This is a genomic window from Rhodococcoides fascians A25f (genome assembly GCF_000760935.2).
Taxonomy (GTDB): domain Bacteria; phylum Actinomycetota; class Actinomycetes; order Mycobacteriales; family Mycobacteriaceae; genus Rhodococcoides.
In genome coordinates this window covers 115,343-169,221 of record NZ_CP049745.1, presented here as the reverse complement: position 1 = coordinate 169,221, position 53,879 = coordinate 115,343, and the positions used below count along the sequence as shown (strand labels likewise).

Below are 53,879 nucleotides of genomic sequence, written 5' to 3'. Positions count from 1 at the left end.
GGTGAGAACAACGATCTCGTCGAAGGTTTCCGCATGTTGGCTGGCTTCGATGCAGATCTTGCCGCTGATGAGAATCGGCTGATCAACCGTCTGCGCTCGGTCCTGTTGTCGGTGCACCCGGCTCTTGAACGCGCTATCGGCGCGCAGCTGCATCGCCCGATCGGACCTGGACTGCTCGCTAAGTTCGGCGGACCGGTGGGGTTCTCGGCTGCATCGCGGCGCGACATCGAAGCGCAAGCAGAAGTTCTCGCGCCCCGGCTGTGGAGCAAGGTCGTCGACAGCATCATCGGTGCACTCGCCGAACAGACCGTAAGTGTGCCCGGCGCCGCACAAGCCGATGTCGTCATCAAACACCTCGCAGGGCAGCTTCTCGACGTCCGCGTTGCGCGCCAAGACCTGGCCGCGCACTTCGAGCAGGCCCTGACCGAACATCCGGCAGGCCCGATCCTGTCCTCGCTACCCGGTGTGGGCGTGCGGACCGGGGTGACGATGCTTGTCGAGATCACCGACATCGGCCGATTCCGGGACGCAGGTGCGCTCGCGGTCTACGCCGGTGTCGCGCCGCGGACGCATCGTTCAGGAACGTCCATCAAAGGCGAGCATCGGCAACACAGTGGTAACTCCAGACTCAAACGCGCCATGTATCTTTCGGCGTTCGCTGCACTGAAAGACCCCGTCTCCCGGACCTACTACGACCGCAAACGAGCCGAAGGCAAGAACCACCGCGCCGCACTCATCTGCCTCGCCCGCCGACGAAGCAATGTTCTCTACGCCATGCTCAAGACGAACGAGTGCTACAGAGCGGTGCCACGGCAAAGCGACGGCGGCACCGTCATCGATCGAGCTGTTGCCTAGTCTCGAGCTGGTGCCCCAGCTTCCCTGGCTCAGGTGGTACGGCTTGGCGGATGCAGGCTATGTCGCCGGCCAGTTCACCCCATAGTGAGTGGAAACCGCTTCGTGGTCGCGGTAGAGCTGCTTGCGTTTACGTGTCGAAAGCCTGTCGCCGAACACTGTGCCATTGATGTGGTCGGTCTCGTGCTGAAAGCAGCGTCCGAGGGTGCCGCCGGCAGTCAGTTCGAACGGATCACCGTACTGGTCCTGGCCGCGGCAAGTGGAGAATTCGGGCCTGGCGAGATCGCTATAAGCACCGGGTAGTGACAGACATCCTTCCCCGAATTCGATGAGCCGTCTGCTATTTCGTTCTGGTAGCTCGACGATCGGGTTGCAGACCACGCCTGTCTGCCGTCGCCCCGCCTCGTCACTGCAGTCGTAGATGAACACCGCCAGATCGACGCCGATCTGCTGTGCAGCCAGACCGGCTCCATCAGCGGCAGTGTTGGTCGCGAACATATCGGCCAGTAGTTCCTGAAGTCCGGAACCGAAATCGGTTACCGGTCGGGCTGGGGTGTGAAGAACTGAAGTGCCCCAACGGATTATTGGTCGTGCAGTGCCGAGACGAATTAGCTCAGAGACAGGCATGACACCGATTGTCCCACGTCGGCGTCTGAGTGAGGGCGATGTGGGGCCTCGTATGTGCTCGCCAACGCGCCTGTCTCGCGAACGTTTTCGCTGTTACGTGTTGCGAAGTTGATAGAAGCACTCGTCATGTCGATCGGGGACGTCTCATCCGAACCTTTGGAAGGTGTCCCTGCCATGAACAACAACCTGCTCAACGATCACCAGATCATCACCGAGCTCATCGGCAATGCCGCTCAGCTCCCCACCGAAGATCCGCGCGCGGCCCGGTGGGCCACCGAAGCGCTCGCGCTCGCCAGCGCAGCAGAGCTGCCCCTCCTCATCGAGGAGGCCGAGGGAGTGCTCGGCCGGATCGAGCACGACACCACCTGCCGGTGGTGCGCCGGGCAGCCGGGAGCAGCCATCCCGGTCGGGTCCTTCTGGTGCACCCACTAAAGCCAGGCCCTCCGGGGTCCCGGTCCCACCACGGGGCCGGGACCCCCCTTTTTTTGTCTCCCGCACGGGATGGAATACCACCGACGGCACTGTCGTTGTAAGACTTGACGGCGTTCGATCCCAATGCCCCGGGTACCAACCATCAGCCGCTACGAGCGGCCATCTGCCGAGAGGCGCACTGGCGAACACCGTCACCCAACATCGAACAGGGCTGCGCATCACAGATGCGCGGCCCTGTTTCGTTCGAAGCGGCCCGTCGACGCGGCCACCGCCGCGCCTCCGAACCTTCTCGTCCAGTCATTCGAGTAAATGACTGTTGCCGGAACCGCCGCACCACCCCGTGCGTCCAATGAAACATGGACGACGACGAGCGCGCAGCAATCCGATCGGAAGGCCACGACCCCGACCACCCGGCCGTCTCTCACGCCCTCGACCAGGTCAAACACGCTCTACGCCGGTACCGGCACCTCGCCTGGACCTTCACCAAGGACGACCTCGACGGCGTCTCCGTTCCCCGCCGAACAAGCTGACCAGCACGTTCGACAGTCGAACATTCGTTCGACTATTCTGGCGGTAGTTCCTACCGGCACGGCGAAAGGTCGATCCCCATGGCCACCGCCGACGCCATCCCCGACCTCACCGGCCTCGACAAAGCCACCCAACTCGACGTCCTACGCCGCCGCATGGCCACCGTCCCCGGCGGCCGCCGCGACCACGCACCCACCGACCTCCCCACCATCACCGCACCCGAACCAGCGGCACCCACCACGGGTGGTACGGACCTCGCGGGCGAGGCCGACGACCCGGAGCCGCTCAGCGGCGCTGTACGCGGCAAAACCCTCCGCACCATGCCCGTACCCCCACCGCTCGCCGCGCTGCTCCCGCGCCGAGCCCTGGCCCGCGGAACCGCCGTCACCGTCACCGGCGCCGGGTCCATGCTCATCGCCCTCGTCGCCGAAGCCTCCGCCGCCGGCCACCACGTCGCCCTCATCGGCCAACCCCGACTGAGCCTGCTCGCCGTCCACGAACACGGCGGCGACCTCGCGAAAGTCCACCTCGTCGATCCCGGGGCAGGTGACCCGCTCGACGCCGCCTCGATCTGTCTCGACGGGCTGGATTTGGTCGTCACCACCGTGCACGGCCGAGACGTACCCCCAACGCGCGCAAGGGCTTTGCTCGCCAGGAATCGTCGACATGCCAGCATCCTGGTCCTGACGGATGGACACATGCCCGGTACCGATCTCACGATCGCCTCCACCGTCGCCGGTTACGGCGGAATCGAACAGGGCCGAGGGCGCATCAAATCCATCACCCTCGAAACCACCGTCCACGGCCGCGGAACACCACACCGCACCGGCCGCTACACCCTCACCGCCCCCACCTTCGGCGAAACAGGCCTGCGCTGGACACCCGCACCTGCCGACGACCTCACCGTCCACCGGCCCGTCGCCGTCGCGCAATGACCACCGACAACGAGGCCGGCATCTTCGATGCCTGGCCCACCACCTTCGAACCACCCACCCGCCGCATCGTCGACCCACCCAAATCGGTGAACGTCAACATCGCGCTCGCCATCGGACGATCCGGAAGCGGAGGATTCCGCGACACCACACCTTTGAAAGTCCGCGCCGAGGGCTTGGCCATGGACAGCATCGTCGAAGGAACCTTGTACGCCTGGGCACGGACCGGTACCGGCGATTGGCTTGCGCAAGTGTCGTTTTCGATCCCCACCGGCAACAAGAAAGGCCGACTCGACCTCGACCGGCAATGGTGCCCCGCCGCCGCCATCACACCCATCACATGACCGACACCACCACCGCAGTAGCCATCCGGGAGCGCTATCCGTCCGCCGAACCGGCCTCACGCCTGGGGGCCCGCTTCGCGGACGCCACACCACGCGCCCGCAGAAACGCACTCAACGTCACACCCTCCGCCGCAGCCGCAGCCGACACCTCGCCATGCTCGGCCTCCGTAAACCGAACCGGCACAACCCGATCCCGAATCGGCTCCACAGACTTCGGCCTACCACGCTGACCCATGAAACACATATTAACCGACTACACAAAACGGTTGCGGAGCAATCATTAACCGACTACGTTAAATGGGTGTACCGGCCAACGACGCCGGCGGAAGCCACTGAAAATGTCGGAACCATCTGACAACATCGGGCCACCACACACCAGCGATCGGGGAAGAGAGCACCATGAACACACGCAAGCAATACGCAACCGTCGCAGTCACCGGAATCATCGGCCTCGGCGTCATGGCCGTCGTCCTCTGGCTCGCCTACTCAGGCAACGACGACCCCAACAGCAGCGGAATCCAACCGACCATGCCCATCGGCCTCGGCACACTCCTGATCAGCCTCGTAGGACTGGTCATCATCGCATTCGCAGCCGCCGTGATCTGGATAGAAATCATCAACCCCAGACGAGTAGAACGCGCGCACCGCAACAACCCCCGCATCGACCCAGCCGCCATCCACGACGACAGCAACGACCGATGAACCCCCGCAACACCCCGAACGCGAAGGTCGACAAAGCCGAAATGGACCGACTCCACCACGTCCTGATCACCAACTACACCCGGGAACACGCGGACGAATACCTGGACGCAGCAACGCGATACCGTGCCCAACGCGCCGCACGGCTGCTACGAAACCTCCTCTTCAGCATTTTCCTGGTGGGAGCAATCAGCGCCATCAACACCGTCTACGTCCTCACCGATCACCAACCACCGGCACTGCTCTGGGCAGCCGCCTGCGTCAGCGTCGCAGGACTCCTCGTCGGCGGCTACACCCTCTGGACACACAGCACCACCACCAGCACAGACGCCATCGCCGTACGAGAAACCATCGCCGACGCCGCGCAGCTCCACCACCACCGCACACGCAACACTTGACCCACCCACGTCAACCACCACCGGGGGACAACACCACATGATCCTGTTTGCAACCGGACTGATCGTCGCCGTCATCGCAGCAATCGCCCTGTACGCCTTCCACACCGAACGACTAACCACACCAACCCGATGGTCCCTACTGCTCCTGCTCGCCGGGATCACCCTCACCGCCACCGCGTTCTGGACCCAACGGCACAACCCGAGCAACACCTCCGTCATGACCTGGACGCTCCTCATCACCGGATCCGTACTCCCACTCGCCGCGGGCTGTGGAGAACTGGTCTCCCTCATTGTCCGATCGGACAATGACGATGAGGCAGATACAGACATCGTCGACAGCATCAACAACACGTCCCAGGCTCCGAGCGGTGATCGAGCATGAACCACACAGCGACGAAGACGACCACGATCGACTGGTACAAACTGGACTGCCTCATCAGCGGAGACCTCCGCAAACTCGAAAACCACTTCGAACGGGGTCTGGACAGCAGATTCCCCATCTCACCTGATGCACAACACCGCGTAGCCACAGGCAAAATGCAAATTCAGAAATGGCTGGCCGCTCTACAACACCTACGCAACGACGCAGCGCGAAACACCACACCCGAGCTCGTCCAAGAATGGGTGCAATTGCGACAGCAGATGGTCATGAAAGGTCCCTTCGGCATCCGCTTTTCGCTGGTCCCACACCGCACCCGACACTACGAACTCGACCACTGACAACCGACACCCAGCTAGGGGCCGACATGCCGCCAGCAATGCGCTACACCGTCATCAAAAGCAAAGACGCCGTCGCACGAAAAGCCGCCCGCCACTACAACATCAAGACCGCCGCCGCACTGACTGTCGTCCTCGCCCTCGGAATCGGACCCCTCGGCCCAACCATCGGCCACTGGCTCCTGCGAACCTTCGAACACGCCGACCCCGCCAACCCAGTCGCCGCAGTCCTGACATTTGCCCTCGGCATCCTCAGCTTCCTCTTCACCGTCGCCCTACTCCTCGCGCGACTCGCAACCATCTTCATCATCACGCCCGCCCTCGCGGCAGCACTCGCCATATACGCATACGACCGATTCGCCAAAGCAACCGGGCGCTGGCCCTACGACGTCCCACCCCTCGGAGTCGAAACACTCCGCACCAAACACGGCAACGACACCCCCATCGAATACGACCCCCACACCGGCACCAGCACCGCCTACCAACCCAACGGCCAAGTACTGCAACAAATCCAACACGACACCGACAAAAACCACCCATACCGACACTGACACCCACCGACAACCCACCCAGACAACACCGACGAGCTACCGCGACACCGAGCGTCGTCACCCTCCGTCGCTCCCGCACAATCACCTCGCAGCCGTACCCCACTATCGCGCCGCCGTAGAGCACCAGCTCCGGCGGCGCTTTGCGTCCCACCACCCGGGGCCGGCCACGTTCACAAGCAGGCCCTTGGCGGGCCACACGCACCCCTACGGGCTGCACCGAAACGAACTCCGCTGCGCTCCGCACTCAAAAGAGCGAAAAGAATCAATTTCTTTGTGACGTAGGTGGCTTCTCCGAGCATTCATCACCCGTGACCTCCGCATCAACCGCCGGCGTCCGCTGCGCTCCCGGCCCAAGGGCTCCGAAAACTTTTCAAAACGCCTCCGGCTGAAAACTTTTCGTCCCGACCCTTGACACTCCGGCCCCGTGCGCTGACTTCTCTCCCCAGCCACCACGGCACAAAGAAATTGGCAGGGCAGCAGGTCCGGCCACCAGTCGAGAGGGAAGAGACCCGTCATGCACGAAGACCACGACGTACTAGGCGACAACAACACCCGGCTCTACGCAGGCGCGCTCTGCGACTGCCGCGACTACGACTGCCCCGCAGGTGCCATTCCCGACCTCCCGTGCATCAACGAAGACACACGCGGCGCTCCCGACAGCTCGCCATGCGAAGACGAGGACTGCCCCACCTGCTACGAGCACACCATCGACTGGTTCGACGTAACCGTTCCCTGCCCGCCGTCCGTCACCGAAAGAATCCGCCGCTTCCTGCGCAACCTCACCCGAACACGGTGAGACCCCGCAGCAACTAACCACAGGGAAGGACCGTCATGCGAGCACAACACCCCACCATCGCCGATGAAATCGACATCATCGTCCACCGCCACGGCAGCCGGAAAGTTCGCCGCACCGTCAAACGCGCCAGCGCGCGCCGCGACCGCCGTACCGCACGCCGCGAACTGCGCCACTGAAAACCGCAGCACCCCAACTCAACCCGCACACACACTGAAAGGCATCACCATGACTCAACGTCGTATGTCCCTCGCCACCGCCGCCGATACCCTCGCCGCCATCCCCGCCCTGCTCGGCTTCACCCCCGACAACTCCGTCGTCGCCATCACCCTGGCCGACAACGGCAACGGCTCGCACGAGGTCGTCACCGCCGCCCGTATCGCCGCCGTCCAGGCCGAGGCCGGAGCCGACAACGTCGCGACCCCACTGTCCCGGCACACCGTCCACGGACGACCGGTCACCGCCGTGATCCTCGCCGCGATCGCAGACACCGCCCATGCAGGCGCTGCCCTGATCGGGCTCGACGCGATTCGCGACGCGTTCACTGCACGCGGAATCAGCACGATCCGCGCCCTGCACACCTACAGTCTCACCGCAGGAACGACGTTCACCGACCTCGACCGCTTCACCGACGGCGTCATTCCCGACCCCGCCACCACGGCGCTCGCGGCAGCTCTCACCGCACGCGGAGCGGTCATCGCCGCATCACGCGCCGACCTCGAGGCCCGATACGCCCCCACCGCCGAGATTCCCGAATCCCTCGCACTCGCCGCCGCCGCGACGATGGGTGCCGATTTTCTGCCCGTCACGTTCGACGAGCTCGCAGCCGTCATCCATGCCCGCGAAATCCCCAGCGTCGACCTCACCGCCCGCGTCGGCCTCGCACTGGCCACCGGGCACACCGAAGTCCGAGACGCCTTCATGGCTCTACACGTCCACGGTGACCACGACGCAGCCGACGCGTTCACCCGCATCGCCGCCCCGCTACGCGGCACCGCCCGCGCGAACGCCCTCACCATCGCCGCCTACTTCCTGTACTGCACCGGCGACGGCGCAGCAGCGCACGCAGCCCTCGAGGCCGCCGAACGCACCGCCCACCGCGCCGACCTCACCCTGCCGAAACTGGCGGTCCTGCTCTCGGCAGCTCTCGCTGCCGGAATGGAGCCGACCGAGGTCCGAGGGCTCGGCGAAGTCATCACCCCCGACTACGTCGCGGCCCACATCGGCAGAGTGCAGAGCTACACCTGACGCCGCGGCTGAGCGTGGCCGCCGGTTCGAGGTGGCCACGCTCAGCAATTCAGGTCGCGGGCGCGGGGCCGGTGTGTCGGGCATCGAGCCCTCACACCGACAGACGCGCCCAGCAGCGTCCTGGCTGCGCGGAGCGGGCGGCCGTCGGGTAAGGGGGAGGCCGAGAGCGGAACTGCGCTCAGAGGGACGTCGGATCGGCCGGCCACACCATGTCGACGTCGGCGGCGGTGGGTCTGGTGTCCTCGACCGGCACACCGGCCACGATCGCATCGAGCGCCAGATCCGACGGCGGCGGGGACACGTTCACCACTGCTTTGGACAATGCATGTTCGATTCGCGAGCGCTCCATACCCCAGCACCCTACCGACCAGCACGAGCACAACTGCGGCCGCGAGCTCGGCGCTGACGACGACAAGGGAGGGTTCTTTTCGGTCCGTCTGGCTGCGCAACGAGAATGCATCACCCGTCGTCTCCCGGATCAACCCCTGACTCCGCTCCCGCTCCAGCCCACAGGGCCCAGCACGACTGTTCGCCCGACCCGTAGTCGCTGCGCTCCCCGGCGAACACTCGCACCGGTCAGGCATTGACCGTCGACGCCGTGCGCCGCCGTCTCTTTTTCGCGCCAGCCGGAAGCGAAAAGAACGCAGTAACAGAAGAGGCGGGAAGGTGTCCTATAACTGTATTTCAATTCCCCTGACGAGTATGCAGCACTGTCAGATTTAGAAATGAAACGTCAAGTGCAGCAACATGAATGGATGATATCGAAGACTATTAACCCTGGTGTATGCGCCGCTATTGACGTAGAATAGAAGTCAACGCCAGCAATTCCGATCAGGAGAAAAGCTATGTCGATCACTGTGTACACGAAACCCAATTGCGGGCAATGCGACGCAACGAAACGACGACTCGACAAACACGGTCTCGATTACCGGACCGTCGATATCACGCAAGACGACACCGCTCGCCACTTCGTGAGTTGCGAACTCGGCTACCTTCAGGCCCCCGTCGTGTACGTCGACGAGGACACCCACTGGAGCGGATTCCGGATCGACGCCCTCGACGAGCTCGCCGCCGCCTGAAACCCACAAACCCACAAACTCACAAGCACAGAAGAGGCTCACCATGCGACTAGTACCCGCCTACACCCCCGACCCCGACTACATCGACCGCCAGATCGACGCCGAACTCACCGCAGAACACCCCACAACACGCCACGCCGACCGGGCCGACAGCGAGCACCACGACATCGACAAAGCCGCATCCTGAGCATCAACGCGATGCACCACAGCCGGTAGCACCTCCCGCCGGTACGACGTCCGACACCGACAAACACGAGGCCCACGATGAACGCACTACGCGCAGTCCCCACACCCGGCGACGACCCGGCAGCGCAGGCACGCGCGGACCTCGCACCCGTCCAAGACCTCGATACGTCGGTCGAACCCGGCTACGACCCGGCCACCGACCCCGAAGCGATGCTCCTGTGCGCCCTGATGGACGTGCGTAACCAGAGCATGGACGGTGGGGACGTCGAGCGGATCATCAGCACGCTCACTGCGGCGGACTTCGAGGATCCCGCGCACGCGCGCATGTACGGCCACATCGTCGACCTCATCGCCGCCGGCCAACCCCACGACTTCGCCTCCATCACCGGCGCACTCATCCGATCCGGAGCCGACGGAGCCAAAGACGCCCCGCTACGCAAACGCCTCATGGGCATCGTCACCGCCGGCGCGCACTCCGTCGCCGCCGTGCACTACGCCGACAACGTCTTGTCCCAGTCCTACCGCCGCAGCTTCCATGTCGCCGGCCAGCGACTGACCCAGGCCGCTGAAGAAGCACCCGAAGCCGACCTGTTCGACTACATGGTCGAACTCGGCACCCGGCAACGGGCAGCATTCAACCGGCTCAACAGCTTTCGGCAACCACCGACCTCCTGAACAAACCCACAGGGACACCGGTGAGCGCGTCGACGACGCCGAGGGCACTACGGTGCACTGCGGGCCACAATCGAAAGACGAGGACAGTGACAGAGACAGGTGAGCACGCCGAACGGCCGCCACACGACGCGCCGGACCGCACGAACGCACCGACGACCGGTGCCGCTGTCGATGCGGGTCTGCCCGTCCACGTCCGCGAGCAGATCGCTGCTGTCGTCGACGCGTCCGGCGACCTCGAGCGCGTCCCGACCGGTAGCGGCGCACTGACTGTGCAGGTGTGCTCGGCATCGGAAACCTCGTACGACGCCGCAACGTGGAGCACCCTGGGCACCTACCGCGCCGCTGACGCCGCAACCCTGGCCGAGCGACTGCTCGACGCTCTCGGGGACAGTGCGAACATCGGCACCGACCTCGGTGTCCTCATCGTCACCCACACCCATACCGACACCCTGGAGGCACCGGCCATGACCGCACCCACCGCCGACGGAACCCGCGCGCCGGCCGCCCCGCTACTCACCCTCGACCTCGCGAAAGCCGACGTGCTCGACGACGACTTCGAGTGGCCCGAACCCGGTACCCCGCAAGCACTGTGGACACCGCACTGGCTGCTGCAGGCCGCGATCAACTCCGGGGCCGTCACCTACGACCGGCGACTGTGGGGCGAGCTCGCACTGTCGGCCGAGTTCACCGCCCCGGACCGGCACGAGCTCCAATTCGTGATCACCTACGAAATCGACGGCGCACCGAACATCGTCGACGGCGACACCACCGACTACCCCGCCGACTTCAACGAGCTCTCCGACGAGGAACAGAACGCCGTCCCCTCCACGCTGGTCCCGAACCCGGAGACCGCCACCTCGTGGCTGACGTACCTCGTCGACGCCTTCAACGCCGTACACGCGAGCACCGACAAGCTCGTCCGCGGCTGGCCCCAGCACTAGTTTCCCGCCGAACAGCAGAAAGCCCCGACCATCATGCGTGGTCGGGGCTTTCTGATGTTTCGCGGACCGATTCAGGTGGCGTAAGTCAGTCCTGGCGGATGGTGCGCAACAGCTGAGCGAGCGCGAGCGCGGTGATCGGATCGTCGAGCGTGGGCGCGGCCGCGACGACCAACGCGAGGTCGCCCGAGTCCTGCACCGCGTCGAGCAGATTCAACGATGCGTCGACAGCGAAGTTCGGGCCCGAGATGTCGTTGATGATCGCCAGCAGCTCGGCGAACCGCGATCCGGTCTCCACCGGAACGGTGCCGTGCAGCATCTCGAACGCGGCCACCGCTTCCGGTGAGCGCAGTTCGGCGAGGACCGCGAGTTCGATGCTGTCGAGGTCGGACAGGGCGGGGGAGTCGGGTGTGCTCATGGTGTGGGTCCTTCGGTCGGTGCGTCGCCGGTGGGCGGCGAGGTGGGAGGGACGAGAGACAGTCGGGCCACTGCGGCTTCGGCGATCCCGAGATGTCCGGCGACGGTGTCTCTGGGGTGGGTGGCCACCAACCCGGTGATCAGATCGCGATGGATCAGGGCAGCGAGGCGGTGCTGATGGGACAGGAAGGCGAGCAGTTCGGCGGTGAGCAGTGCCGCACCGGTAGGTCCGCCGTAATCGTGCGCCCAGTCCTCGCCGTCGCGTTCGGGGGCGTACAGCAGCGAGTCCGGGGCGCTGAGAACCTTGTCGAGGATCTCCGAGGTGATCCCGCACGCCTGCAGGCGCTCGATCACACCGGGGATCTCGGCGGCGGTGCGGTGCCCGACCAGGCTGAGGTGCCACTGGATATCGATCACGCCACTGCGCCCGATTCGTCGTCGAACGACCGGCGGGTATGGCTGTCCAGTACATGCAGCTCGGCAGTGAGGCCGACTGCGCATTCGGCGTCGGCCACCGGATCGAGGGCCGCGATGTTCGCCCGCAGTTGCGTGATCCGGGTGTAGCGGGCGACAGCTGCGGCATCTGCGTCGTAGACCTCCACAGGGTGTTCGACGACGAGCCTGCGTTGCCCGGGCACTGTCTTCACGGCCGCCTCGCTGTGGCCACCGCTGCGCATCGTGATCTCGCGGGCGAGAGCGCCGGCGAAGATGTGCGCCGAGTGAGCGGGGAAGTCGCCGGCCACCGTGGTCGAGTCCGGCAACGGATCGGGACGAGTCGAGCGCACAATGACGTCGATCAGGTCGGCCGGGTCGACGCCGGGAAGCGGCTCGATCGGTGTGGCGGTCCAAACCCCGATTGCGGTGGTGACGTAGCCCGGTGGCGGCAGCTCCGCAGAGCGGACACCCGCTGCGTAGACCGACATCGACGCCAGAGCACACGCAATCTCGCCGGGTGTGCCGATGAGGCAGAGGGAGTCGTCGACGGTCTGGGTGAATGTCGCGGCGACGGTATCGACCTGGCGGTGGTCCGCGACGGTTTCTGCTTGGCTCACCGCGAACCGTGCCGCCGTGGAGGGGGAGTGGAAGTGCCCGCGGGTGTGTACGAACCCGGGGTCGCCGTGTTGGTCGAGGGTCGAGATCTCGACTTCGATCAGCGTACGAGTCGAGGGCGCGGCCGAGTAGGACTCTGCGGCCGGCGGTAGTGAGCGGGGATCGGTGGTGTCCATGAAGGTCTGCCTTCGATAGGTCCGGGCAAGGAAGCGGTTACGCGAGGGCGACGAGCGCGGGTGCAGCGAGGCCGCACACCGCGGCGGCCGCAGACAGGGCGGTGGTGGTTCGATCCATCGGCTCGCAGCTATCGGCGATAGCCAGGCGTAGCCCGGATGCACCTGCCGCGACGACACCGACGAACACCAGAACCCAGGTCGAGCCGACCAGATACGTCATCGGTCAGCTCGCGTTCGCGTAGCTCTCATCCGGCGACTTCTGCTCAACCTCACCGCCGGTCGACTCGGGAGCGTTGTCCTCGGTCTTGGCCGGAGTCGACGACGGTTGCAGGCGCGGGGGCCGAGGTGCCGTCTTGGTGGCCGCGGTGGTCGCGGTTTTCTTGCCGGAGACGGCAGAGGTGGGGACTTTCAGTCCGGCCTTGCGGAGCTCGGGGGCGGACCAGCCGCCGTCGAGTGCGGCTTTGATCGCGGCCAGCTCGGCGGCGGCAGCGGCGCGTTCGGCGGCTTGAGCTTCGGCGACTTTCGCGGCGGCGATGGTTCGCTCGTTCTGCGCGGCGACTATGGCGTCGATCAGACCGAGACGGGTCTCGAGGGCGGCCTGTGCGGCGGCGCGAACGGTGGTGGGGTCGAGAGGGGTGAGCGACATGTGTGGAACCTTCCGGAGACGGCGTGCAGCGCGCGCACCATCAAGTGCGCAGCGCTGATTGACAACGCGGTCTCGGGCGGCTCATACCCCGTCCGATATCCGAGGACAACGGTATCGAATCGGCCCAGAAGATGCATCTCACCGACCCTTGATATGCCTTGCGTGATATATGCCGTGCGCGGTATACTCGGGTGGTGGATGTTGATGCACCGGAAGAGTTCTTCGACTGGCTCGATCGCGTGGAGGCGAAGGCCGACGCGGGCGATGCTGCGTCGGTGCGGGTGCTTGCTCGGGTGACCGATGCGTTGGTGCAGTTGCGTGAGCTCGACGGTGTTCCGTTGGAGGATCGGCCGGACCTCAAGAGGGTGCGGCAGTCGAAGAAGTTTCCGGTGTGGCGCACAGCGCATCCGTTCGATGCGCAGATCGCGCTGCGGTTGATCTGTTGGTTCCCGCCCGGCAGTAGTTCGGTGGTGGTGGCGTTGTTCGCGGCCGACAAGGCGCGGATGGGTGATGTGTTCTACGACGGTGTCGGCGCACGGGCTGATGTCGCGATCGAGCGTTGGTTGCGGGAGACCGCGGAAGGGGAGCAGTGATGAGCGAGAAGAAGTCGTTCCGGCGTGCGAACGACCGGATCGAGCAGTTGCGTACCAAGCCGGCGATTGCGGAGACGGTGCGCGAGTTCGCGGCCGAGCGGGAGACGATGAACCGGGTGTACGCCGAAGGGTTGGCGGACATTCGGAAGGCCGGCAACCTCACTCAGGTTCAGATGGCGGCATTGCTCGGGACGAATCAGGGTGCGGTGTCGCGGATCGAGGGCCGGGACGATCTGTTGCTGTCGACTTTGCGGCAGTACCTCGCTGCGACCGGTGCTGTGCACCCGAAGATCGTCGTCGAAAAGGACGGCGTCGAAATCGCACTCGACCTCGACGCCTTCGCGTGACCTTAGCGCTCAGACGCGTCGTTGCGTGAATGCGGTTGTACAGCCGCACGGCTAGGTGAGTAGCCGGCTGGCCACCTGGTTGTCTTGTCGTAGATGGCGTTGGTAAATGTCGCATGTTCGAGGCCTGTGGCTTCAGAAAAATCGGCCCCGGTCAGGTCGGCTCCCGTGAAGTCCGCATGACCGACGTAAGCGCCTCTAAAGGACGCGGCGACAAGTGTCGCTTTTACGAATCTGGCTGCGGGAGCGGGATTGTCCCCGCTTCGGTAGTCGGCCAAGTGAGCGCCGTCGAACGCCGCTCCCGTGAGGATTGCGGCGGTGAAGTCCGACGTCGCGAGTTGTGCCTGTGTGAGGTCGGCACTGCGCATGTTGGCTCGGTTGAATGTCACCCACAGCGGCTTTGTTGCGCTCAAATCTGCGCCGTGAAGGTTAGCCATTTCAAAGGATGTCCACACCATGGTTGCGTGGGTGACGTGATCTCGCGGACGTAGCCGGCGAGGCGGAATCTTACGGTTCGCGAACGATGCTTGGAGATCGGCTGTGAATTGGTCTGGTTCGACCAAGTCGTAAGAGAACGACGAGTACGAGAGGTTGGAGGCTGTCAGGTTGGAGGTTGTGAAATCTGCGTGGGCGAGTAGGGATTGGGAGAGGTCGGCACCCCCAAGGTCGGCCCCGCGTAGGTTCAACCTTCTCGTATGCCAGTCTGGTTTTCTCCTCCATCTGGCCGCACCGATCAGAGTGGTGACCCGTCGGCGAATCGTGTCCAAAATCGCGCCGCGGACGTCTTTCTCGGTACCGGTACCGGTACCGGTACCGGCGTCGGGTGCGGGTGACCTCAGATAGGCGCACAACAGGTCGATGCAGACCTGTCGTTCGCGAGTGCCGGCGCGGTGTGCATGCCAGTCATCGGCGAGTGAGGCCAATGCGTAGACGCCGGCCAGCCGAATTGCGGCGGAATTGTGCCCCAGCTGCTCGGCTCCCGCGCCGTATCGTTCGTGCAGCGCTTTGGTTCGTTCGTCGACGAGTGCTGTTTCGGTTGCTGTTTGTCGGCGGTATGCAATCAGCGCTGCTCCACCCAGACCGGCGACACCGAGAAGGGTGGCCGCCGTTCTCGCAGCATTGAAGAGTTGGTCAGGTTCGGCGGAGCTGAGAAACTTCCACAGATGAAATGGCTGGCCGGTTTGTAGCCAGAGAAGAAACAGGAACACCACGGCCACTAGTAGTGCCCACAGTGCTGTGCCCCATCCGACGAGCTTCCCCAACTTCATGGGCTGATTGTCCTCGGCGGACTGGCCGAGTTTCGTTACGCCGCGCCGCGAGAGCTGTTGGCTATGAGTTCTTGTTGCCTGTTCAGCTGAAGCGGTCTTGGGACCGAACTTTGTTGAAGTCGTCGGAGTACGCGGCTATCGCTGCGGATGCGCGATCGATGTTGCCGCCGAAAAGTCCGGCGAGGAGTGGTGGCCAATCACCGCCGGCGGTGGCAAGTTCTCGTGCACAGTCGTCGACGGGGGAGTGTCCGGATTGCTCGCTGCGCCATGTCGATCTACCGAACCACGACGAGTGATTTGCCCATTGATAGCCGTTCGCTGCGGCCGACTGGGCTTCGACATCCTGGGAGAAGAGACCGAGCATCACCTCGGCTCGATCGAATGCTTGTGCATATGCGGTGTCGTCGATGAACTGGTCTACGAATACTGGGCGGAGCACCTCGAACATCCAGTCTGCAGCGGGCTTACGGAGATTGCCGATCGTGTTTTCGAGGCGGGCGGCAGTGGCCGTTGTCAGATCGTAGGTATCGCGGGCAGCGAGTGCGACGATGCTCGCCACGGTGGTACCAGCTTCCGTGAACGGCGTGTAGAACGAGACAGCGTTTCCGAGTGGGATTGGATCTGTGGTGCCGTAGCTCTGAGGTTGAACAACGACATCTACAAGGAGTGCTCGGAAGTTGGCCAGCCGGCCGACTCCAGCAGTGGCTACTGCGGCGGTGACGACGGCGGCCATGAGCGGTATGTACCGCAGCTTCAGTAGCGCTGTGTTGCCGCTGATCGGTGCCGTCGCGTAGCTATGTAGTGCCCGCAGAGTATCGGTCCACAGGGTCAGTTGGTCCGAGGATTCTGCGTAGCGGGCAGCGACCTGCAGTGACCAGCAGAACGGCTCGATGACTGTCCAGTAGTCGGTGGCAATCTCCGCAAGGTGCAGCTCCACGCCTTTGTCTGACACGCCAGCTGTGAAGGTGGTCGGGAAGCGATTCTCGTCGCGCAACAGGGTGAGTAGCCGCGTGGCTTCTTCGGCGAGCAACTCGTCCAGTTCGATCCGCTTGGCTGGCACCAGTAGGAGTTGCTTGGTGACCCGCTTGAGCATTGCGGGGCGCTCGGATGCCTCGGCTTCCTCGATGGAGGCGCGAACAGTAGTCGAATCCGGTGACGCACCGCCGATAACGTCATTGATCGCGGCAACGAGAGTGATCGCGTTCGCAGGGTAGTCGTCGCCGAAGAGGTCGGCGTAGTTGTAGTCAGAGAGACGTCGGCCCGCACCCAGGTCCCAATCGTCGATCTCCCCGTCATCGAATCGCACCGGGATCAGCCACGTCTTGTTCGGCGGTCTGCGCCGAAATTGATCCACGGCCAGCGTCAATTCTTCGTTCATGTACGAGGAACTCTTGTTCCGTTGGCTATCCGAGAAACAGGCGACGAAGACTGCTGTTCCTGACTCGATCGCAGCACGAATTTTCGCCTTCCAGGCATCGCCTGGTCCGAGGTCCTTACGGTCCCTCCAGTACGGAATGTTCGCGGCGTCCAACAGTTTGCAGAGCTTGTCGACGTGCTCGTTGTCTTCTCGAACGTAGGAGATGAACACATGTTTCGCCGCTGTTCCTTGCACCCGGTCAGGTTAGAGGACATTAGTGGCGAAGGCAGTCGGGTCGGAACGCCCGGCGCGTGTGTCCTGCCCTTCGATCGAGGCCAACCGCGGTTGCCCCCAACTGGGGATCGGACTGCGTCCTCATGTGGATGTCTGAGAGTTCCCAGGCCGCTCCGCTCGATCTCAGGCACCCACAATCGGGTCCGAATCCACAACCGGGGACAACCGCCGGCCGCGCACCTTCGGCGCGCTGAATCGGAACTCGCGGCGCTCGTCCTGAGCGTCTTTTCTGGTGACCCACTGCGCAGGCTCCGCGAGCCACCAGAGTGCCCCAGGCGGAGCAAGCTAATATTTACCTACGGTAAATGAGGTCCATTCCTGGACAGGTCCCGGAATGGCTGCCACACTGAGCGTGTGAGTCCCCAGGTGTGGGGTCGCTGCGCTGGGCCGAAAGTGCGGTGGTGACCAAGGAGGAGGGCGGGTGGTGAGATGAGCGAGCAAAGCGAGGGGAAGAAGGCGGGCAGTGCCGCAAAGAACATCGCTCGCTCGCTGCGTCGTCGGCGGTTGCCGAACGTCGATGGTGGTCGCCCGTTCGCGCATCAGGTGATGGCGTCGGCCGAGGAAGAGGCTGCGATTCAGGCGCGGGCTCGGGTGCTCGGGGTGACGGTTCCGCGGCTGTTGTTGGAGGCGGCGTTGACGCCGACGGCGGCGGGGTCGGTGACCGGTCTTCCGCCGGCGGACAAGCTGGAAATCACTGATCGGATGTATGGGTTGTCGGTGTCGGTGGGGCAGGTCGGGCGCAACATCAACCAGATTGCGAAGGCGACGAACGCGACCGGTGCTGTGGACTCGGATCTGGCGTCAGAGCTGTCGAATGCGTTGAGGGCGTTGCAGGCGACGTTGGTTCGGATCGATGCGGCGATGTTGGACGTCTCGCGGTGATGGCGAACATTTCCCGTGGATCGAAGACCGCGGGGTTGCTGGTGTACTTGCAGGGGCCGGGCAAGGCGAACGAGCACACCGATCCGCACCTGGTTGCGGGGCATTCGAGTGTGGTCGACGCGTCGATGGTCGGGGAGCGGCTGGACAAGCAGTGGGCGTTGTCGGTGGCGCATCAACTCGACATGCCGCGCCGCCAGTTCGGTACGACGGTGATGTGGGCCGACACCGAGAAGGTGAAGGCCCGTATGGCCGAGGGCGCAACGAAACTCGCCGCCCGGTCGGCGGAGAAGTTCGACGCCCATGTCTGGCATTGCTCGCTCTCACTCAAGGCGGAGGAGGGCCAGCTCTCGGACCAGAAGTGGGCTGCCATCGCGGCCGACTTCATGAAGGAGATGGGCTTCGACAACCCGGACGATCCGCGCCCGTCCGCGCGATGGGTTGCGGTGCGACACGGCCTGTCCGGTGAGGGCAACGACCACATTCACATCGCTGCGTCGTTGGTTCGCGAGGACGGAACGAAGGTCGATACCTACCGTGATCGGCCGCGCTCGCAGGAGGCGTGCAACGTCCTCGAGCGCCGCCACGGACTGGAAGTGCTCTTGTCGCGGGAGGAGCAGCGCGGTAGCCGCGGAGTCTCGCCGGCGGAGTTGGAGAAGGCGAAGAAGGCAGGACTGCCGGAGCCGGTGCGCCGCACGATCGAACGGCGTGTGCGGGCAGCGGCAACGGCGTCGAAAACCGAAGCGGAGTTCGTGCGTCGACTACGCGGGGACAACCTGCTGGTGCGTCCCCGGTACGCGACCGGAACGACGTCGGGTTCGGTGATCGGATACTCCGTCGCGGCGACGCCGAGCAAGGCCGAGCGGGCGGCGGGGATCAAGCCGGTGTGGTTCGGCGGTGGCCGGTTGGCCAAGGACTTGACGTTGCCTCGTCTGCGCGACGAATGGGACACCTCGCCGGCGGCAACGACGGCGGCCGAGCAGGAGTGGAGCGCATCGCGGCGTGGGGCTGCCGTGACGGTGACCGGTGGCCGCGAACGAGCGAACATCGACCCGGAGTTGATGACGCGTGCCGCTCGCGACGTCGAGACGTGGAACCGCTACCTGTCCTCGATCCCGGTGGACGATCACGCTCAGTGGGCGCGGGCAGCGGGCCGCACGGCGGGTGTGTTCGCGGCATGGTCGTCGCGGGTGGAAACCACGCCGGGACCGTTGGCTGCGGCGGCGGCGGCGTTGGCGCGGTCTGCGGAGATCCCGGCGCACCTGCGCACACCGGTGGTCGACAAGAGGGCCAGCGCGGGCGGGGTCGCGTTGATCTTGATGCAGACCCAGATCCGTAGTTCCGGTGCCAGCCAAGTGCTGTTGTTGCGTCAGCTCATGCGGACGGTCGACGCGTTCGCGGACGCACACAGAGCGGCTGATGATCTGGCTCGTTCGCAGGCATTGGTGGCTGTTCGTAGCGGTGAGCTCGACGGGCTTCATTCGACTCTGTCGGCGCGGTACGGCGCACCGGATATCGCTGCCGCGCGCAGCGGTGTCGGGGTCGACTCGGCACGTGCAAGCGTCGGCCCCGAGGTGCCCATCTCGGCGGCCCACCCCCACACCCCTACAGCAGGTGCGACCGGTGCTCAGTCCGGCGAGCGAGAGGATCTGTCGGCCGATGCGGCGGAGGGATTGCGGGTCTCCCGGCTCGTGAGCGGCACTCACCGCCCGCCGGAGCGGCAGACCGAGGCCACCGCGGTCGACGAATCGACGTTGGACGAGGAGACACTGAACGCCTACCGGATCGCGAAGGCCAGTACGGCCGGCCCCGAATCGCGCCGCACACGCGGCGAGTCGGGCAAGAGCAGTCCCGAAGCGTCGAGTGGAAGCGAGGTCGGCCGCGACGATCGCGGGTTGGAACGTTGAGGGTCGGGTTCAGCGTGGATCGTCCTCGCCGAGTCGCCGCTTCCTTGCTTGCTCGCGCAGTTCGGCTGCGTACCGGCGACGTTGTCTCCACCGCCAAGCCCCGGCAACCAGAGCAGCGACCGGGACCGACGCCAAGTAGATCTCGAGCCCCAAGATCCAGCGGTCGACGATCCGTTCCAGTTCGTCCATCGTTACCGGGCCGTGGCTTTCGTACCACCAACCCAGTCCCCGTGGAATGTACGACGACAGCCACACGCCGAGACCCCAGCCGATCAGAAGAACCGCCGCGCCCACTGCCCAGGGCGCGAAGAAATACTTCGGCGGCGGGGTGCCGAGCTGTCGAGCGGCCTTGCGTGCTTCCAGATGCTCGCGGGTGCGGACCCAGCCCCATATGGTCCACAGCACCACGGCCGACCCGCAGGCAACAACCATGATGACCACGTACCCGGTGGCATAGCGTGGGTCGGGTCCGGTGATCGAGCCCGCCACGATAATCGCGACGACGCCGACCATCATCGCCAGAAGCGGGACTCCGGCCCCCAACGCCGCATAGACCGCGGCCGGTTTGCCATCCTTTCGACGCCGCCAGTGTTTGAGCAGCGCTACCCCGAGCACCGCAACGACCACGGCGTAGACCCCCACAGCCAGAACCATCATGATCTGCCCTCACCCATCTTTTCTCGGTTCGAATCGAATGTTGTGTACGCACCGACGTGCCCCGCCGACAGAGCTGTCGACGGGGCACGCGGGCGCTGACTATCGGCTACTGCGGTCCTGACTGACGTCTTTGCCTTTCGAGCGATCACCCTTGCTGGCTCTGGGGCTGCCAGTGCCTGGGTCGAAGTCGATGGCGGTGGCAGGTTTGGCGTTGCTGATATCGGCCAGGCGGTGGGCGTTGACGGCTTCCTCGTCGACGCCGGCGGCGAGAAGGTCGGTCGCCTCTTTCTCGCGGCGTTCGGCACTGTCGTAGGCGGGCGCACCGGGTTCGGCTGCAGCCGACACAGCTGCGCCCGCCTTCTCGAGGGCCGGGGCATCGCGGCGGGCCGGTTCGTCGGCCAATTGCGCATCGAACGGTCGTCCGACTGCGTTCCACGAGTCGATCAATTCCTCCCGCGCGCTCAGGTAGGCGGGCCGGTCAGTGGACTGTTCTGCCTGGACGTACTTGGCAGCGAGGGCCGGGGCGTGATCGTTCGCCCATTCCTGGGCGTGGTGGATGTCGAACCGTAGCCGCAGATGAAGCTCGCCGGTCTCCTTGGTCTTCCCGGTGCCTTCGGTGAAGCGTTCGTAGTCCCTGGGGATCCTGTGCCGCGCCCATTCGGCCACGGTCTCGATGTCAGTGGAGGTCACCGGCGGCGGCGGGCCGAGCACACTGCGGGTGGCGTCGTCGTCCAGTCGCGGGTAGCCCGATGCGGTCTGTTCGGTCCACGCCTTGAACAGCTCGTCGCGCTGGTCGTCGGAGGGGTTCTCGTGCACCAGATCGGGGTGGTGCTGTGCGGCCCATTCGGTGGCCACGTGATCGAGATACGCCTCGAAGGGTGCACCGGTGGTCTCGGCGGCAGGGACACCGCCGTAGAGCCGGTGTTCCGCCTCGCGGGGGTGCCTGTCGGAGTACCACTGCCACGCCGCGGCGACCTGGCTGCGGTCCATCTCAGCGGCCGGGTCCATCAGGGCGGTGATGGCAGCCTCGCGGCCGACTGCGGCAGTGGCTTTCTCGGCAGCGGCGGGCGCACGGCGGGCAGCATCGATGTCGGTGAGCATCGCCCCGAGAGAGGCACGGGCATCGCTACCGAGAGCGTCGACGTCGACGCCGAACCGTTCGCGGATCTGCCCGGCAGCGCGGCCGGCAGCGATGTCGGTGGCAGGGGTGGCAGTGATGTGGTGCAGATCGGCCAGCCGCTCCGGTGGTGCGCTGTCGAGGTACCTGTCCTCCCATACCCGTGCGAGCTGCGGTCGCTCGTGGTCGACGTCGGGCAGTGCGGCCACGTCGGTGCAGTAGTACTCGGGCACCGGCACACCGTCGGGTCCGTCGACGAGGTGTACCGCCCATTTGGCGGGATCGCGGCGCACGAGCTCGTCGGTGATCGGTTGGTCGAAGCCTTCTCCGGTGCGCAGGTACTGCGCATCGACGAAACCGGGGCCGCGGGGCTCTTCCTCGAGGACGGTGAACCCGTCTTTGGTGTACTGCTCGCCGGCGGCCTCGCGGGCGCGGTGACGTTCGATGTCGCGTTGGACGGCCATGCTGACCACGGCCATATCCAGGTTCTCGCGATCACGAGCGATGCCGTAGCGGGCGCGCAGTTGTTCGTCGATGACATCGGCGGTGTCTGCGGCGATCGGGGAGCGGTCCTTCCAGGTGTGGGCCAATCGGACCTGCTCGCTGATCTGCTCCGGCGTCGCAGAGGCCCACCAGCGTTCGCGATGTACCGCACGCAGTGCCGTCTCGGCCGACTGCTGTTCGGCGCGCAGTCGTCCCTCGAGGGCGTGGCGTTGCCGTTCGCTGGCGGCGGTTGCCTCGCGGAGGCGTTGTTCGCGCCGGCGGGCGAGCTGTTCGCTGACCTGCAATGCGACCTGCAACATCGTGCGCAGGACTGCGCCGCTCTCGCGGCCGATGTCGCCGTGTTCGGTGCTCATCGGGATACCTCGGTTTCGGTGTGTGTGGTGGGGGCGGTGTCGTCGTCGGTGAGGATGTCGAGGGCGTCGGCTTTGGCGATCAGGACCGCCCAGGTGGCGATTGCCTGCTCCGCAGGCTGCTCGGCCGTCATGCCTCGGTCACCGGGGAATCGTCGACCTCTTCGGCGAGCAGCTCGGCGGGGATCGGATCGGACGGAATCGGCGGCAGGGGGCGGTGGCCGTTCTTGACCGAGCAGTCCTGGAAGGTGCCGTTGGGGTCGAACAGCACGTTCATGTGGTGGTCGGCGTGGTCTTTCTTCCACACCGACATTCCTGTTCCGGGGTCGACGCGTAGCTTCTCCCACGATCGCCACAACGCGTCGACGACGAGGACTGCTTCGCTGTGTTTCCACCACATCAGGCACCATTTCTTCTGGCCTCCGTTGACGACGTCCCGGCGGTACACCTCGCTGAGGAACTGCTCGAAGAACTCGAACCGATTGCGGTAGAACGGCTTTGCGGGATCGCGTACAGCGGCTTCGGCGGCCGCGGCCGTAGCCTCGGCTGCGCGGACGTCGAGGAGCATCTGCGCATCCAGGGCGCGCAGGGTCGCGTCGTACATCTGCTGCGTCAGCTCCGGGGTCATCCGAGCCTGGTAGAGCTCGGCAACGATCCGGTCGGCTTCCTGACGAAGCCTGCGGTTCACCGCCCCGTCGATGACCTGCTGGGGCATCTCCATCGGCACGTCGGGCTGGGTCGTTCCGGCCGCGTCGAGATCGCCCGGCTGGGGCTCGCCGGTGTCGGCGATATCGAATTCGGTGTCCTCGAACTCGTCGTCGGGTGGGGTGTCGTCGATGCTCATGCGGTCTTCTCCAGGCTCACACCTCTAGGCAGGCGGGTGACCGGTTTGGGCAGTACCGACGTCGGGTCGTCGGGGTCCGGGTCGTCGTCGAGGGCGGCGACAGTGGGGTCCTCACCGGCACGCTCCTTCGCGGCCGCGACCTCTTCGGCGTACGGGCCGGTGTACCAGGGCAGTGTCTCCACCAATGCCGCTGGACATTTGGACACTTCGGCGAGCACGGCCCGCCCGGCGGGCATGGCCACGAGGTCCGCTTTGGTCAAGGTGCGGATCTGCTGGCGTTGCTGCGATCGGGACTGGCCACCGCGGCCGCTCGAGACGGTTTCGGTCATCTCCCAGTGATCCCCGAGCGCTTCGGAGACGTTGTCGAGGAACCGGCCGTCCTGTGTCGAGCCACCGCCACCGTAGACGCGCACGGTCGATGCACCCCAGAGTTTGCGCATCCCGCCCTGGCCCCAGCACTCCTCACCCTGCGACCAGGACTGCAAGATGGTCGAGACCAGGATTCCGCGAGATCCGAAGTGGCTGTACAGGTTCGGTAGATCCTTCCAGCGCACGACGTTCGCTGCTTCGTCGAGGGCGTACGTCGCGGGCACTCGTAGCCTGCCGGCGGGACGCGGCGGGTCGATCGACTTCGGTGTCGCGGTCGCCGCGTCGACGAGTGCGTCGGTGACGGCGACGGTCAGTGCGGTCACCAGAGCGCCGCACTCACCGACGCCCTCCATCGACAGCGAATACAACGTGGGGGAGGCTTCGGCGGCGAATGCGTCCGGATCGAACTCCGGGCGGGTGTCGTGCTCACCCATGCGGCTGATCCACGGGTGGATTTCGGCGTAGGCGAGGCAGCCGAGCATGTTGGCGGCCGTGGCGAACACACCGCCACGTTGCTTGTCCGGTGCGGTGTACTGCGCTTTGAGCGCGGACGACCACGCCTCGAACCCATGCTCCTGCAACAGATGCACCGGCTGCTGGTTGCTCGTGTCGGTGGCCCAGCTGTAAAGGATCGGCAGCGGGAGCTCTGCGGCGGCGGCGGCGATGATGAACCCGGTGATCAGCCGTTCGCCCATCGGGTCGAAGAACGGATCACGGCGGGCGTTCTCCCCGGTGGTGGAGGTGGCGAAGATGTTCGCCAACATCGCAGCTTTCGTCTCCTGTGCGGAGTGTTCCATCCGGGAGACGAAGTCGGAGCCGAGCAGCTCCGCGAGGGCGTCCTGCCGGGCGGCTGCGTCAGGGGAGCCGGGTGTGTCGGCCAGCGCGCGGGTGGCGGACGGGCGCGCCGACCGTACCCAGGTCAGGGGGTCGTAGTACCAGCTCGGCAGTTCGAGGGCGACACCCTGCGGGTCGAACACCGACACGGTGCCCTTCTCGGCGCGGTAGGCGCGGGTCTCGTCGACGACGTCGCGCTTGTTGGAGGTGGTGAGCACAGCGCCGCGGGCAGCGAGGATTTGCGGGATGATCACGCACGTCGTCTTGCCCACGCGAGGCCCCCAGATGTGTGTGCACACATCTTCGGGGCCGGGGTAGAGGGTGACGCCGAATCTGTTCGGGCCCAACACCAATCGCCCGAGCGTCCCGCCCGGCACCTCACCGTCGGTCAACGGTGTGCCCAGCCGCGCGATCTCGGCTCGCAAGCTCTTGTCGGTCAGCCGTGCCACCTCCCGGGGCCGCGCGAGGTACAGGCCGGCGTCGTCGACCCGGGTCACCCGGCGGCGTCGACGGAGCAGCCACGCGGTGCCGGCGACGACAGCGGCGAGGGCGAGGATGCCGAAGAAGACCATCAGCACTGTTGCTCCGGTCGGCCAGACCACCGCCCCGGTAGCGAGGCCCTTGACCAGGGCGATGGGGCTGCCCGGGATGGATTGGTCGACGCCGGAGAGGGGACTGCCCAGGTGCAGCGCCGCCTCGCTACCGCCGTAGGCGGCAATCGCCATCGCCGCGGCCGCACCGAGCATGGCCACGGTGGGGTCGACGCCTGCTCCGGGTCCGCGTGCTCCTCGTCCTGTGCTCACAGTGGCGTCCTCTCGGTAGGGTGAAAGGTCTCGGCGGAACCGGCGACCAAGTCCGCGTTCAGTCGTCGCGCGTCCGCGAGTTCCTGCCGGAGGCGGGTGATTTCGGCGTTCTGTTCGCTCGGCAGCAGGGGCCGCTCGTCGGTGACGCCTTGCGCTTGGCGGTACCAGAGCCGGACGGTGTTGGGGTGCAGCCCGAGGTGGGAGGCGACGGATTCGATTGCCGCCCAAGGGGACGGCGAGTCCGGAACGCGCTCGGTGACCATGCGGGTGGCGCGTTCGCGCACCTCCGCCGGATACGGACGGCCCCTCATCGCGCAGCCACCGCAGTGTCGGGGCCGGGCAGGGTCGGTGAGGAGGAGGACGGGGCGAGGCAGTGCGGAATTGTCATGGGTGCGTTCCTGTCTCGGGCTCACGCCGCGTGGGAGACGTTGTCGAATCGGGTGTTGGTGTTGTGGTAGTCGAGACGCTTCTCGGTGGGGGTCAGGACGGTGTTGAACGGGACTCCGGGGCTGCGGGCGGTGCCGAAGCGGAGCAGGAAATTGCCGCGGCCGGGCGGGGACATCTCGCGTCCGCTGTCGTCGTGCCCGGCCGGGGTCGACCACGAGGCGACCAGGTCACGGTCCTGGCGGGTGAAGGGCACGATGGAATCGAGCTTGTCCATCTCCGTGGTCGGCAGTCCGCCGACGATCACCGCTCCGGCGCGTTCGATGAAGCCCTTGGCCCGGGAAATGTCGACATCGGAGTCGAGGGCTTCGAGGTCCTTGACGGTGTGGGTGATCATCATCAGCGCCGTCCCCAGGGTGCGGGTCAGGCGGGTGAGCTGGTCGACGCGCAGCACCATCCGCGATCCGCCGGCCAGGACGCGCCACAGCTCGTCCAGCACCACCAGGAAGTGCCGCTGCGGGCGCAGCCCGGCGTCCGCGAGGACGTGAGCGGCCTCGATCGCACCGAAGGCATCGGACCAGCAGGCGAGCATGATCGCCGCTTCCAGCTTGGGATCGTCGATACCGATGCCGGAAATATCGACGCACACCCCGACCGGCGGCCGGTCACCGGAGACGTCGATCGGGGTGGTGGTTTGCTGGGAGAACACTTCGCCGAGTTCGCCGTCGAACAGGGCGATCAGAGTTTCGAGGAGCGGTTCGACCTTCTCGGCGTAGCGGTCGGGCTTGCCGAGCGTGAGCGTCTTGCGGTGCAGCTCGGGCGATCCGGCCTCGATCAGCGCGAACAGGTCCTTGAGCAGCGGTGGATGCTCGGCGGTGAACCGTGAATCGGCGTCGAGCTCACGCAGAGCGGTGGAGATGACGTTGGTTTCGCTCTGATTGAGCTCTCCGCCGCGTTCGAGCTCGCACAGCCCCAACACCAGGCGACGTCGACGCTGGAAGACCTGAGCGCGGACCTTGCGCTGGATCTCCGGGAATTCGTCGAGCAGGGGAATGATGGTTCCCAGAGCGCCGACAGCGAGAGGGTTGAGGTGGCCCTCGCCGTGGCCGAGGCGGATCACCTTGCCGCCGTGGGCCTCGATCAATTTGGCTTGGTCGGGTTTGAGGTCGGCCGGGATGATCGGGATCTGACCCTGGGCGATCGCACCTCCGACGATGATCCGCCCGACCGTCGACTTCCCGAGGGAGGGAAGACCGAGCAGGAACACCGACGGGGTGTTCTGCAGGCGGGCGCGATAGACCGCGGAAATGGGGTCGTAGCAGACGCTTTGGCCGGTGTCAGGATCGATACCGAGGGGTGTGCCGATCTGGGGGTGTCCGGTGCCGACGTAGTGCGGCCACATTCCGCACGCCTGATCGGTTGTCGCGCGGAAACTCGGCGGGCTGTCCACCACACCCATCCGGCCACCACCGCGGCCGATGAACCCGCGTGCCCGCATCGGAGCGGCTTTGCGCCACGGGTACTGGGCGCGGTCGGTGCGGGAGGGGTCACGGGCCAGACGTGCGGCCCGTACTTCGGCTTTCTCCGCTGCTGCTCGTGCGCGGGCGTCGGCGCGGCGACGCTCGCGGGCCACCCGCATCGGGTCGGTGACCGCACGAGTTGAGGTGGCTTGGCGTGGCTCGCTTGCCCTGGTGAGATCGGCAATCTTCCTGCGCAGCATGAACTTCCCGCCCAGACCGGCCATCACAGTGGCCCGTTCTCGGTAGCGCGGCGATGCCGCAGGGCGCGGGCCATGAACCCGTCACCGTCGGTGAACGCGTGATCGCGTCGACCCGAGACGATGTCGGCTTTGTTCGTCGTCGAGAACACCGGCGGATCGAGGCGAGTCGTCGTACCGTTGACGGTCACGGTGAGGTCGATCAGGCCTTCTTTGTGGCCGAGGGGGATCGCCTTGCCACCGAGCGTTTCGAGGAATGTGGGTTGGCCGGGTGTGTGGTTGTTGTTCATCGACATTCTCCTAGGTGAGGTGGGCGTTCAGGCGCGCAGCGTTTTGGGGATGGTGGCGTGATCGGGCAGCAGGACACCGATTCCGAGGCCGGAGAGGAACGCCGCGGCTTGGTGGCGGTAGGCCGGGCGCAGGTTCAACCGAGCGCCGGCGGCGAGGGCCTTCATGTCGGGTTCGAGGGCGTCGAGGTCGTCTTCGTCGAGGCAGGTTGCCGTCACGACCATCGACAGACGCACCAGGCCGTGGCCACGGGCTTCGGCTCGTCGTGCTGCCTGGGTGGCTTGAATCTCGATCTCGGCTTCGGCGGCGACGATGCCGCGAGCGGTATTGACCTTGGCGACAGCGGATTTGAAGTCGCCTTCGACGGTCTTGGTCGCATCGCCGGGGCTGTAGGGGCGGTAGATCAAAGTGATGCGCTTACGCGGAACAGAGGCATTGGGGGAGAGCAGTCCGACCAGTACCCGTTCGGTGGGAAATCCGGACGGCGGGGTGCGCATGACCCAGACCCGCGATGCGCCGGCGTCGTGGAGATAGGTGTCTTTGGTTTCTTCGGCGGTGATCGGGCCCGCGTCGGCCCAGTCGCAGACGTAATCGCCACGGGCTAGGGCCGATTCGATGTCCGCTTCCTGCTCGGGGGCGTAGGCGCGGCGGACGACGGCGGAGATCTCGTGGTCGGTCATCGGGAGCGCGGTAACGTTGCAGTGCGCGAGTTGCTGGTAGAATACCGGTAGCTGGTTGCCGATCACGGCGGCGGCCATCATCGGGTCCTTGCGCTGGGCGGGGCTGGTGGAATCGAAGGTGATCGAGATCCGCGAGTGGACCCGTTGGCCGTCGTTGTCGGCGGCGGCGAGGCGTTCGGCCATGATCGCCAACGCTTCGGCCGGTGCGTCCGGATCGCAGATCGCGGAGATGTTCGCCCGCACCCGCTCGCCGGTCTCGGGGAGGGTTTCGACGGTGACGGTCATCGCGGCGACGTTGCCGATCTGGCCCAGTGCGGCAAGGAAGTTCGCCCACGATCCGACGAACGAGTCGATCAATTCCTGATCGTTTCCTGCTGCGCCGCCGACTCGGCAGCGCAGCACCACCGTGTACTGGTGGGTGTCGAGCATCCGGACGATGCCGAAGCGGTTGCCGAACTTGTCCAGTGCCCACCACAGTTCCATCGCCGTTCCGATCCCGGGCAGGCGTGCGCGGCCGCCGGCCTGGTTCGACAGTGGTCCTGCCCGGTAGATGTGCTGGGCCTTGCGCTGCTGGCGGCCCCATTGGCGAGTCAAAAACAGCGCCTCGTAGGCGGACTTGCCGGCGACGTTGATCGTCAGCGGAAACCACAGCAGCAACCCGATACCGCCGACCACCAGTGCCGCTAGAACCGAGACGAGGAACATGATCGCCAGCGCCACGATCACGACGGCCCCGAGGATTCCGAAGGCGACCGGGGTCAGACCGAACGCGTAGACACGGCGTTCGTTGAACCACCCGGCGTAGGTGCGGATCGTGCGTTCATCGCTCTGGTTACTCATCGCGGTTCACTCCTGCTGTGTCGTCTGTGGTCGGTTGCGGCCGGTGGTCCGGCTCTGTGGGGGTGGACGTTCGCCGGTGTCTCATCCGGATCGACCGCCCGATCCGTGGCCGTCGCGGTGGCCGTCTCCGGCTGCGGCTCCGGTTGCGCTTTCGACGGCTTGGACACCTTTGCCGATTGCGGCGGTGGCTTGTTTGGCTCCGGCGGCGGCGATGCCGACCGGGCCTGCTGCGGCTGCTGCTCCGCCCGCGGCTGAGGCTCCACCTGCTGCCGATGCGCCTGATGCTCCGGCCGCTCCGGATGCGCCCGCTGCGCCGCTGCGACCGGCTACCCCGCCTGCGCCTGCGCCTGAGCTCGATCCGGAGGGTGGTGGTGTGGCCTGCGCTCCGGTGGGGGCGTCGCTGCTGCGGCCGCCGGTGGCCGGGGTCATGCTCGATCCGCCTCCGCCCGATCCGGACGAGGACGCTGCTTTCATCGCCACGCCCGCTACGGCTCCGGTGCCGATACCGATCGCGCCCAGTGCGGATGCGCCGGATGCGCCGCCGGATGCGGCGACGGCGGGCACGATCAGACGGAGCAGAACTGGAAGGCACAGGCACGAGAGGGCGAGTAGCGCCATTCCGCACAACCGGCTCATCGGGTCGTCGCTGCCGGCCGACCACAGTGCCAGGGCGTAGACGCAGGCCGAGAACAGTGGGAACAGTACGGTCGCGATGGCGAAGCCGATCATCTTCTTGTACGACTGGTCGCCGGGAGCGGTGCCCGATCCGGCGGCGGCGGTGGGGAGGAAACCCACAACGCAGATCAGCAGGGCGTACTGGATGACGACGAACAGTGCTTGGACGAGGGCACCGATGATCCCGAGTAGGCCGAAGATGAACATCAGCCCGGCGGACAGGGTGGCCGAGACGTTCGAGACCGAGGTGAGGTTCGCCAGGACGCCGGAGATGTTGCCGCCTGCGGCGTCGTCGACGATCCAGCGGCCCATGGCCACCGATCCGGCGTGCATGGCCACCAGTGCGGGCGCGAAGGTCGCGGTCGCGAACACCGTGCGGGCCAGCATCTTCGCCGATTCGCTTGCTCGTTCGTTGCGGGCGGCGGCGTTGGCGAACGCCAGGCGCACCATCGACACTGCGATCGAGACCGCGACCAGGGAGGCGTTGATCCAGTACAGGTAGGCGTGGAACGCACCGACCGATTCCGGGTTCGCCAGATCGGGCAGCGGAACGTTCAGCCACCAGGTGAACATGAGGTTGATCGCCTGCCCGAACCCCTCGAGGAACGCTTCGGCTGCTTCACCGACCGCGCCGGCGGCCACCCACGACGTGGCCGCTCCGACGGCCCCAGTGGGATCGGTGGCCACGGTGAGCCCTTTACATGCGGTGTCGGTGACGACGGTGGGCAGGAAGTCGATCGCGTCGGAGACGGTGTCGCAGGCGTCGAAGAATCCGGGATCGTCCTGCTCGGCCGGGACCGCAGACGGGTCGGCGGGCGGGTCTGCGGGCTGTGCCAGTGCGCTCGGCGCACCGAGGAGGAGCACTGCGGCCGCGATGACCAGTACCGCGGTGGTCCACCGCGTCAAAGTGCGCGCGGCAGTGGTCACCATCGGGTCCACCCCACCAGCGAGGAGATCTCGGGCAGAACAGGCTTGGCTTCGGTGGCGGTGATCTTCCAATCACCGTCGGCCCAGGTGGTGCTCTGCTGGAACAGTGCCCATTGGTTGTTACCGCGCGGTGTGGCGTACTGAATGACCGCGAAATCGTCTGTGTACGAGGTGATGCGGAATGCTTCGGGGAAGAACATCAGCTTGTTGGTGGTGAAGTTCGGATCGTCCGATGCGGCGAGTTTGGCCACCATGGTGTCGATGACGCCGGGCGGGCCGACGGCGTGGTTGCGGTAACCCTCGCGGGTGTCGTCGCCGCTGCGCAGCATCCGAGCGAAGATCTGCCAGCCGGCCAGGGCCGCGCCTTGCGGGGTGTGGGCGTAGCCGGTGGCGTAGCGGCCCTCGATCCGGGTCGGGCCGTCGGAGGTGGAGAACGGCGCGGCGGTCGAGCCGATCTTCTGCCACTTCACACCCAGGGGTGCGGGGACCGGGGTGTTCTTGTCGAAGGGTGGCCGCTCGCCTGGGTCGGACTGCGGCAGGATCTGGCCCTGCGGGTTGAGGGGGACGGCGATCTCGCGGCCGAAGGGATCGGCGATCGAGACCCCGAAGCCGCTCCCGCCGGGGTCGGGCTGCGTCGACGCCGAGGGTTCCGGTGTGGCGGTCGTGGTCTGCGGAGCGGCGGTGGGGCTGTCGTCGGAGACGCGGCCGTGGACGATCAGGACCACCACCAGTGCGATCACGAGCAGAACGAACGCCACCGAGAACAGGCCGGTGGTCCGTGACGTCGCGAGCCACCGCGCTTTCGGGTGCTCGTCGAGCCAGTTCGGTTGCTCGGGTGACGGGGATTCCTTCATGGCGCACTGGGCCTTTCGCTCTGGGTGGTGGACGGTCAGGATGCGGAGAACGAGGTGAACCCGTCGAGAGAGGGCAGCTCGGCCGGGTCGGTGTCGGCCGGGGCGGCGATATCGCTGTCGTCGCTGCTGGGGTCGGGGAGCAGGAGCTTCCAGTCGTCGCCGCGCCACAGGACGGTCGCGGGGACCGAGGTCAGCTGCCCGCCCGGCATGGTCGTCGCAATGTCGACGACAGCGGTGTCGTCGGTGTAGTCACGGACCCGGAATCCGGCGAACGCGGCGGTCGTGGCGGGGTCGGCGGCGCTGGTGATCGAGGCCCCCGCACGTGCGGTGGCGTACGCATCTCGTCCGGCACCGGGTGCGACCAAGGCTGCGGTGACCTGCGGCCAGCTCGAATCCGGTGCGAGGGCGAGTCGGGTCTGGGCCTGGATCGCGGCCAGGATCGCACCTTGCGGGGTGTGGCTGTATCCGGTCGGTGCCGCCGAGACAGTACCGGTGGTGGGGCCGTCGATGCTGCTGTAGGGCACCGAGACCCCTTGGTAGGGAGTCCAGGTCACCGATTCCGGGACGGCGGCGACATCGACGACCTGCGTGTCGTCGCTGCCGTCGTCCGGATCGGCACTGTCGGAGCCGCATCCGGCGATGGTGAGGGCGAGGACAGCGGTGATCCCGACGACTACTCGGCGAACGGTGTTGTGTGCCATGGTTTTTCTCCTCGAAGTAGGTGGGGCGGTCACAGGAGCGGCCGAGGGCCTTACAGGAGCAGGGGTGCCCAGGCGCCGCTGCTACCGACGACCACCGCGGCGATGGCGACGGCGACGACGCGTTTTTCGCCCTCTCCGAGCTGCCCGTGCCGGCTGTAGGCGACCGCGAGATAAATCCCGGCGAGAACGCCGGCGATCGAGAGCGCCCCGGTGACGAACCAGAAGAAGTACCGGCCGACCTGCTCGAGCTGGGCGGTTGCTTCCGGCGGTGGGGTGCGGGGTTCGTCGCCGGTGGGGATGGCCGCGAGCAGCGACGCCGAGGCGTGGGCGGCTGCGGAGGACAGTGCCAGCGTCATTGTTCGGTGTCCGGTCAGAACATCAGTGTGTTGACCAGCGCCGTTGCGGTGCCGGAGAAGACGGCACCGATCGCGACGCCACCGAGCGCCATCTGCTGGCCGCGTGAGTTCGTTCCGTCCTGGTAGCCGATGGCGAACTTCAATCCGGCAGCGACGCCGACACACGCGAGCCCGCCGGCGACGACCCACAGGACGATGTTCATCAAGGTCTGGTACTTGTCCGCGCCCGGAGGTGCCTCGACGCCGGAGGGGCCGACCTGGGCGAGGACATCGGTGTGTGGCTGGATATCGGCTGCTGCGGCGAGGTCTGCGGCGGCGGTGAGGGTGGTGAGCAACATGATCGGTTCCTTCGGTGGGTGAGGGGTGGAGGTTCGGATTCGGTCGAACCCGAACCGGTCAGTGGGCCGGTAGACGGTGGTCAGGTGGGCGGTGGCCCGGTATCGAGAGCTGCTGCGGCAGCGGCGAGCAACCCGGGGTGCAGGACGTCGCGGATCGGGGCGACCGGTGTCCGGGTGGTGTCGGCGCGGGCCCGTTTGTCCTGGGAGAGGGTGCTGCGCGGGCCCCACGAGGGCAGATCGGCGGGCAGCATGTGTCGCCACGGCTCGATCCAGCCGAGACGCCACGCCGCCGGGGCGAGGGATTCGACGCGGTCGAGCTCACGCTTGAGGTCACTGCTCAGTCCACGGTCGGTGTCCGCGACGGTGATCAGACCCAACAACTGCACCTCGCCGGGGACCTCGCGGTTGTAGTGCTGCATCAGCAACCGGTGCGCGGCCGTGAGCCCGGACAGGTGCGTGCGGGCGACGATGGCCACCAACGGCGAATCGCCGTGGACACCGGAGGGCCACCGGCGCTGAGCGTTACCGGCCCAGTCGAGCGAGGCGGTCAGCGACGACACGGCCGCGCCGCCGTGCGCGCCGAGCAGCCACACCAGCGGATGCTCCGCGCACAGGGGCGTACGGGGGACTGCGCCGGGCCAGATGTCGGGGTGGGGGGCCGGGGAATCGCCGGGGTGGTGGTGGGCGGCGCTCATCGCACGCTCACCCCGCTCACGGCCCAACCGCCCTGTCCTGTGCGGGTGACGGAGGTGTAGACCGCCATCGTCGGCAATGCCGAGACCGGATCGCCGGCCGCGTCGTGGACGGTCTGGGTCACCGTCACCACTCGGGACACGGTGGTGTCGGTGTCGGCGGGGTGATCGTCGCTGCCGATCGCAGCATCGGCGGTCACGGTGGATCGTTCTGCTTTCCACTGCTCCCAGGTGTTGCCGGTGACGGGGGCGAGGGCGGAGTACGAGACACCGAGCCGGGAGATGTAGCCGGGGTCGAGAAGGGTTGCGGCGGAGTCGATGTCGACGCCCTTCTGGGGTTGGGTGGCCGGGTGGTAGGAGTACAGGACCGACACGGCCGTGGTCATCACCGATTCGGGGTCGCACAGGTCCGCGCCGGTCGCGGAGTCCATACCGGCGGTACACGAGGGCGCAGGAGCAACCGTGGGGGCCGGTGGGGTGTCGGTTGTGGAAGTTCCACAACCGGTCAGCACAGCAAGACCGGCGGCGACCATGAGGACCGCTGCCCCTGTGCGGCGGTGGGTGGTGGGTGTGGGTGTCATCCGAATCTCCTGACGTACATCGTTTCTCCTGAAAAGTCGGACAGTGGTTGGACTTTGACGACGTCTCCGGATTGCGGTGCGTTCAGGAGCATCTCGGTGCCGTTGTCGACGCCGTAGAAGATCCCGACGTGGTGGGTGTTGCCGCCGGATCCGAAATAGATCAGATCGCCGGGCTGCTTCTGGTCGAGCGGAATGTCCTGTCCGCGTGGGTCGTACAGCTGGCCGGGGTTGGAGGTGTCGCCGGTGTAGTGCGGCAGGCTGATTGCACCGCCCGATGCCTGGAACACCGCATACAGGGTCAGGCCGGAGCAGTCGAAGCCGACTTTTCCGGTGTCGCCGTTCGCATCTGCCGCGCCGCCGCCGTCGCTGATGCCATTGGTGGGGCCGTCGGTGTTGCCGCCGCCCCACGCATAGGGCGTGCCGAGCCAGCGCATCGCCGCGGCGATGACGTTCTGCCCGAACGGTCCGCCGGGTGTGAAGGTCGGGCCGTTCGGGTTCGACACCGACGCTGCGCATCCGGCTCCGGATCCGCCGTCTGCGACCGGGACGGCGGTCGATGCTGCGGAGGCGCCGGCGTCGGCAAGGATCGCCTTGTCGGCGGCCGAGAGCTCTTTGCCTGCGCCTTTCAATTCGCCGTAGAGCGAGCGGGCGAGGGTTTCGTCATCGGCGTAGGCGTCGGGGTAGGCCGAGCCCTGGACGGTCTGCGCGGCGACGGTGACCGGCATCGTCTCCCATCCCGGTACCGCGAGCAGGTGCTGATAGAACAGGCGGTTCGCGGTCACCGGGTTCATCAGGGTCGCGGTATCGCCCCAGATGGTGACCTGCTGCTGGAACGGGTTGACCGACAGGTGATCCGATCCGACAGCGTCGTGGGGGTAGTTCAGCGAATCCGGGACGTTGGAGTTGGCGAGCATCCGGAACGTCGACTCCTGGGACTCGGTCGCGAGGGCGATGATGATGCCCTGCTCCGGAATGCCCATCGCCTCACCGATGGCGACGGTCTGTTTGGCGATCGCGAGCTGTTTCTCGTTCAGACCGGCTGTGCCGCTGCCGTCGGCGGCTCCGACCTGACCGGACGCTTCCCTACTGCCGGGGACCGCGCAGTCCGAGCCGGAGGACACGAACAGCACCACCACCGAGATCACGACAGCGACGAGCACCGCGGCGACGCCGGCGACGATCTTCGTCGCGGCGTCGGAGCCAGTGCTGCTACTGGACATGGAGGTCGTTTCCTTACTCGGTGGTGGTGTGGCCGGTCGGACGGAGAACTGTGCGGGTCGGTGTCAGCGCGGGGTGTACATCAGCGGCGAGGTGGCGATCACTGCTCGCTGCCGGAGTCGGTGGTCATCGGAGCCAAGGTCGGAAGAGTGCGGGAGGTGGAGCTGCCCGAGGCCTGCGGCAGAGTCGGGGAGGTACGCGGAGTCGCCGTGGTCGGCATTGTCGAGCTCGTCGGTGTGGTGGACGCCGAGGTCGAGCTGCGCGGCGTCGACGAGGCGGGCGCACTGTCTCCGGATGCGAGGGCGGAGGCGAGGCGGGTGAACCATTCGACGGTGAACTTGGCCGGTGTCTGGCCGTCGTCGGTGACCGGAACCTGGTCGTAGGTGCCGTGCAGGCGGACGGTGTCCCAGTAGCGGACATCGGTGGCCAGGGTGAGTAGGCCTTGGTTCTCTTCGATCCCTTGGCTGATCTCGTGGTAGATCTTGCGCTGCACCGAGGAGATGGTGGCCGGCGGGAACAGCGAGACGACCGCGGCTCCGACCTTGGCTCCGAGCGAGGCGAGCGCGACCGGAGGGTTGGACAGGCCGACGGTGGCTAGTTCGGTGATCGTGGCGGGGGTGAGGACCTTCTTGGCGACCGTGACCGCTGCGCCCAGGCCCATGACTCCGGCTTTGACGACGGCGCGAATGATCTTCGCGTCGGCTTCGGGGGTGTCCGAGGCGGGAGCGGAGTTCTCGGCCAACCGGCCCAGGACGGTCTTGCCGCCGCTGGCGACGGTGAATTTTCCGTTCTTGAAGTCGACGTCGTTGGTGACCACATCGGCGGCGGTACGCAGTGAGGCTCCGCCGACCGCACCGGCGAGGTCGATGAGGGTCTGCTGGGGGTCCTGCTGCTCGAGGTGCAGTTGTCCGGCGATGTTGGTGACCGTCGATGCGATGGTCGATTTGGCGGGCATCGAGCAGGCGAGGTCGCCGGCGGTGCAGAACTGTGCGACTCGGCCCGAGAGCTGCCCGAACGAAGCGGTGCTGCTCGGTGATCCGGTCTGCGAGGCGGTGGCCGAGGGTGCGTCGATGGTGGGGGCGATGCCGCCGCCGTCCGCGGCCGGGGCGGTGACTGCGAGTCCGTCGAGGTCACCTGCGGGAACACCGGGCGGCGGGGTCGGCTGGTCGGGGGTCTTCGAGCCGGGGAAGACCGGGGACGAGGCGGGGCGGGTCGGGTCGGAGAACAGGGCGACTGCGGCGACGTCCTTGGCGGGGATCGGGCCTTTGCCCGCGCCGATGAGGCGGGCGATCTCGGAGGCGACCTGCGCACCTTGGGAGTAGCCGGTGAGAGCGACCGGTGATCCGGGGCAGCGGGCGGCGTAGTCGGAGAGGAACTTCGACCCCGACTCGAGGCCATCGGAAATGGACTGTGCGTAGGGAAGATCGGTGCTGTCACCGGGCTTGCCGCCGAAGCTCGCGGCGTACGGGATCAGCGTGCGGCCGACCTGATCGGCGGCCAGTCGCAGCGGAATGGTGATCGCTGTGCCGAGGAATCCGGTATCGAGGTCGGTCTCAGCGGCATCACCGGATTCACCGGTGCCCTGCCAGCCGAAGACGTGCAGCACATCGCAGGAGCCGGAATCGGTCTGTGTGCGTGCGGGTTCGGCGTAGGAGACGCCGGTGGCGGCGAGCATCATCGCCCCCGTGGTCACGGCGACGATCGCGAACCGGGTGTGTACCGGTCTGCGGGGTGGGGTGGTGGTCATCGTGTTCTCCGTCCGTCGTTGAGCGTGAAATCTGGTGTGCGATCGGCAGTTCGGTAGTCGCTGAACAGGAGGCGATGGATGCGTTCGGTTTCACTGGGCACCGCGGCAGCGGTGCGTGGGAGCGCGGCCGGTCACGGACGGGGCGTCGGCCGAGCTGGGCCGGTGCGATAGCCGGTGGGGCTGCTGCGGTACGTGGCTCGGTAGCTGGGGTCGGTCATCGCTGCTCGGCCTTCGGGTGTGTGCGGGTGTGCACGGTGTGGGCGGCATCGAACGACGAGCTCGACAGCAGAGCGGGGTCGATCTCGATTCCTGCTGCGATCTCGGGGTCGTAGGGCAGGTGGTGCACGCCCGCGACGCGGCCGGCGAGTGCGTCTGCCAGCGGGCCGGTGACGTGGTCGATTCCGGGGCGCTGCGAGGTGACCAGAAGCTGGACGGCGTGCCCCATCTGCGAGGCTCCGAGGCGTTGACGCAGCATCGATAGGACCGGGCGGGCGGCGTTTGCCGCTCCGGCGCGGTCGTCGATGGTGACCACGATGTGGTCGGCGAGATCCGCTACGGCCTCGAACCAGGGTGAGCCCACCGATGCGCCGGCATCGACGATCACCGAGCGACCCATTGCCCGCAGCGCCGCTACCGCATCTGCAAGCGGTGAGTGTTGTTCTGGCAGTGTCCGATCGCGGACGATGGCGCACCAGCCGGTTTCGGGTAGGGCGGCCGGTTCGCTTCTGTCACCGACGAACCAGTCCTGCCAGTAGGTGGGGTACCTCTGTCCTGCGGGGGTGCGGGTGGCGAGGTCGCCGCCGACGGGTGTTCCGTCGAGGGCGATCACCGGTGATGTGCTTTCCGAGGCAGCGATCAGTGCCAGCAGCACCGTGGCGACGGTGGCACCGGATCCGCCGTGGGCGCCGGCGACCACGACCACCACCGGGTCGTCGGCGGCGCCGGTGCCGGGACGGGGCGAGGTGGGAGCAGCAGGCTCGGGTGCTGGGTTCTCGTCGGTCTCGCCGGACGTTGGGGTGGGGGTAAGCCACGCCAGATATCCGGTGTCGGTGGTGGATTCGGTCATTCGGGGGCCCTACCGATCGCGGTGATGACGGCGCTGGTGCCGTCGGGGGTGCGTTGGGTGGTCATGGCGGAGGCGAACCGCTTCTGCTCGCCGCCGGGGCGGCGTTCGATCAGGGTCACGCGGTACTGGGAGGGGCCGAGTGGAGTGGTCAGGACGCAGTGGTCGGTGCCGGCCGGAATCGCGGCGATCGCGGCGGCGAATTCGTCGGGTTTGACTGTCACTCCTGGTGCGAGTTGGGCGTTGACGGCGGCCATGTCGCGGGAGAGGTAGTAGGCGTCTTCGATGCGGCCGATGACGGCCAGCTCCGGGTCCGGGGAATCAGCGGAGGCGTGCTGGCCACCGGTCTGCTGTGCGCACCATTCGGCCGCGGTGAGCACCTTCGGGGTGGTCGTCGCCAGTGCGGTGGTGGTCGTGGGTGCGGCGCTCTGGGCCTGCTCGTGGCTCTGCGCTGCGGCGACGGGAGCGGGTGTCTCGTCGGTGCCGGTGGCCACGAGTAACCCTGTTGTGGCCAGCGCTGCGATCGCTGCGAGTGATCCGGCCACCGCGAGAGCGGCGCGATTGCGTCGCAGCCAGCTCTCCCGCGGCGGCGTCGACGGGCGGGTGTCGAGGGTCGAGGCGTCGCCGGGTGCGCTCTGCACGGTGGTGCGCGCGGCGGCGTCGAGCACGGCCTGCCACGGCGGTACGGCCGCCGTCGACGCCGGGAGGGTGAGAACGCGCCCGCCGAGATCGGCGGGCTGGTCGAGATCGGAGTACGCCTGCGGCGGGGCTGTATGGAGCGTCGACGGTTCGGAGGCGTCGGGCCGCTGCGATGTCGGAGGGCTCGACTCGGCGGGCAGCGGCGCGAACCACTGGTCGTCGTCGGGATTCGAGACAGCCATCTGCGGTGTCCTCCTTTCTCGAAAAGGTCTGTGTGTGGTGGCGGTGGCCGGGTGCCGGGCACGACCGGTGGTGGCCGGTCGTGCCCGATCGGTCAGGCCGGGGTGGGTGCGAATGCAGCGAACGCGTCGCTCACGACCTTGTTCGCCTGGTCGAGAACGGGAGCTGCTGCGGACTGCGCTGCCGCGACGGTCTGTGCCACGGCGGGCTGTTCGAGGGCCTTCGAGGTGAAGCCCTGTGCAGCTTCGACGGCAGGTGCGGTCCACACCGACGCGTCGGTGACCGTCTTCTCGACGATCGGTGCCGCGTTCTGAACCGCAGTGTCGGCGGCCGCGAGCACCTGGCGGCCGTTCGGGTCGGCAGCGAGGGTGTCGCGAACTTGTCCGACGGCTCCAGGGAGATCGACTGTCGCGGCCAACGGGATCACCGGGACGCTGTCGGCTGCCGGGGGAACCACCGCCGGGGCGGGGGCCGGCTCTTCGATGATCTGCTGCTCGCCGCCGAGAACGGTGGCACCGAGGATGCCGCCGATGACAGCGCCGGTGCCGGTCAGGCCCAACACGATCGGTGCCGACAGCGCTGCGCCAACGCCAGCTCCGGCGAGTGCTGCGGCTCCGGGGATGAAGACCCAGCCGACAGGGCCGCCCCAGACAACCGCGCCGGTGCCTGTGGTGGCTGCGACACCGAGGCCGCCGCCGATGGCAGCGGCGGTGCCGGTGATCACTGCGGCTGGGGCCACGGATGCGGCCAGACCGACAGCACCACCGGTGATGACACCCGTTGCGGTACCGGCCGCGATGCGATCGGCCCGTGGTGCATCGGCGAAACCGTTGTCCACGAGCCAGTTTCCGCCGTCGGCCTGTAGTGCTGCCACGGTGTTGTTGAACTTCTTCACCTGGTTGCGGTCGACCAGGTTCGGGTCGTACGGCACCAGCTCTCCGCCGACGAGGACGTAGCCCTCGGGTGCGTCGATCGGGGCGATGACCTTGCGCTGCAGTGTGGGGACCGGCGGCGGGGGCGGGGGAGCTGCCTGCAATGCGGGCGGGGCCTGGGTCGGTGCTGCCTGCGGCGCGGGGGCCGGCTCGTAGTAGGTGTTCTGGTACGAGGACTGCTGATTGCCCGACCGATAGTCGTCGTAGCTGCGCCACTGGGTTTCCTGCACCCGCTGAGACGGTGGGATGAAGAACTCCCGTTCCTGAGTCGGAGCCGGTGCCGGAGCGGTCGTGGCCAGCCCGGGTTGACTCGGACTCGTCGTCGACAAACCAGGCTGGACGTTGTCTGCGAACGCGGGACCCGCGAACGCCGCAGCCACTGCCATGGTGGCAGTGGCCACCAACGCAGTGCGAGAAGCTGCCGCGACTCGGCGGTGACTCCCCTGAGAGTTGTTGTCTTTCAACATTCTTCCTTTCGATGGACAGCTGAAGAGCTAGATGGGCTTACTGTGCGGACAATTCGATGTGTAGTCGGAGGAGAAAAGGCGAATCGAGCTACTGCGCAGTGGATTCCGGGGCAGGACGGGCGCGGGATCGGAAGGTATGAGACTTCCGATACCGCCCCTCGCGGTCCGGCGGTCTTACTCCACGTGCTGGGGCGTCACGGCCCGCCGAAGACCACTTGCCAGAACCAAGGCTGCTGGAAAATCCAAATCGGTTTTCTGAATCCTTTCTGTGAGAACAGGTGTGAGGAACAGAGGTGATGTCCCGGCGGGGCCGCGCAGCACCGAACATGATGAAATGCGCTTACTGCGCGGCCCTCGCGCCGGTCCACCGATCGAGCTACAGGGCGTCGGGGGCTCCTGTGGCTCGCGGTTAGACGTCACAGGCGACTAACCGGGTCTGGGTTGCTAGGCAGCACTGCCTGTTTCGGTCATACGGGGCTGCGGTTTCCTGCACGGATCGCGGAATACGGGATCGTCGTCGGTCCATTCCCCGAGCACCTCGCCAGTGGCTTCACACAGCAGGCGATGAGTGCGGTGAGGCACCGATCCAAGTGAGCATTCGGCAAACCCGAACACATGCACGTTGATCGCCGGGCACGTACGTTCGAGGCCGAGGCGTAACGGAAGGCCAAAGTGCGAAGATGTCATAGTCGTCCTTCGAATCGACTAAAGGTCGCCAATGGTTCAGTGCGGGTTGCAGCCCGTACTTGACCGAGACCGGTGGTTGGTTGTGGAGTTCGATGGAGAAAGGGCCCTCGGCGTCGCCAGCGACGTCCAATCAACGATGACGCTGAGGGTTCCTAAAACTTTTGTTCTGCTCGCCATCGTGAGCGCGCGTGAGACAGCGAAAATGGTTCGCGGCGGCGAAGTTTCGGTTCCGCACAACCGAAACCTCGCCGCCGCGCCGCTGCTGCCATCCCGCCCGGCAGCAGCATTACGGCATGACTGAAGGCTCGAGATCGAACCGACAGCCCGGCCAAGCTGAGGTCAGTCGAAATCGAGGCATGTCCCAACTTCTTAGGTACCACCATGCCCCCTCCTTTCGAGTTCAATCTATACCCTATTTTTAACACGTCAATGTAAAACCCCACGCGGGGACTTCATGGATCGGAGTCGGGCACAGTTATGCGTCATGAGGAACGAGGAGGCGTGCGAGTGAGCCGACGCATCTTGCGCGGCTTTTCGCGGAGCGCTTTGGTACAGCACAGGGAAGACGCGGGCTACAGCCGCGCCGACCTCGCGCGTCTGGCGGACATCAGTGTTGGAGCGGTGTACGCATGGGAAACCGGCAGCGCTACTCCGCAGGTGGATACGTTGCTCAAAGTTGCTGAGGCGCTGTCTATTTCGATTCGTGAGTTCGTCGTGCTGGACGAGGATGACCGCTATCTGGGCGACCTTCGGGTGCTGGCTGGGATGACGCAGCCTCGGCTCGCCCAGAAGGTGGGGATGTCGACTACCGCGCTGGGCGCGCTCGAACGAGCGGAGGCACGGTTGAAGCCAGACACGGCGCAAAGGCTGGCTGAAGCACTCGGATGCACGGTCGACGAAGTGAATGCGGCATACGCGAGAACGCGCCGGCGACCGCCTGGCGTTGCGCCCTAAAACCCGACCAACCATCGATTCCCCGAATCTGCACAGCAAAAAATAGGCCTTTGCGCATGTGCAGCCGTCCCGACAAGCGGGAGCGGGGAGATCCCCTGGTGGGGGCGCGTCGTGAGATGTTACCGCCCGGTCAGGTAGCTGTCTACACCTGATGGCGCAGCAGTACGAAGGCCGCGCGAACCTCGCCGTCCAGGGCCACAGGTTCGATGACCAATTCACACGGTAGATAGGCGCCGTCGACACCCATCATGCGAATCTGGCCTTCGCTGCGGCCCAGACTCTCCGCCCGTCGCATCAGCAGTATCGCTTCGCTTAGATCGTCCGGGTGAATGCCGGGAGTTGGCTCATCGTCTACGCCCTTCCATGCGAGGCGATCCGAAGCGGCTGTGACCCAACGAATGAAGTTCAGGGTCCGTGAGCTGACAATGGCTGCGTGCTCGCCTTCAGCGCGGGCCATGCGCAGGTAGTGGCCTTCGAGAAGCATCAACGACTGGGGCCCGTCCTGTACGACATTACCGAGGTTCTGGCTGACTCCAACAGAGCACCGGTGGACCTCTCCATGCCGTTTGACGTCGAGAATCCGCAACGAGAAATGTGCACGCCACTGCGAACCGTCGCGACGTTCGACGATCCAGTCGCCTTGGTAACCGGCTCCAACTGTTTTCGTCTCGATCAGGCTCAGGGCGCGCGATTCGCCACCGTCCTTCATCACGACTTGGTCGAACATTGCTCCGATGTTGCGTTCCTGTCCGCGGTGTTCGGGTGGTAGGTCAGCCATCTCGGCCCACTCCTGGCTGCCCAGCGCGGTATAGGTCGTCAGGTCGATGATCCAGGCTCCAGCGTCGTTGTGAGGTGGGACCTCCATGGTCGACGGCCCGGCCAGCAGCCATGCTGCGTGCAGGCGGCCTTCGAGAAGAAGTGGATGGGCGATAATTCGTCGGTCGCCAAGCACAACATCGAGGGGCTCCTTCGTCCTACGAAGACCGTCGATCACACTGCGGATTTCTTTGCGGCGTTCCGGTGTCTTGAACATGCCGCCAAGCTTCATAAAGGGCTTGGGGTTAGTGCCCTCGGACACGATCGTCGGATCTGCGGTCTCGTCGAACGCTTCGATCAGTAGCCATTTCGGACCGTTTGCCTGGTTGTTTGTCACGATCTAACCTCCCGTTGGGACCCCGACGGTCACCCACACAACAGCATGAAGCCAGCAGTATCTCACCCTGTGCCATGGGTCACCTCAGTCCGATGACTCGCAAGGCAGCCCGACCAGAACGGACGACCACGCCGATGCCGCAGCACGTCACTTTCGACAACGCATTTTTTCAAGAACCGCAGCATCTCTATCGGGAACTGCGCAATGACGGTCCCCTGCACAGGTTTACATCTCCCTCGGGAGTCAGCGGATGGATGATCACCGACTACGACGTTGCGCGCCGCCTACTCAATGACCGGTCTGTCGTGAAGACCCAGGACACTATGGCCGGCGCAGATCCGAACGCGCAGCCGCGTGAGCTGTCGGCTCGGCTGCGCTCGTGGCTGCGGGAACGTACGTCACCGTGGATGGTCAGTCATATGCTCGCCGCGGAACCGCCGGAGCACACCAGGTTGCGTGGCGTCGTGCAGAGTGCGTTCTCCCCTGCAGCGTTGAGGGTACTCAAGCCCACGATCGAGCACTATGCAGACGAGCTAATTCGGAACCTGGATACCGAAGTACGGACGGGCCCAGTTGATCTCGTGAGCGCCTATGCTTTTCCATTGCCCGTGCAGGTCATCTGCCACATCCTCGGAGTACCCGACCGGCACATGCATGACATCGGAGAGGCCTCACGCGTTCTGTCCGACGTAATCGTCGCCGACCCTGATGACCTTCGACGCGCGGCACTTACACTCGCCAAAATCATCTATCCGTTGATGCGCAAACGTCGGCGGAACCCAACAGATGATGTGTTATCCCTCCTGATGACGGCGAACCGCTCCAAACAGCTCTCAATGCGCGAGGCAATGTCCACGGTGGCACTACTGCTGATCGCGGGCCACGAGACTACCGTCAACTTGATCGCGAACACCACACACCTCCTTCTGCACAACCGCGAAGCCCTGACGCACCTTCAGGCCGGACAAAGCCAACTCCGAGACGTCATCGAGGAATCTCTGCGTATCGAACCTCCGCTGCCGACAACGACTCTCCGTCAAGCAAGTATCGATATCGACATCGAGGGCACCGTTATTCACGCCGGCGACATCATCATGATCAGCCTCGCCGCTGCCAACCGTGACCCCGCCAAGTTCGCCTCCCCCGACACCTTCGACCCAAGTCGCGCTGTTCGCGGCAGTCTCGCTTTCGGCCATGGGATCCACCACTGCATCGGTGCACCACTGGCCCGCCTCGAAGCCCACATCGCCCTCAAGAAGCTGCTCGAGGCATACCCCTCGATCCGACTGCAGAACGCAGACGACACAGCTGGCTGGCGTGAAAGCATCGTTTTCCGCGGTCTCCAGTCGCTTCCGGTTCTTCTCGGATAGTCAGGCGCGCTCGCTAAACCGCTGACCTACATGAGCCTTTGATTGGTAACGACATTTACCGGTAACGCGACGTATCTGACTGTGACCAATTGGCGGAATCTCCGTCTAATGAGCACCTGTGGATATGACGTCGAAGTGAGCCGGGATGAGGTAGCCACGCTGGAGGCGGCAGCGCCCTTGACCGGGCGTTACGAGATGGTGCGTGACGCGATCACGCGAGGAGTGGCGACGCGAGCGCTTGCAGCGGCGGGGTTCTCACTGCACCCGACGCTTTCATCCTTACCCACCCGCAGGGCTGGACAGCGGCAAGGTTGAGGTGCTCCGGTTGGCCGCTGAGGTCCCGGCGGCTACGCGCGCAGTGCCGTTGTCGTTCACATCCTCGAGTCGGCTCTTGAGGTAGTCGCGTGCTCGCCGATACCTCCTGAAGGCGGTTTCGCGAAAATAATTACGGCGTTGGATCGACGAAATTCGTCCGCATACTGGTCTCGATGGTCATGTCCTTGAAGTGCGATGTACTGCAAATTGTCGTTGCGGCAGAGACCCTGTCGGGTCTGAAGCTTGACGGACAGGTCGAAGTAGCCGAGGCCACCGAGACTCTCCTCCTCGCCGGTATTACACACCACGTACATACTAGTTGTTACACTGACATCGATGAGCGCCAGAGACGAATTGACCAATGCGATGACCGAGCTGTTATGGGAGCGGGGGTACGCCGCTACCAGCCCTCGCGACGTGATGGCCCGTGCCGGTGTCGGACAGGGCAGCATGTACCACCACTTCGACGGCAAGCACGGACTCGCGGTCGAGGCATTGTCGGCGGTGACTCGACAGATGATCAGCGGCCCTTCGCTATTGGAGGGAGACGGTTCGCCTCTGGAACGGATGAAGAGGTACTTGGCTGAGCCACGGCCCGGGACGCGAGGCTGCCGGGTGGGGCGGATGACGCAGGACCCGCAGGTGGTCGAGGACACGGAACTGATCGGCATCGTCTCCGGCGCGTTCGACGTCGCGCTCGAGCGTTGGGAGCGGACCGTCGCCGAGGCCATCGACGCGGGGGAGCTCCCGTCCTCGATCGTGGCTTCCGAGCTGGCTCGAACCCTTTGTGCGGTCATCCAGGGTGGTTACGTCCTAGCTCGTGCCCAAGGCTCACAGGACCCGATGGACGCCGCCGTCAGGGGCGCGTCGGCGCTGCTGGACGCAGCGTGCCTCCACAACACGACCAGCACACGAAACTAGGGAGGTTCGCATGACAGTACGCATCGGGATCAACGGTTTCGGCCGCATCGGCCGCAGCTACCTACGCGCCGCGCTGCAAAGCCGAGCAGACGTTCGGGTCGTCGCGATCAACGACCTCACCGACGCCGCCACACTCGCGACACTGCTCGAGTGGGACTCCGTGGCCGGGCACCTCGCCGGTGTCGAGGTCGACGGGAACAGCATCGCCGTGAACGGGTCCACGATTCGCGTGACGTCTGAACGTGACCCGTCCCGGATCCCCTGGGGCCAAGAAGATGTCGACGTCGTGATCGAGGCCACGGGCCGGTTCACCGACAGGGCCAGTGCCCGCAACCACCTCGCTGCAGGTGCCCGCAAAGTGATCATTTCCGCACCCGCCGGAGCCGCCGTCCCAGCTGTGGTGCTCGGTGTCAACGACGACTCGATCGACCTCGCCGCCGACGTGTTCTCCAACGGTTCGTGCACAACCAACTGCCTTGCGCCGATGGTGAAGGTCCTTCACGATGCCTTCGGGGTCGAATCGGGCTTGATGACCACTATTCACGCCTACACCAGCGATCAGCGCCTGCACGACGCCCCGCACAGCGACCCGCGCCGCGCCCGCGCTGCAGCACTGTCGACCATCCCCACTTCCTCCGGGGCCGCCGGCACCATCGGCCGCATCATTCCCGAACTCGACGGCAAGCTCACTGCCGTATCACTGCGCGTTCCAGTGCCGGTCGGCTCCATCACCGATCTCTCCGCCATCTTGTCCCGGCCGGCCGGCCCAGAAGAAATCAACACTGCGTTTCGCTCCGCCGCCCAATCACCCCAACTCTCGCCGTATCTGGCGTACTCCGAAGCGCCCCTGGTCTCTGCTGACATCGTCGGCAACTCACATTCAGCGATTTTCGACGCGCCGCTGACCCAGGCGGTGGGGAACCACGTCAAGATTTTCGCCTGGTACGACAACGAATGGGGATTCTCCAACAGACTCGTCGAGCTGTCTGAACGTCTCACCAGCTAGTTGTTGCTGGCCAGGATGTTTGGCGTTAGTAGTCAGGAAGTCGTTGCGCGGCTATTCTGGTCCCATGCTTAGACGGCAGCGATTTCGGAGCCCCCGGCCGGGTTATGGCCGCGGGGTCATCGACGCGCGCTAGCGCGTAGGTCTCCGCAGGCACCGCCGGGGGAAGTTCTTTCCTTCACTGGCCTGCAACCCGTTCGGAGACCTCCACATGGCACACGCTGATTATCTGACTTCTGACCAGCTCTGCGACGCGCTGAACCTGCGCGACCTCACTGATCCCGCTCAGGGCGGGCACGCCATCCAGGCCCTCCTCACGTCCGTCGTGGATGCTCTGGAACCTGATGGGAGCGCTTCCATCCGGTACGTGCGGAATTCTCCGATCGTGCCCGTCCGAGAAAACTACGACCGCCTGGGCTACGACCCTGGCGATGTCACCCGTGCCCGTCGGTATACCCGCTACATCAGCCCCACCGTGATGCTCCGCAGCCACACCAGCGCCGAACTCCCCACTGCCCTGCAGGATTACGCGGGGCGAAGCGAGATCGATGAGCTGATCGTGGCCCCGGGTCTGGTCTATCGGCGTGACGCCGTCGACCGCAGCCATGTGGGTGAGCCGCACCAGGTCGATCTGTGGCGCATCCGCAGCACCCCGGACACCGGTGACGAGGACATGCTCACCATGATTGGCCGCTTGGTCGAGGCAGTCCTCCCCGGCGCCGAGTGGACAACGACCGATGTCTCACACCCGTACACGGTGGGTGGCCGGCAGATCGACGTCCTTCACGAGGGCGAATGGCTCGAGCTTGCCGAGTGCGGACGGATCCATCCCGAGGTGCTGCGCGGCTCGGGGCTCGACCCGGAGCAGTGGTCCGGTCTTGCTCTTGGCATGGGGCTGGAGCGGGCCCTGATGCTACGCAAAGGCATCCCCGATATTCGCTACTTGCGGGCCCGAGACCCGCGTATCGCCGGGCAAATGTTGAACCTGGACCCGTGGCAGCATGTCTCGTTGCTGCCCGCTTCCCGGCGTGATATCTCGGTGGTCCTGGCAGAAGAAGAAGAAGATGAGGAGACGCTCGGCGACCGCATCCGGATCGCTCTCGGCAGCGGTGCCGACGTGGTCGAGTCCCTCGACGTGCTTGGCCGCACTACACATGCGGAATTGCCCGAGGCCGCGCGCGCTCGCCTCGGCACACAGGAAGGTCAGGTCAACCTCTTGGTACGGATCGTGCTGCGTCCCATCGGCCGCACACTGACATCGGACGAGGCCAACGTGATACGCAACGTTATATATCGGGCCATTCATGAAGGGCCGGTGCTGGAACTGATCTGAGACCGTCATGACTTCACGCCTGCAGCGTGTCGCGTGGGACGTGTTGATTCGGCCAGGTCAGGGGCTCACCATCTGTTCGGAGGCTGCCCGTGGGGTTCGAGAAATAGTGATTGCAACGCATCCGCAGGCGCTGAGGGCGACGGCGCACGCGATCGGGGCCGCAGGGGTGGACGTTGCAATCGCTATAGCGCCTAGCCCTGCTCCGGCCGCGATCGAGACGTTGAAGACCAGGACATACAGCGAGGTGGCGGCGTCTTTTGCTGACGGCGCAACGGTGAAAATGATGGTCTGCAACACCACAGGTAGCGCCGAGTAGGTCAATCCCCACAGCGCGAGGAGTCCGAGCGTCGGTGTCTGCCCGATGGGCAGCAGGGTCGCTGCTAATGCAACAGCCATGAGGCTCGTACTGACGAGCAAAAGTCGAGTTCGACTTCGTGCTGTAGTGGCGCGAGTCAGAACACTGCCCGCGACGGCGTTGCCGACGACGCCGGCAACGCCGTAGGTCAATAGATATGTTCCAAGATCACTACGGTTGACACCGACGGTCTCGGTGAGAAACGGTGAGATATAGGTGTACGCGCTGTAATTGGCCACCACAACCAGTGCTGTCACGACCAAGATTCTCCTGAGCCCGCCTTGAGCAATGAGTGCCGGTACGTCTCTTGCTCGCATCTCCGTTTGCGACGGCACACGCGGTACAGCGACCAGGACCGCGACCCCGGCCGTCGCGGCGATCGCCGCGAGGATGACGAACGCGGCTCGCCAGCCCAGGTGTTCGCCGATGAAGCTGCCAACCGGTACACCGAGCACTAGCGCTAGGGAAATTCCAGAAAACGTGATTGCGGTAGCCCTGGCGGTCGACGCCGGTGGCACCATCCGGATTGCCACACCGGCGATGATCGCCCACATCAAACCGTGGAATACCCCAACAGTCAGACGCACCAGGAGGAGCTGGGTATAGGTAGTTGTCAGCGACGTTGCGTAGTTTCCGAGGGCAAACACTCCAACGATCCCGGCGACGAGGGTCCGACGGTCAACGCGTCGCGTGAGCGGTATCCAAAGCGGCGCAAGCAGTCCGGCCAGTACGCCGTAAATTGTGACGCTCAGACCGATCGCCGCTTCTGAAGCGTGTAGATCCGAGGCCATCTCGGGAAGTAGGCCGATGGGCATCATCTCAGTCGCGGTCACTGCGAAAACGCTGATGGCGAGTGCGAGCACGGCGGCCCAGGGCCATCGGGGCTGAGGAGTCGACATGGGCCTACTCTGAACGACAAAGGAACTTTTCGTAAGTAGGTACCCTAAGGTGCCCTATTTTGCCTGTCGAGGAGAGCGATGACAGCGACACCGCAGATACACAAAGACGCTGATGGCGTGCGTGCAGGCGCGGAACACGATTCATTTCTGGTTACGTGCACCAGCCGACAGCTGCTGTCGCGGCTCGCCGACAAATGGGTGACTCTGGTGTTGTGCGCCCTGACAGGTGGGGCGCAGCGACACTCGGCCCTAGCCCGGCGCATTGCCGGGGTCAGTCAGAAGATGCTGACGCAGACGTTGCGCAATCTGGAACGCGACGGTCTGGTGACCCGTACCGTCACGCCCACTGTGCCGCTGACGGTTGACTACGAATTGACCCCGCTGGGGCGTTCGTTGGTGGGGGTCTTCATGCAACTCAAAGAATGGGCTGACATCAACATGGACGAGGTCGCCCTAGCCCGAGATTCATACGACACGCGTCAGCATCAAACCGCCCCAGGCAACGAGAGTTCAGCTGTCCGGTAAGTGGTCCGAACATCTGCGGTGCAAGGCCGAACCTTCGGCGATCGCGGCAGTTAGTCCCCCGTTGGTGGAGCGGTACCGCGCCTTTGCGTCGTCCCTCGTTGCTCCTGCGGTCGATCGCACACACGACCGTAGTTACCTCGGCGGACCGCTCACGCAGCGCCGCCGGCGTATTTGTTCGCTCAGTTCTTACACTTGCCGACCTCGATCGTGCGCACAGGTCATAGAGGGTCGTGTCTATATGTGCGTAAATAGCTGTGAGGCAAAGGATTTACTCTTCCGCTTTACCGGTAACGGGACGTATCTGACGTTGACCAATTGGCCTCAATCTCGTTCCGATGCGCACGCGGTGAGCTTCCATCAGTAACTAAAGCCGTTGTGACACAATCGGATATCGGGAAGTATATTTCTGCAGTTCAGGTGTGGGGTTCACCGCTCGTCTTGTGGAAGTTGCACCGCGGTGGTTTTGGTGTCGAGCATGTGCTGTCGTTGGGGGAGCAGGAGTGGGGTGGCGAGCAGAAACACTCCCGACCAAATGATCGCGGTGAGCGGGTTGGTGAGTGTGGCAAGGACTCCCCAGATGACCATGAGGGCGGCCTGTACCAGTTTGCCGCCGGCGCTCCAGGTGTTGAGAACTTGCGCGGCGTGATCCGTCGGGGTGCGGTGCGACGCAGTATGGGTAAGACGCGTCCAGCCTTGGATTCGTATCTTCATACAGGTCCGGTCTTGGCTAGGTCGCAGTCGGTGCCGTTCGCAAGGTGAACGTGACGGAGACGAGGACCACGCCAAGGATCAATGCCAACGACACCATGTCTATCGGATGACCCGCTGCCAGCTGAGCCAGCCACGTCACACCTGGCAGCAGTGCGATGATGGCGATCGCCGGCAACGGCGCCGCGCGTTGAATTCCGACCTGCAGCAGGAACAGCGGGATGACTACGGCGACAATGCCGAACAAGAACAGTCGGGTCAGCTCCCCTGCATCAGGGGGGTGCGCGCCGCTGACCATCCAGACCAAGGCCGCGAGAACGTAGGTAAGATGGAATCGGTTGGCGGTCACCCAGGTCGCACCGATTCCGCGGTTCCCCATTGTCTTCGACAATAAGACGACCGCCGCCATGCCGATAGCGGCCACAATGGCCAGGAGCAGTCCCGCTACCGTCTGAGCGGAACCAGCATTCGGGCCCGAATCCTGCCAGGTCCGGAAGGCAAGAAGTAGACCGAGGCCCATCATCACCGCAATCAGAAGCAATTCTGTCGTCCCGCGCCATTCGCGACGTCGTGACACAACCCATGCAATCACCATCAGTGCCACCGGTCCCAAGGCCGATTCGATCGAGCTCGTCGTCGACGCGGGAATGAGACTGATCGACACGTAGAAGCTGAGAAACGTAGCCGCGGTGGCAATGTTCATCCAGATCATCGAAACTCGCGTCGCCCGCGTCGCCGGAGCGGCGTCGCTTCGACGCATTGTGCCGATGCAGCCGAACACTGCCGCAGCGGTGGCGAACGCCATAGCGGAAAAGGCCAAGCTGCCAGCAGGACTGATGTCCTCGGTCATGAAGCCCTGCACGATGGCCTGCATGACCACAGCCGCCAGGATCAGTACGAGGGGGCGGTCGCGCAAAGACGTCTTGATACTCATTTGACAGGCCGTCCCTCCCTGTTGTGTGCCCCGGGAAACTCCCGAACCGGGCGGCTACCTCATGCCACCACATGGTGAAGGCATGTCCTGCTGGCGAAGTCGGTACGCCGCGTCAACAGCCCAGTCGAACCGAGCTCCTTCCACCAGAACTGTTCGTACGCAGTATTTTTGAACATCTCAAACGGGTGGGCCAGCGGGTGGCGAGGAGACTTCCTCTTGACACGCCATGAAATCACGTTAGATTCGTTCTGTAAACAGAACGATAGGACACCATGGACGACGACGTTGGAGAACGCCTACGCGCCTTGCGAGTCGACCGAGGCTGCTCGCTGTCGGAATTGGCTCGCCGGAGCGGAATCGGCAAGGGCACGATCTCCGAGCTCGAGAACAACCGCCGCGGGGCACGGCTGGACACCCTTTTCGCACTCACCCGTGCACTGGACGCACCACTGGGCGCAGTTCTGCCCGACCGTGCCGACGGTGATTCCAGTGTTCACGGCGATTCGGTCGACGCCGTCTTGATAGACCGCTTCGAGGCCGCCACGCACATGGTCGAGGTCTATCGGGCATCGATCAGCGAAACCGTCCAGCACTCGAACCCCCATGCCAGCGGCGTCGAGGAGACAGTCACCGTCATCGATGGGCGGGTAGTGGTCGGTAGCAAGCAGAAGGAGATCAGGGCGGGTGAAAGTCACCGCTATCGAGGCGATGAACCCCACCTCTTCCGGTCCGCGGGCGGGGTCGCCACTGTCCTGATCCTGATGCACTACCCGCTTCCACGGCAGACCGAGTGAAAGGAACGAACCCATGACCGACAGTGTGCTGCCCGAGCGCAGTCGAATAGTCCAACAGCACCTGGCGACAGCCGGAATCGCAGCACCGATCAGCGAATTGCCGGCGTCGACGAGGACGGCCGCCGAAGCCGCCGAAGCGCTGGGCTGCGAGGTAGGAGCCATCGCGAGCAGTCTCTTGTTCTTCGCCGATGACGAACCTGTCCTGGTGATGACCAGCGGCCGACACCGCGTCGATCCGGTGCTACTCGGCGCGGCGCTCGGTGTCGACGACGTGCGACTCGCGTCGGCGCAGGACGTTCGCTCGGTGACCGGTCAGGCGATCGGAGGTGTCGCGCCGACAGGCCACCCCGAACCGATCAGAACCGTCATCGACGAAGCATTGCAACAACACTCGACAATCTGGGCCGCGGCAGGTACCCCGCACACCGTCATGCCACTCAGCTTGACCGACCTGATCACACTGACGAACGGCACGCGCGTCGTCGTGGCGGCCGACTGACGCACCGAGACGGCACCGCACAGGCAACCGGTGCCTGCAAACCAGCCGACAAATTTCGCCGTCGACTACCGCACCGACACCACCCCGAGCAACCACACGGCCGAGAGGGAGAACGCGATGAACGACCACAAACCCCATCCGAAGACCGCGGACGCTGGCGTCCGCAATGTGGAGAGGGCGCTGTCCACGATCTCCGGACACTGGCAGCCGCACCTACTGACCACCCTCAACGATTACGACGTCAAGGTGGTCAAACTGCAGGGCGAATTCGTCTGGCATACACACCCCGACACGGACGAGCTCTTCTTCGTGGTTCAGGGGGATCTAACGATCCAACTCCGCGACCGTGACGTGCTCCTCGCACCCAACGACGTGTTCGTAGTCCCGAAAGGTGTTGAACATTGCCCGAAGGCAGACGGTGAAGTGCACGCAATTCTGTTCGAGCGGCAGGGAACTCTCAACACCGGCGACGCGGGGGGAGAACTGACCTCACAGACGCGGAAACTCTCGTAGCCCGACGATTTCGCCTTCGAGCGTCAGCCTCGGAGGCTCCGAAATCGGATGCAAACTAATCCTTGCATAGACTGAATGACGGCCACCTAATCGCGCCTCGCTGACCGCCTACGGGCGCACAGGTCATTGAGAGGTCGCGTCCATATGTACGTAAACCGCCGTGATGCAA

Annotated in this window: 64 protein-coding genes (1 of these 64 cut by a window edge); 29 read left to right on the top strand and 35 right to left on the bottom strand. The window is 65.4% G+C overall.

The genetic code is table 11. From position 1 onward, the window contains the following. Positions 1–855, top strand: partial view of an IS110 family transposase gene (locus BH93_RS27670; RefSeq protein ID WP_371832112.1) — the 3' portion only. The gene continues 453 nt to the left of window position 1, outside the view; only the last 855 of its 1,308 coding nucleotides appear in the window; its start codon lies off the left edge, out of view; the stop codon is at positions 853–855. 57 nt (positions 856–912) lie between these two features. On the opposite strand, the gene def is transcribed toward BH93_RS27670, so the two are convergent. Continuing rightward, on the bottom strand, positions 913–1,479 hold the full coding sequence (gene def / locus BH93_RS27665; RefSeq protein ID WP_037174613.1) for a peptide deformylase: 567 nt from the start codon (positions 1,477–1,479) through the stop codon (positions 913–915). Between the two features lie 174 nt (positions 1,480–1,653). Between def and BH93_RS27660 the strand changes: the two genes are divergently transcribed. From BH93_RS27660 to BH93_RS27645, 4 genes are all read left to right on the top strand, one after another. Further along, positions 1,654–1,911, top strand: a complete 258-nt coding sequence (locus BH93_RS27660) for a hypothetical protein (protein WP_080739097.1) — start codon at positions 1,654–1,656, stop codon at positions 1,909–1,911. Positions 1,912–2,267: 356 nt separating this feature from the next. After that, complete coding sequence (locus tag BH93_RS27655) at positions 2,268–2,441, top strand: hypothetical protein (RefSeq protein WP_155290999.1); 174 nt, start codon at positions 2,268–2,270, stop codon at positions 2,439–2,441. Between the two features lie 78 nt (positions 2,442–2,519). After that, positions 2,520–3,374 carry a hypothetical protein gene (locus BH93_RS27650; protein ID WP_037174611.1) on the top strand — a complete coding sequence of 285 codons (855 nt, stop codon included), beginning with the start codon at positions 2,520–2,522 and terminating at the stop codon, positions 3,372–3,374. Next, positions 3,371–3,715 carry a hypothetical protein gene (locus tag BH93_RS27645; RefSeq protein WP_052065211.1) on the top strand — a complete coding sequence of 115 codons (345 nt, stop codon included), beginning with the start codon at positions 3,371–3,373 and terminating at the stop codon, positions 3,713–3,715. Before BH93_RS27650 ends, BH93_RS27645 begins: the two co-directional genes overlap by 4 nt. Before the next feature lie 34 nt (positions 3,716–3,749). Here the strand turns inward: BH93_RS27645 and BH93_RS28350 are convergent, their stop codons facing one another. Further along, the gene (locus BH93_RS28350) at positions 3,750–3,950 is read right to left on the bottom strand and encodes a plasmid mobilization protein (protein WP_371832111.1); all 201 of its coding nucleotides are present in this window, start codon (positions 3,948–3,950) and stop codon (positions 3,750–3,752) included. Between the two features lie 164 nt (positions 3,951–4,114). Between BH93_RS28350 and BH93_RS27635 the strand changes: the two genes are divergently transcribed. The 7 genes from BH93_RS27635 to BH93_RS27605 all read left to right on the top strand — a co-directional run bounded on the left by BH93_RS27635 (position 4,115) and on the right by BH93_RS27605 (position 8,121). Beyond that, the gene (locus tag BH93_RS27635; RefSeq protein ID WP_037174609.1) at positions 4,115–4,417 is read left to right on the top strand and encodes a hypothetical protein; all 303 of its coding nucleotides are present in this window, start codon (positions 4,115–4,117) and stop codon (positions 4,415–4,417) included. Then, on the top strand, positions 4,414–4,812 hold the full coding sequence (locus BH93_RS27630) for a hypothetical protein (RefSeq protein WP_037174607.1): 399 nt from the start codon (positions 4,414–4,416) through the stop codon (positions 4,810–4,812). Before BH93_RS27635 ends, BH93_RS27630 begins: the two co-directional genes overlap by 4 nt. Before the next feature lie 37 nt (positions 4,813–4,849). Further along, complete coding sequence (locus tag BH93_RS27625; protein WP_052065210.1) at positions 4,850–5,194, top strand: hypothetical protein; 345 nt, start codon at positions 4,850–4,852, stop codon at positions 5,192–5,194. 364 nt (positions 5,195–5,558) lie between these two features. After that, positions 5,559–6,080: a hypothetical protein gene (locus BH93_RS27620; protein ID WP_155290997.1), complete on the top strand. Its 522-nt coding sequence runs from the start codon at positions 5,559–5,561 to the stop codon at positions 6,078–6,080. A gap of 514 nt (positions 6,081–6,594) precedes the next feature. Beyond that, positions 6,595–6,876, top strand: a complete 282-nt coding sequence (locus BH93_RS27615) for a hypothetical protein (protein WP_037174602.1) — start codon at positions 6,595–6,597, stop codon at positions 6,874–6,876. Positions 6,877–6,911: 35 nt separating this feature from the next. After that, positions 6,912–7,052 (top strand): hypothetical protein, encoded by a 141-nt coding sequence (locus tag BH93_RS27610; RefSeq protein ID WP_155290996.1) that lies wholly within the window; start codon positions 6,912–6,914, stop codon positions 7,050–7,052. Positions 7,053–7,101: 49 nt separating this feature from the next. After that, positions 7,102–8,121 (top strand): DUF4192 family protein, encoded by a 1,020-nt coding sequence (locus BH93_RS27605; RefSeq protein ID WP_080739096.1) that lies wholly within the window; start codon positions 7,102–7,104, stop codon positions 8,119–8,121. 178 nt (positions 8,122–8,299) lie between these two features. Here BH93_RS27605 and BH93_RS27600 read toward each other — a convergent pair whose 3' ends face one another. After that, on the bottom strand, positions 8,300–8,470 hold the full coding sequence (locus BH93_RS27600; protein ID WP_155290995.1) for a hypothetical protein: 171 nt from the start codon (positions 8,468–8,470) through the stop codon (positions 8,300–8,302). A gap of 496 nt (positions 8,471–8,966) precedes the next feature. On the opposite strand from BH93_RS27600, the gene BH93_RS27595 reads away from it, so the two are divergent. From BH93_RS27595 to BH93_RS27580, 4 genes are all read left to right on the top strand, one after another. Next, on the top strand, positions 8,967–9,200 hold the full coding sequence (locus tag BH93_RS27595) for a glutaredoxin domain-containing protein (protein WP_037174601.1): 234 nt from the start codon (positions 8,967–8,969) through the stop codon (positions 9,198–9,200). 43 nt (positions 9,201–9,243) lie between these two features. Next, positions 9,244–9,387 carry a hypothetical protein gene (locus tag BH93_RS27590; protein ID WP_155290994.1) on the top strand — a complete coding sequence of 48 codons (144 nt, stop codon included), beginning with the start codon at positions 9,244–9,246 and terminating at the stop codon, positions 9,385–9,387. A 77-nt stretch (positions 9,388–9,464) separates the two neighbouring features. After that, the gene (locus tag BH93_RS27585; RefSeq protein ID WP_052065208.1) at positions 9,465–10,061 is read left to right on the top strand and encodes a DnaB-like helicase N-terminal domain-containing protein; all 597 of its coding nucleotides are present in this window, start codon (positions 9,465–9,467) and stop codon (positions 10,059–10,061) included. Positions 10,062–10,147: 86 nt separating this feature from the next. Next, the gene (locus BH93_RS27580; protein ID WP_037174600.1) at positions 10,148–11,002 is read left to right on the top strand and encodes a hypothetical protein; all 855 of its coding nucleotides are present in this window, start codon (positions 10,148–10,150) and stop codon (positions 11,000–11,002) included. Positions 11,003–11,087: 85 nt separating this feature from the next. On the opposite strand, the gene BH93_RS27575 is transcribed toward BH93_RS27580, so the two are convergent. The 5 genes from BH93_RS27575 to BH93_RS27555 are packed head-to-tail and all read right to left on the bottom strand — an operon-like array spanning position 11,088 to position 13,288. Further along, complete coding sequence (locus BH93_RS27575) at positions 11,088–11,417, bottom strand: hypothetical protein (RefSeq protein WP_037174598.1); 330 nt, start codon at positions 11,415–11,417, stop codon at positions 11,088–11,090. Continuing rightward, positions 11,414–11,833 (bottom strand): hypothetical protein, encoded by a 420-nt coding sequence (locus tag BH93_RS27570; RefSeq protein WP_037174597.1) that lies wholly within the window; start codon positions 11,831–11,833, stop codon positions 11,414–11,416. Before BH93_RS27570 ends, BH93_RS27575 begins: the two co-directional genes overlap by 4 nt. Continuing rightward, positions 11,830–12,642, bottom strand: coding sequence for a hypothetical protein (locus tag BH93_RS27565; protein WP_037174596.1), 813 nt, complete (start codon positions 12,640–12,642; stop codon positions 11,830–11,832). Before BH93_RS27565 ends, BH93_RS27570 begins: the two co-directional genes overlap by 4 nt. Positions 12,643–12,679: 37 nt before the next feature. Continuing rightward, positions 12,680–12,862 (bottom strand): hypothetical protein, encoded by a 183-nt coding sequence (locus BH93_RS27560; RefSeq protein ID WP_037174595.1) that lies wholly within the window; start codon positions 12,860–12,862, stop codon positions 12,680–12,682. Between the two features lie 3 nt (positions 12,863–12,865). Continuing rightward, positions 12,866–13,288, bottom strand: coding sequence for a hypothetical protein (locus tag BH93_RS27555; RefSeq protein ID WP_037174594.1), 423 nt, complete (start codon positions 13,286–13,288; stop codon positions 12,866–12,868). Positions 13,289–13,482: 194 nt separating this feature from the next. Here BH93_RS27555 and BH93_RS27550 point away from each other — a divergent pair, with 194 nt between their 5' ends. After that, positions 13,483–13,881: a hypothetical protein gene (locus tag BH93_RS27550; RefSeq protein ID WP_037174593.1), complete on the top strand. Its 399-nt coding sequence runs from the start codon at positions 13,483–13,485 to the stop codon at positions 13,879–13,881. Beyond that, a complete protein-coding gene (locus BH93_RS27545; RefSeq protein ID WP_037174678.1) occupies positions 13,881–14,228 on the top strand; it encodes a helix-turn-helix domain-containing protein in 348 nt (115 codons plus the stop codon). The genes BH93_RS27550 and BH93_RS27545 overlap by 1 nt, the downstream gene beginning before the upstream one ends. A 2-nt stretch (positions 14,229–14,230) precedes the next feature. Here the strand turns inward: BH93_RS27545 and BH93_RS27540 are convergent, their stop codons facing one another. After that, on the bottom strand, positions 14,231–15,442 hold the full coding sequence (locus tag BH93_RS27540; RefSeq protein WP_165712998.1) for a pentapeptide repeat-containing protein: 1,212 nt from the start codon (positions 15,440–15,442) through the stop codon (positions 14,231–14,233). A gap of 133 nt (positions 15,443–15,575) precedes the next feature. Next, positions 15,576–17,105 (bottom strand): toll/interleukin-1 receptor domain-containing protein, encoded by a 1,530-nt coding sequence (locus BH93_RS27535; RefSeq protein ID WP_037174591.1) that lies wholly within the window; start codon positions 17,103–17,105, stop codon positions 15,576–15,578. A gap of 468 nt (positions 17,106–17,573) precedes the next feature. Between BH93_RS27535 and mobC the strand changes: the two genes are divergently transcribed. Both mobC and BH93_RS27525 read left to right on the top strand, forming a co-directional pair. Then, a complete protein-coding gene (gene mobC, locus BH93_RS27530; protein ID WP_052065207.1) occupies positions 17,574–18,026 on the top strand; it encodes a plasmid mobilization relaxosome protein MobC in 453 nt (150 codons plus the stop codon). Continuing rightward, a complete protein-coding gene (locus BH93_RS27525; RefSeq protein WP_242459272.1) occupies positions 18,026–19,930 on the top strand; it encodes a relaxase/mobilization nuclease domain-containing protein in 1,905 nt (634 codons plus the stop codon). Before mobC ends, BH93_RS27525 begins: the two co-directional genes overlap by 1 nt. Positions 19,931–19,939: 9 nt before the next feature. Here BH93_RS27525 and BH93_RS27520 read toward each other — a convergent pair whose 3' ends face one another. The 21 genes from BH93_RS27520 to BH93_RS27425 all read right to left on the bottom strand — a co-directional run bounded on the left by BH93_RS27520 (position 19,940) and on the right by BH93_RS27425 (position 40,747). Further along, the gene (locus BH93_RS27520; protein ID WP_037174590.1) at positions 19,940–20,587 is read right to left on the bottom strand and encodes a hypothetical protein; all 648 of its coding nucleotides are present in this window, start codon (positions 20,585–20,587) and stop codon (positions 19,940–19,942) included. 99 nt (positions 20,588–20,686) lie between these two features. After that, positions 20,687–22,561, bottom strand: coding sequence for a hypothetical protein (locus tag BH93_RS27515; RefSeq protein ID WP_052065206.1), 1,875 nt, complete (start codon positions 22,559–22,561; stop codon positions 20,687–20,689). Further along, entirely contained in the window at positions 22,558–22,692 is a 135-nt protein-coding gene (locus BH93_RS28190) for a hypothetical protein (RefSeq protein WP_277950851.1), read from the bottom strand. The genes BH93_RS27515 and BH93_RS28190 overlap by 4 nt, the downstream gene beginning before the upstream one ends. Further along, on the bottom strand, positions 22,689–23,402 hold the full coding sequence (locus BH93_RS27510) for a DUF4913 domain-containing protein (RefSeq protein WP_080739091.1): 714 nt from the start codon (positions 23,400–23,402) through the stop codon (positions 22,689–22,691). Before BH93_RS27510 ends, BH93_RS28190 begins: the two co-directional genes overlap by 4 nt. Further along, a complete protein-coding gene (locus BH93_RS27505) occupies positions 23,399–25,408 on the bottom strand; it encodes a type IV secretory system conjugative DNA transfer family protein (RefSeq protein WP_052065205.1) in 2,010 nt (669 codons plus the stop codon). Before BH93_RS27505 ends, BH93_RS27510 begins: the two co-directional genes overlap by 4 nt. After that, a complete protein-coding gene (locus BH93_RS27500; protein ID WP_037174588.1) occupies positions 25,405–25,719 on the bottom strand; it encodes a transposase in 315 nt (104 codons plus the stop codon). The genes BH93_RS27505 and BH93_RS27500 overlap by 4 nt, the downstream gene beginning before the upstream one ends. 98 nt (positions 25,720–25,817) lie before the next feature. Continuing rightward, complete coding sequence (locus BH93_RS27495) at positions 25,818–27,512, bottom strand: hypothetical protein (RefSeq protein WP_155290992.1); 1,695 nt, start codon at positions 27,510–27,512, stop codon at positions 25,818–25,820. A 23-nt stretch (positions 27,513–27,535) separates the two neighbouring features. Beyond that, positions 27,536–27,799, bottom strand: a complete 264-nt coding sequence (locus BH93_RS27490; protein ID WP_155290991.1) for a hypothetical protein — start codon at positions 27,797–27,799, stop codon at positions 27,536–27,538. Between the two features lie 27 nt (positions 27,800–27,826). Next, complete coding sequence (locus BH93_RS27485) at positions 27,827–29,317, bottom strand: SCO6880 family protein (protein ID WP_037174586.1); 1,491 nt, start codon at positions 29,315–29,317, stop codon at positions 27,827–27,829. An 81-nt stretch (positions 29,318–29,398) separates the two neighbouring features. Beyond that, the gene (locus BH93_RS27480; protein WP_155290990.1) at positions 29,399–30,922 is read right to left on the bottom strand and encodes a hypothetical protein; all 1,524 of its coding nucleotides are present in this window, start codon (positions 30,920–30,922) and stop codon (positions 29,399–29,401) included. Further along, complete coding sequence (locus tag BH93_RS27475) at positions 30,916–31,773, bottom strand: hypothetical protein (RefSeq protein ID WP_037174584.1); 858 nt, start codon at positions 31,771–31,773, stop codon at positions 30,916–30,918. Before BH93_RS27475 ends, BH93_RS27480 begins: the two co-directional genes overlap by 7 nt. A 35-nt stretch (positions 31,774–31,808) precedes the next feature. Then, on the bottom strand, positions 31,809–32,474 hold the full coding sequence (locus BH93_RS27470; RefSeq protein WP_052065203.1) for a hypothetical protein: 666 nt from the start codon (positions 32,472–32,474) through the stop codon (positions 31,809–31,811). Between the two features lie 50 nt (positions 32,475–32,524). Beyond that, entirely contained in the window at positions 32,525–32,830 is a 306-nt protein-coding gene (locus BH93_RS27465) for a hypothetical protein (protein ID WP_037174583.1), read from the bottom strand. A gap of 14 nt (positions 32,831–32,844) precedes the next feature. Beyond that, positions 32,845–33,168 carry a hypothetical protein gene (locus BH93_RS27460; protein ID WP_037174581.1) on the bottom strand — a complete coding sequence of 108 codons (324 nt, stop codon included), beginning with the start codon at positions 33,166–33,168 and terminating at the stop codon, positions 32,845–32,847. A gap of 80 nt (positions 33,169–33,248) precedes the next feature. Then, positions 33,249–33,863 (bottom strand): hypothetical protein, encoded by a 615-nt coding sequence (locus tag BH93_RS27455; protein WP_155290989.1) that lies wholly within the window; start codon positions 33,861–33,863, stop codon positions 33,249–33,251. Then, positions 33,860–34,441, bottom strand: coding sequence for a hypothetical protein (locus tag BH93_RS27450; RefSeq protein WP_037174579.1), 582 nt, complete (start codon positions 34,439–34,441; stop codon positions 33,860–33,862). Before BH93_RS27450 ends, BH93_RS27455 begins: the two co-directional genes overlap by 4 nt. Beyond that, positions 34,438–35,661: a C40 family peptidase gene (locus BH93_RS27445; RefSeq protein ID WP_052065200.1), complete on the bottom strand. Its 1,224-nt coding sequence runs from the start codon at positions 35,659–35,661 to the stop codon at positions 34,438–34,440. Before BH93_RS27445 ends, BH93_RS27450 begins: the two co-directional genes overlap by 4 nt. A gap of 98 nt (positions 35,662–35,759) precedes the next feature. Next, entirely contained in the window at positions 35,760–37,406 is a 1,647-nt protein-coding gene (locus tag BH93_RS27440) for a cutinase family protein (protein WP_052065199.1), read from the bottom strand. A 214-nt stretch (positions 37,407–37,620) separates the two neighbouring features. After that, a complete protein-coding gene (locus tag BH93_RS27435) occupies positions 37,621–38,472 on the bottom strand; it encodes a MinD/ParA family ATP-binding protein (RefSeq protein WP_037174578.1) in 852 nt (283 codons plus the stop codon). Next, positions 38,469–39,350, bottom strand: a complete 882-nt coding sequence (locus BH93_RS27430) for a hypothetical protein (RefSeq protein WP_165712996.1) — start codon at positions 39,348–39,350, stop codon at positions 38,469–38,471. The genes BH93_RS27435 and BH93_RS27430 overlap by 4 nt, the downstream gene beginning before the upstream one ends. A 92-nt stretch (positions 39,351–39,442) precedes the next feature. Next, positions 39,443–40,747, bottom strand: coding sequence for a hypothetical protein (locus BH93_RS27425; RefSeq protein WP_052065197.1), 1,305 nt, complete (start codon positions 40,745–40,747; stop codon positions 39,443–39,445). 1,194 nt (positions 40,748–41,941) lie between these two features. Here BH93_RS27425 and BH93_RS27420 point away from each other — a divergent pair. Continuing rightward, complete coding sequence (locus BH93_RS27420; RefSeq protein ID WP_037174574.1) at positions 41,942–42,388, top strand: helix-turn-helix transcriptional regulator; 447 nt, start codon at positions 41,942–41,944, stop codon at positions 42,386–42,388. A 142-nt stretch (positions 42,389–42,530) separates the two neighbouring features. Here the strand turns inward: BH93_RS27420 and BH93_RS27415 are convergent, their stop codons facing one another. Then, positions 42,531–43,541 (bottom strand): GAF domain-containing protein, encoded by a 1,011-nt coding sequence (locus BH93_RS27415; RefSeq protein ID WP_037174572.1) that lies wholly within the window; start codon positions 43,539–43,541, stop codon positions 42,531–42,533. 92 nt (positions 43,542–43,633) lie between these two features. On the opposite strand from BH93_RS27415, the gene BH93_RS27410 reads away from it, so the two are divergent. From BH93_RS27410 to srmL, 4 genes are all read left to right on the top strand, one after another. Next, positions 43,634–44,911 (top strand): cytochrome P450 family protein, encoded by a 1,278-nt coding sequence (locus BH93_RS27410; protein WP_165712994.1) that lies wholly within the window; start codon positions 43,634–43,636, stop codon positions 44,909–44,911. Positions 44,912–45,562: 651 nt separating this feature from the next. Continuing rightward, a complete protein-coding gene (locus BH93_RS27405) occupies positions 45,563–46,147 on the top strand; it encodes a TetR/AcrR family transcriptional regulator (RefSeq protein WP_037174569.1) in 585 nt (194 codons plus the stop codon). A gap of 10 nt (positions 46,148–46,157) precedes the next feature. After that, positions 46,158–47,153: a type I glyceraldehyde-3-phosphate dehydrogenase gene (gene gap, locus BH93_RS27400; RefSeq protein WP_037174568.1), complete on the top strand. Its 996-nt coding sequence runs from the start codon at positions 46,158–46,160 to the stop codon at positions 47,151–47,153. 208 nt (positions 47,154–47,361) lie between these two features. Next, positions 47,362–48,483: a PheS-related mystery ligase SrmL gene (srmL, locus tag BH93_RS27395; protein WP_037174567.1), complete on the top strand. Its 1,122-nt coding sequence runs from the start codon at positions 47,362–47,364 to the stop codon at positions 48,481–48,483. Between the two features lie 57 nt (positions 48,484–48,540). On the opposite strand, the gene BH93_RS27390 is transcribed toward srmL, so the two are convergent. After that, entirely contained in the window at positions 48,541–49,737 is a 1,197-nt protein-coding gene (locus BH93_RS27390; RefSeq protein ID WP_037174566.1) for an MFS transporter, read from the bottom strand. A 78-nt stretch (positions 49,738–49,815) separates the two neighbouring features. Between BH93_RS27390 and BH93_RS27385 the strand changes: the two genes are divergently transcribed. Beyond that, positions 49,816–50,262: a winged helix-turn-helix transcriptional regulator gene (locus BH93_RS27385; RefSeq protein ID WP_052065193.1), complete on the top strand. Its 447-nt coding sequence runs from the start codon at positions 49,816–49,818 to the stop codon at positions 50,260–50,262. A gap of 426 nt (positions 50,263–50,688) precedes the next feature. On the opposite strand, the gene BH93_RS27380 is transcribed toward BH93_RS27385, so the two are convergent. Then, positions 50,689–50,973: a hypothetical protein gene (locus BH93_RS27380; RefSeq protein ID WP_037174565.1), complete on the bottom strand. Its 285-nt coding sequence runs from the start codon at positions 50,971–50,973 to the stop codon at positions 50,689–50,691. Between the two features lie 16 nt (positions 50,974–50,989). Further along, positions 50,990–51,904 (bottom strand): hypothetical protein, encoded by a 915-nt coding sequence (locus BH93_RS27375; protein WP_037174564.1) that lies wholly within the window; start codon positions 51,902–51,904, stop codon positions 50,990–50,992. Positions 51,905–52,176: 272 nt separating this feature from the next. On the opposite strand from BH93_RS27375, the gene BH93_RS27370 reads away from it, so the two are divergent. The 3 genes from BH93_RS27370 to BH93_RS27360 all read left to right on the top strand — a co-directional run bounded on the left by BH93_RS27370 (position 52,177) and on the right by BH93_RS27360 (position 53,710). Further along, positions 52,177–52,698 carry a helix-turn-helix domain-containing protein gene (locus tag BH93_RS27370; RefSeq protein WP_037174563.1) on the top strand — a complete coding sequence of 174 codons (522 nt, stop codon included), beginning with the start codon at positions 52,177–52,179 and terminating at the stop codon, positions 52,696–52,698. Between the two features lie 13 nt (positions 52,699–52,711). Continuing rightward, entirely contained in the window at positions 52,712–53,197 is a 486-nt protein-coding gene (locus BH93_RS27365; RefSeq protein WP_037174561.1) for a YbaK/EbsC family protein, read from the top strand. A gap of 117 nt (positions 53,198–53,314) precedes the next feature. Next, positions 53,315–53,710 carry a cupin domain-containing protein gene (locus BH93_RS27360; protein WP_052065219.1) on the top strand — a complete coding sequence of 132 codons (396 nt, stop codon included), beginning with the start codon at positions 53,315–53,317 and terminating at the stop codon, positions 53,708–53,710. Positions 53,711–53,879: the final 169 nt, after the last annotated feature.

Bases quoted from the DNA above. Each gene is read 5' to 3' on its own strand.
- BH93_RS28350 (WP_371832111.1), bottom strand. From the start codon at position 3,950: ATGGGTCAGCGTGGTAGGCCGAAGTCTGTGGAGCCGATTCGGGATCGG.
- BH93_RS27465 (WP_037174583.1), bottom strand. From the start codon at position 32,830: ATGACGCTGGCACTGTCCTCCGCAGCCGCCCACGCCTCGGCGTCGCTG.
- def (WP_037174613.1), bottom strand. From the start codon at position 1,479: ATGCCTGTCTCTGAGCTAATTCGTCTCGGCACTGCACGACCAATAATC.
- BH93_RS27490 (WP_155290991.1), bottom strand. From the start codon at position 27,799: ATGAACAACAACCACACACCCGGCCAACCCACATTCCTCGAAACGCTC.
- BH93_RS27610 (WP_155290996.1), top strand. From the start codon at position 6,912: ATGCGAGCACAACACCCCACCATCGCCGATGAAATCGACATCATCGTC.
- BH93_RS27555 (WP_037174594.1), bottom strand. From the start codon at position 13,288: ATGTCGCTCACCCCTCTCGACCCCACCACCGTTCGCGCCGCCGCACAG.
- BH93_RS27375 (WP_037174564.1), bottom strand. From the start codon at position 51,904: ATGAGTATCAAGACGTCTTTGCGCGACCGCCCCCTCGTACTGATCCTG.
- BH93_RS27595 (WP_037174601.1), top strand. From the start codon at position 8,967: ATGTCGATCACTGTGTACACGAAACCCAATTGCGGGCAATGCGACGCA.
- srmL (WP_037174567.1), top strand. From the start codon at position 47,362: ATGGCACACGCTGATTATCTGACTTCTGACCAGCTCTGCGACGCGCTG.
- BH93_RS27485 (WP_037174586.1), bottom strand. From the start codon at position 29,317: ATGAGTAACCAGAGCGATGAACGCACGATCCGCACCTACGCCGGGTGG.
- BH93_RS27575 (WP_037174598.1), bottom strand. From the start codon at position 11,417: ATGAGCACACCCGACTCCCCCGCCCTGTCCGACCTCGACAGCATCGAA.
- gap (WP_037174568.1), top strand. From the start codon at position 46,158: ATGACAGTACGCATCGGGATCAACGGTTTCGGCCGCATCGGCCGCAGC.
- BH93_RS27615 (WP_037174602.1), top strand. From the start codon at position 6,595: ATGCACGAAGACCACGACGTACTAGGCGACAACAACACCCGGCTCTAC.
- BH93_RS27650 (WP_037174611.1), top strand. From the start codon at position 2,520: ATGGCCACCGCCGACGCCATCCCCGACCTCACCGGCCTCGACAAAGCC.
- BH93_RS27495 (WP_155290992.1), bottom strand. From the start codon at position 27,512: ATGCTGCGCAGGAAGATTGCCGATCTCACCAGGGCAAGCGAGCCACGC.
- BH93_RS27585 (WP_052065208.1), top strand. From the start codon at position 9,465: ATGAACGCACTACGCGCAGTCCCCACACCCGGCGACGACCCGGCAGCG.
- BH93_RS27620 (WP_155290997.1), top strand. From the start codon at position 5,559: ATGCCGCCAGCAATGCGCTACACCGTCATCAAAAGCAAAGACGCCGTC.
- BH93_RS27425 (WP_052065197.1), bottom strand. From the start codon at position 40,747: ATGTTGAAAGACAACAACTCTCAGGGGAGTCACCGCCGAGTCGCGGCA.
- BH93_RS27560 (WP_037174595.1), bottom strand. From the start codon at position 12,862: ATGACGTATCTGGTCGGCTCGACCTGGGTTCTGGTGTTCGTCGGTGTC.
- BH93_RS27360 (WP_052065219.1), top strand. From the start codon at position 53,315: ATGAACGACCACAAACCCCATCCGAAGACCGCGGACGCTGGCGTCCGC.
- BH93_RS27460 (WP_037174581.1), bottom strand. From the start codon at position 33,168: ATGTTGCTCACCACCCTCACCGCCGCCGCAGACCTCGCCGCAGCAGCC.
- BH93_RS27410 (WP_165712994.1), top strand. From the start codon at position 43,634: ATGACTCGCAAGGCAGCCCGACCAGAACGGACGACCACGCCGATGCCG.
- BH93_RS27430 (WP_165712996.1), bottom strand. From the start codon at position 39,350: ATGGCTGTCTCGAATCCCGACGACGACCAGTGGTTCGCGCCGCTGCCC.
- BH93_RS27565 (WP_037174596.1), bottom strand. From the start codon at position 12,642: ATGGACACCACCGATCCCCGCTCACTACCGCCGGCCGCAGAGTCCTAC.
- BH93_RS27660 (WP_080739097.1), top strand. From the start codon at position 1,654: ATGAACAACAACCTGCTCAACGATCACCAGATCATCACCGAGCTCATC.
- BH93_RS27525 (WP_242459272.1), top strand. From the start codon at position 18,026: ATGGCGAACATTTCCCGTGGATCGAAGACCGCGGGGTTGCTGGTGTAC.
- BH93_RS27600 (WP_155290995.1), bottom strand. From the start codon at position 8,470: ATGGAGCGCTCGCGAATCGAACATGCATTGTCCAAAGCAGTGGTGAAC.
- BH93_RS27590 (WP_155290994.1), top strand. From the start codon at position 9,244: ATGCGACTAGTACCCGCCTACACCCCCGACCCCGACTACATCGACCGC.
- BH93_RS27655 (WP_155290999.1), top strand. From the start codon at position 2,268: ATGGACGACGACGAGCGCGCAGCAATCCGATCGGAAGGCCACGACCCC.
- BH93_RS27645 (WP_052065211.1), top strand. From the start codon at position 3,371: ATGACCACCGACAACGAGGCCGGCATCTTCGATGCCTGGCCCACCACC.
- BH93_RS27380 (WP_037174565.1), bottom strand. From the start codon at position 50,973: ATGAAGATACGAATCCAAGGCTGGACGCGTCTTACCCATACTGCGTCG.
- BH93_RS27500 (WP_037174588.1), bottom strand. From the start codon at position 25,719: ATGAGGGGCCGTCCGTATCCGGCGGAGGTGCGCGAACGCGCCACCCGC.
- BH93_RS27390 (WP_037174566.1), bottom strand. From the start codon at position 49,737: ATGTCGACTCCTCAGCCCCGATGGCCCTGGGCCGCCGTGCTCGCACTC.
- BH93_RS27445 (WP_052065200.1), bottom strand. From the start codon at position 35,661: ATGTCCAGTAGCAGCACTGGCTCCGACGCCGCGACGAAGATCGTCGCC.
- BH93_RS27605 (WP_080739096.1), top strand. From the start codon at position 7,102: ATGACTCAACGTCGTATGTCCCTCGCCACCGCCGCCGATACCCTCGCC.
- BH93_RS27435 (WP_037174578.1), bottom strand. From the start codon at position 38,472: ATGACCGAATCCACCACCGACACCGGATATCTGGCGTGGCTTACCCCC.
- BH93_RS27520 (WP_037174590.1), bottom strand. From the start codon at position 20,587: ATGATGGTTCTGGCTGTGGGGGTCTACGCCGTGGTCGTTGCGGTGCTC.
- BH93_RS27475 (WP_037174584.1), bottom strand. From the start codon at position 31,773: ATGAAGGAATCCCCGTCACCCGAGCAACCGAACTGGCTCGACGAGCAC.
- BH93_RS27455 (WP_155290989.1), bottom strand. From the start codon at position 33,863: ATGAGCGCCGCCCACCACCACCCCGGCGATTCCCCGGCCCCCCACCCC.
- BH93_RS27480 (WP_155290990.1), bottom strand. From the start codon at position 30,922: ATGGTGACCACTGCCGCGCGCACTTTGACGCGGTGGACCACCGCGGTA.
- BH93_RS28190 (WP_277950851.1), bottom strand. From the start codon at position 22,692: ATGACGGCCGAGCAGCCTGCGGAGCAGGCAATCGCCACCTGGGCGGTC.
- BH93_RS27405 (WP_037174569.1), top strand. From the start codon at position 45,563: ATGAGCGCCAGAGACGAATTGACCAATGCGATGACCGAGCTGTTATGG.
- BH93_RS27545 (WP_037174678.1), top strand. From the start codon at position 13,881: ATGAGCGAGAAGAAGTCGTTCCGGCGTGCGAACGACCGGATCGAGCAG.
- BH93_RS27630 (WP_037174607.1), top strand. From the start codon at position 4,414: ATGAACCCCCGCAACACCCCGAACGCGAAGGTCGACAAAGCCGAAATG.
- BH93_RS27635 (WP_037174609.1), top strand. From the start codon at position 4,115: ATGAACACACGCAAGCAATACGCAACCGTCGCAGTCACCGGAATCATC.
- BH93_RS27515 (WP_052065206.1), bottom strand. From the start codon at position 22,561: ATGAGCACCGAACACGGCGACATCGGCCGCGAGAGCGGCGCAGTCCTG.
- BH93_RS27370 (WP_037174563.1), top strand. From the start codon at position 52,177: ATGGACGACGACGTTGGAGAACGCCTACGCGCCTTGCGAGTCGACCGA.
- BH93_RS27365 (WP_037174561.1), top strand. From the start codon at position 52,712: ATGACCGACAGTGTGCTGCCCGAGCGCAGTCGAATAGTCCAACAGCAC.
- BH93_RS27450 (WP_037174579.1), bottom strand. From the start codon at position 34,441: ATGACACCCACACCCACCACCCACCGCCGCACAGGGGCAGCGGTCCTC.
- BH93_RS27440 (WP_052065199.1), bottom strand. From the start codon at position 37,406: ATGACCACCACCCCACCCCGCAGACCGGTACACACCCGGTTCGCGATC.
- BH93_RS27470 (WP_052065203.1), bottom strand. From the start codon at position 32,474: ATGGCACACAACACCGTTCGCCGAGTAGTCGTCGGGATCACCGCTGTC.
- BH93_RS27385 (WP_052065193.1), top strand. From the start codon at position 49,816: ATGACAGCGACACCGCAGATACACAAAGACGCTGATGGCGTGCGTGCA.
- BH93_RS27510 (WP_080739091.1), bottom strand. From the start codon at position 23,402: ATGAGCATCGACGACACCCCACCCGACGACGAGTTCGAGGACACCGAA.
- mobC (WP_052065207.1), top strand. From the start codon at position 17,574: ATGAGCGAGCAAAGCGAGGGGAAGAAGGCGGGCAGTGCCGCAAAGAAC.
- BH93_RS27625 (WP_052065210.1), top strand. From the start codon at position 4,850: ATGATCCTGTTTGCAACCGGACTGATCGTCGCCGTCATCGCAGCAATC.